The following is a 53,786-nucleotide window of genomic DNA, read 5'->3' as shown; positions in this document are numbered from 1 at the left end:
CGTTGACCGACAGCTGGTCGGGGTTCAACACGAGGAAGAAGGCGGCGTCGTTCCGCATCGTGTCGCCCGCGAACTCGAAGAACTCCTTGCGGCGCTGGAGCCGCTCTAAGACGGGGTCGCCGTCCATCAGCCGCCGCGGCTCCATGTCGCCGATCGCGGCCTTCTCGAACAGGTCGATCGACTGCTTGCGCTTGTACAGCAGGCGGTCGATCCAGTCGCCGAGGAACTCCGGGAGGCCGAGCAGCCGCAGCGTCGACCCGGTCGGCGCGGTGTCGAAGACGACGCGGTCGTACGGCTCGCTCTCCTCGCGCATCACGTCCACGAACGCGTCGAAGAGGGCGGACTCGTACGCGCCCGGCGTCCCGTGCGACATCTCCAGCTGGCGGTTGATCTCCGAGACCATCGCCGCCGACACCTGCTCGGAGAGCGCCTCGCGGATCTCCTGGAGGTGTCGCTGCATCTCGTCTTCGGGGTCGATCTCCATCGCGTCGAGCCCGTCGACCCCGTCGACCGGCTCGGGGTCGTCGCCGAACCCCTGATCGAACACGTCGGACACCGAGTGCGCCGGGTCGGTCGAGACGACGAGCGTCCGCAGTCCCGCGTCCGCGCAGCGGTGCGCGTAGGCGCACGAGACGGTCGTCTTACCGACGCCCCCTTTCCCGCCGAAGAAGACGAACTGCTCCATCAGAAGTGGTACTGCTGGCCCTTCCGTTCCATGAGGCTCTCGCGGTCCCACAGCCGCCGCTCCCACGCCTCGAACTCGTCTTCGAGGTAGGGGAGCAGCTCGGCGGTGTAGTACGAGACCGGCGAGGGGATGCCGAAAGCGTCGGGGAAGCACGCGAGCATGAACTCGTCTTCCACGTCCTCGGCCTCCTTCTCGATCTTCTCGTAGGCCGGGTGGGTGAACATCCCGTGGTACAGGCCGCGGAGCCACTCCTCGAGCGCGGCTCGGAACGCCTCGATCCGGTCTTCAACTGTCATTATCGGTCGTGACGGTCGGGGCGTGTTAAAAGCTGTCGCGGTCGGGCGTCCGGCGCTCGTCGGCGGTTCGCGTCGGTCGCTCGGAGGAACCGAGCCGCTCAGGCGGAGTTGCCGTCGGCGGTCAGCTCGGCCTGCGGCGCGTCCGAGTCGCCCGACTCCTCGCCCTCGTCGAGCTCCGGCTGGTCGCTCTGGTCGGGAGACGGCGTGTGTGCGTCCCCGTCGAGCGCGCCCCAGACGAGGTACAGCATCGAGGCGACCATCAGGATGGTCATCGCGATCGCCACGATCCCTACCGCCGATACGTACTGGAACATGGTCTGCGGTGCGCGGGCGCGACGTATCAACGTATCGGCTTCCGGTGAAAGCAACGTATCGGCGTCCGGCGGAAGCAACGTACCGGCGTCCGGCGGAAGCAACGTACCGGCGTCCGGCGGAAGCAACGTACCGGCGTCCGGCGAGAGGGTACGGGGGACCGGCGGCGAGTCCCCTCCGTTCCGCCGTCGCGACGTTGAAGGGGCCCGCACACCGACCGATCGTCATGGACGACGATCGGATTCCGGTGACCGTGCTCTCGGGGAGCCTCGGGGCGGGCAAGACGACGCTGCTGAACCACCTCCTGCGAAACGCCGGCGAGCGCGACATCGCGGTGCTGGTCAACGACATGGGCGACGTCAACGTGGACGCCGAGCTGATCGCCGAGGAGTCCGAGGTCGACGTCGAGGGCGTCACGGAGCTGTCGAACGGCTGTATCTGCTGCGAGCTCCAGGACGACTTGGAGACCGCCGTGGTGCGGCTCGCGAACGAGCGCTCCTTCGACAACCTGGTCGTCGAATCGTCCGGCATCTCCGAGCCGGCGCCGGTCGCGCGGCTGTTCACGACCGAGTCGCGCGCGGCGGCCCGCTACCGGGTCGACGCGCTGGTGACCGTGATCGACACGCGGCGGTTCCTCGACGCCTTCGGCGGCGAGGAGACCCCCGAGCGCCGCGTCGCCGCGGACGACGAGGAGGAGGCCCGCCCGCTCTCCGACCTCCTCGTCGAGCAGGTCGAGGTGTCGAACCTCGTCGTGTGTAACAAGGCCGACCTCTGCACCGACGCGGAGATGGACGAGGCGATCGACCTCGTGGGCGCCCTCCAGCCCGACGCGGAGACGATCGTCGCGGAGTTCTCCGCGGTCGACCCCGACCGGATCCTCGACGTCGGGCTGTTCGACGCGGGCGAACTCGGCGACCTGCCGGGATGGAAGCGGGCGCTGGCGGAGGCCGCCGAAGACCACGCCGATCACGACGGTGAGGGCCACGCCCACGGCGACCACGCGCATCGCCACCCGGACGAGGTGTACGGGATCACCTCCTTCACCTACCGCCGCCGGCGGCCGTTCCATCCGGACCGGATCGCCGCCGTCCTCCGCGATCTGCCTCCCGAGGTCGTCCGCTCGAAGGGGACGCTGTGGGTCGCGGGCACGGACCAGCGCCAGCAGGTCGGGCAGGCCGGCGCGTCGGTCCGGGTCACGGCCCTGGGGCCCTGGATCGCGAGCCTCCCGTCGGTCGAGCGCGACATGCTGCGCTCGAACCGGCCGGAGCTCGACTGGGACGACGAACACGGCGACCGGCTGACGGAGTACGTCGTCATCGGCACGGCTGTCGACGAGTCGGCGATCCGGGAGCGCCTGGACGACGCCCTCGTCACCGACGAGGAGTGGGCGGCGGTCGGAGAGGACGAAAGCGAGATCGACGGGGAGCTCCCCTTCCCGACCGAGCAGGGCGAGGAGCTGGCGCTCCGCGAGCCTTAAAAAGGAGCGTCGACCCGGCGAACTGCGGGCGGCGACCTCAGCAGGCGCAGCCGGTCCCGCTCGCGCGCTCGAACCGCATCGACTCGCCGCAGTCCGGGCATTCGGGCGTCCCGTCGGCGTCGCGGTCGAGCCCCTCCGCGTCGACGTCGACGTCCCGGACCCGCACCCCGCAGTCGTCGCACCAGTACGAGCCCTCAGAGCCGTCGTCGCCGGCGTTGCCGGGCGCGCGCTGTGTCGACCCCTCCATCACGTCCGTTACCGTGTCAAAAATCCCCATGAACGATCATGCGAGTTCCGTCATCTTAGTCTCCCGGTGCTGTGCGAACCGTACGCACAGTCGAAGTGGCGGTAAGTGTCGGAGAGAGCCGGGTCACAGCAGCGGAACGGTCAGCGCGACGATCAGGACGCCGAGCGCCATCCCGGCGTACAGCAGGCGTTCGACCCGCGGCCCCGGCGGGAGCGGGCCGGCGTCGAGCGGCGGGGCACAGCGGACGAGCTGCTGATAGGCGATCGCGGCCGCGACCGCGAACGCCAGCGTCGAGACCGCCAGCGACGTGGAGAGCGCGAGCCCGTACGAGAGGCCGTAGATCGGTCCGAACGAGAGCGCGAACGTGAACGCGATCCCGACGGTGACGAGGAAGGGAACCGGATCCACCCGATCACCGTGACGGTTGTGAACGGGGACCTCGATGCGCATGCCGGCCGTACGAGCCGCACGGACAAGAGCTAAGTGCCGGTCTCCCGCGGGGTTTCGTATGAGCGAGGAGCCGAAGGGGATCCGCGAGGGGGTCGAGGAGTCGAAGGGCGACCCGCGGCTGATCCTCCTGTTGAACGCGGTCCTGTCCGCGTGGTTCGGATGGACCGTCGTCTGGGGGCTCGACCGGCTCGGCGTGACGGCGCTGAACGCGGTGAACGTCGGGGCGCTCGCGCTGATCATCTTCGGGGTGACGTACGTCGCGGTGCTGCGGTGAGTCCGGGGAGCGACGACCCGGGGGCGAGCCGTCGGGGTTCGCCACAATTTAGGCCGGGCGCGGCCACTCTCTCGATAATGACGATCGAAGACCGCGACGACGCGCACCTCATCACGCACGCGCTGGCGAAGGACACCCTCTCGCGGCTCCGGGACGTCGAGACCGAGCAGGTCGCCTTCCGGAAGGGGCTGGTGAAGCTCGGCCGCATCTGCGGCTACGAGATCATCGACGGGGCGATGGAGACGGAGTACGTCCCGGTCGAGACCCCGTTACAGGAGACCACCGGCGAGCGCGTGAAGGGGCTCGACGACGTGGTGATCATCAACGTCCTCCGGGCCGCGACGCCGTTCGTCGAGGGGCTCCTGAAGGCGTTCCCGCGCGCGAAGCAGGGCGTCATCTCCGCCGGCCGCGACGAGGAGGCCGGGATGACCGACGGGGAGTTCCCGATCACCATCGACTACGTGAAGCTCCCCGAGATCGGCCCCGACGACACCGTCATCGTCGCCGACCCGATGCTCGCGACCGGCTCGACGATGTGCGCGGTGCTCGACCACGTCCTCGACGAGGCCGGCGACTTCGAGGACCTGTTCGTCCTCTCGGCGGTCTCCGCGCCCGACGGGCTCGTCCGCGTGAGCGAGCAGGTGCCCGAGGCGGACCTGCTGACGGTCGCCATCGACGACCGGCTCGACGACGACGGATTCATCATCCCCGGGCTCGGCGACGCCGGCGACCGCGCGTTCCGGACGGTCTGAGGCCGTTAGCGCGTCGCCGCCGCCGGTCCGGACCCGCCCGTCTCGTCGAGCGCGCCAGTCCGCCGACGTACTTTTAAGAGCCGTCCCCGCGACCGATCGGTATGAGCGACGCGCCGACGACCGATCCCTGCGACGCCTGCGGCGAGCCGACGACGGATGCGCTCGCACGGACCGTCCGGCTGAGCGTCGATCGGGCGAACATCGACACCCAGCGGCTCTGTCCCGACTGCTTCGCCGACTGGATCGAGCGCTATCAGAACCGGCTCGGCTCCGGCCCCGACGAGTCCGACGGGAGCTCCGAGATCATCGTCGACTGAGGACGCCCGAGTCGGTCGGTCCTATCACACTTCATCCCGACGCCGTCCCCGCCCCGAACCGGTTCGCCCCGGAGCGGGCAAACGGCAACGTCCGTCCGGACCGCCCGTCTTAAGCCGCGGCGGAACGGACGACGACGTAATGGATCTCGCCATCGACGCCCCGGCCCCGGCGGCGCCCGACTGCGCCGACGACGGGACGTGGCTCGCCTGCATCGAGTGCGACGAGACGTTCGCCCCCTTCGAGGACGTCCGGTACACCTGCGACGAGTGCGACGGCCTACTGGAGGTGCGCTACGCCGACCCGCCGACGTTCGACGAGTTCGGCTCGGGCGCGTCCTCCGACGGCCCCGACCGCGGCGTCTGGCGCTACCGCGAGGCGCTCCCCTTCGATCTGGGCGTCACGCTCCCTGAGGGCGACACTCCGCTCCACCGCGTCCCGCGGATCGAGGAGGCGGTCGGCGTCGACACGCTCCGAGTCAAACACGAGGGGATGAACCCCACCGGCTCGTTCAAGGACCGCGGGATGACCGTCGGCGTCCGGGTCGCCAAGGAGCTTGGCGTCGGCGCGCTCGCGTGCGCCTCCACCGGGAACACCTCGGCCGCGCTCGCCGCCTACGGCGGGCGCGGCGACATGCAGACGCTCGTGCTCCTCCCCGCGGGGAAGGTCGCGGCGGGGAAGGTCGCGCAGGCGAGCCTCCACGGCGCCCGCATCCTGGAGGTCGACGGCAACTTCGACGCCTGTCTCGACATCGTCCAGGAGCTGGCCGCCCGCGGCGAGGCGTACCTGCTCAACTCGCTGAACCCGTTCCGCCTGGAGGGCCAGAAGACGATCGGCTTCGAGATCTTAGAGGAGTTCTACGCCGACTACGGGGTCTTCCCGGACCGGATCGTCCTCCCCGTCGGCAACGCCGGCAACACCTCCGCGCTTTATAAGGCGTTCCGCGAGCTCGTCCAGGCGGGTGCGCTCGACGTCGACGAGGTCCCCAAGCTGACCGGCGTGCAGGCCGATGGCGCCGCGCCGATGGTCGAGGCGATCGAGGCGGGGAACGACGAGATCCGGCGGTGGGAGGAGGTCGAGACGCGCGCGACCGCGATCCGCATCGGCAACCCGGTCAACGCGCCGAAGGCGATCCCCGGGATCCGCAACACCGGCGGCACTGCCGTCGCCGTCAGCGACGACGAGATCACCGCCGCGCAGCGCCACCTCGCCGCCGAGGGCGTCGGCGTCGAGCCCGCCTCCGCGGCGAGCCTCGCGGGGCTCAAGAAGCTCCGGCGCTCCGGCGTCGTCGACGACGACGAGCGCGTGGTCTGTCTGACGACGGGGCACCTCCTGAAGGACCCCGAGGCCGCTTACGAGGCCGGCGGCGACCCCGAGCCCGTGCCGAACGACGTGGACGCGGTGCTCGACCACCTGCACGGGTAGAACGCCGCGAAACCGATTTTTGGGTTTGAAAAGAAGTCGAACCGAGCCGCTACTCCGCCTGTCGCTCGTCGGCCTCGTCGAGCGTGATCTCGGTGACCTCGACGATCCGGTCGTCGTCGAGCAGCGCCTCGATCGCGGCGTCGGGGACGTCGTGGTCGAGGTTGTAGACGGTGAGCGCCTCGCCGCCCTGCGTCTCGCGGGCGTTGTACATCCCGGCGATGTTGACGTCGTGGTCGCCGAGCACGGTGCCGATGAGCCCGATGACGCCGGGTTCGTCCGTGTTGCGCGCGACCAGCATGTTGCCGTACGGGACCGCGTCGACGCGGAAGCCGTCGATCCGGACGATGCGCGGGTCCTCGCCGGCGAACAGGGTCCCCTCGACGGCGATGGAGTCCTCGCCGTTATGGACGGTGACGCGCACGAGGCTCTGGAAGTCCTCCGTCTGGCGGGTCTTCGACTCGGTCACGTCGATGCCGCGCTCCTCGGCGAGCCGCGGCGCGTTCACCGCGTTCACCTGCCACTCGAGCGGCTCGAAGACGCCCTTCAGCGCGCTCGCGGTGACGAGCTCGACGTCCTCGTCGGCGATGTCGCCCTCGTAGGCCGTCTCCACGCTCGTGATCCGCCCGTCGAGCAGCTGCGCGGCGACCTTCCCGGCGGTCTCCGCGACGGCGATGTACGGCTTGATCCGCGGGAACGCGGTCTCGTCGACCGAGGGCGCGTTGAGCGCCGTCAGAACGGGCTCGTCGTCGAACGCCGAGAGCACGGCCTCCGCGGTGTCGACCGCGACGTTTTCCTGTGCCGCCTCGGTCGAGGCGCCGAGGTGCGGCGTTAAGACGATCTCCTCGACGTCGAGCAGCGGCGAGTCCTCGGGGAGCGGCTCCTCGGCGAAGGAGTCGAGCGCGGCGCCCGCGAGGACGCCGTCGTCGACCGCCTCGGCGAGCGCGGCCTCGTCGACGATGCCGCCGCGGGCGCAGTTGATGAGGTAGCCTCCCTCCAGCTGGGCCAGCTCGTCCTCGCCGATCATCCCCTCGGTCTCGGGGAGGAGCGGGGTGTGGACCGTCGCGAAGTCGCCGCGCGCGAGCGCCTCGTGGAGGTCCTCCACGAGTTCGGCGCCGAGCCGGTCGGCGCGCTCCTCGGAGATGTACGGGTCGTAGACGACCAGGTCCATCCCGAGCGAGTCGAGCCGCTTGGCGACCTCCTGCCCGACGCGGCCGAGCCCGACGATGGTGAGCGTCTTGTTGTTCACCTCGGTGCCGAGGAACTCGCCTTTGGCCCACTCGCCGCCGATGAGGCGGCCGTGCGCCTGCGGGATCGAGCGGGCGACGGCGAACGTCATCGCGACCGTGTGCTCGGCGGCGGCCCGGACGTTCCCCTCGGGCGCGTTGGCGACGATGACCCCGTTGTCAGTCGCGGCCTCGATGTCGATGTTGTCGACGCCGATACCGGCGCGACCGACGATGACGAGCTCGGGGGCGGCCTCGAAGACGGCCTCGGTGACCTCCGTCCCGGAGCGGACGATGAGCGCGTTGGCGTCGCTCACGGCGTCGAGGAGGGCCTCCCCCTCGACGTCGTAGTCCGTTTCGACCTCGTGGCCGGCGTCTCGGAGTCGGTCCAACCCCGCGTCCGCGATGGGGTCGGTCACGAGTACCTTCATACCCGTATCCTCCGGCGGGGCGAGGTTAACGCTTTCCGAATCGCGCCGTTTTGCCGGGCGATATGATCCTTGATCGTGCGTATGCACCCCCTTCGTTTCCGGTGGAAACACCTCGTTCGTGTCTACCCGGATCGCGGTCGCGGAGCGCCCCCCTCCGCTCGCCTCGGGGCGCCGGCCGCTGGTCGTCCGGGCGCCGAGAGTGCTCGTCCAGCGGCCCCGAGCGCGCTCGGCCCGCGGCGGTACTGCCTTTTATATCGGGGCGCACGTGCCCACATGGACATCACGATCGCGTTCGTCGGCGTGGCCGCCATCCTCGTGTTGACGGGGATCAGCGCCTTCTTTTCCAGCTCGGAGCTGGCGGTCTTCTCGGTCCCGACGCACCGGATCGACTCGCTGCTCGCGGCCGACGTCCCCGGCGCGCGGGCGCTCTCGGCGCTTCGAGAGGACTCGCACCGCTTCCTCGTCACGGCGCTCGTGAGCAACAACGTCGCCAACATCGCGGCCGCCTCGGTCGCGACCGCGGTGTTCGTCCGGTTCGGCTTCTCCGGGAGCCAGGCCGCGACCGGGTCGACGATCGTCACCTCGGTCTTCGTCATCGTCTTCGGCGAGATCGCGCCGAAGTCGTACGCGGTTGCGAACGCCGAGAGGCACGCGCTCCGCGTCTCGCGGCCGGTCGTCGGGATCCAGCGCGTCATCCGCCCGGTGCTGTACGTCTTCGAGGCGCTCTCCGGCGTCGTCAACCGCTTCACGGGCGGCGAGTCCGCCATCGAGTCGTACCTCACCCGCGAGGAGATCGCGACGCTCGTGCTCTCGGGAGAGGCCGCGGGCGCGATCGACGCCGACGAGGGGGCGATGATCCGCGGCGTGCTCGACTTCGGGTCGACCCGCGTCTCCGCGGTGATGGTCCCCCGGACAGACATGGTGGCGGTCCCAGACACCGCGACCCCGGCCGACGTCCTCTCGACCGCCGGGAGCGAGGGCGTCACGCGGATGCCCGTCTACGGCGAGAACCGCGACGACATCGTCGGGACCGTCGACGTGCGCGACGCCATCGGCGCCCACGAGCGGGGCGAGCCCCTGGCGAGCGCCCTCCACGAGCCGACGTTCGTGCCGGAGACCCAGCCCGTCGACGAGCTGTTCGACGAGCTGCGGTCGAGCGGGCAACGACTGTCGGTCGTCGTCGACGAGTTCGGCGCGGTCGTCGGGATCGTCACGCTGGAGGACGTCGTCGAGGAGGTCGTCGGCGAGCTGGTGGGGCGGTGGGAGACCGACCACGTCGACGTGGTGGCGCCCGACGCCGCGGTCGTCCGCGGGTGGACCACCGTCGCGCACCTCAACGAGACGCTCGGGCTGGAGCTCCCGATCGACGGGGGCGTCGAGACGGTGGCGGGGCTGATCACCCGGCGCGTCGGGCGGATCGCGGCCGAGGGCGACCGAGTCGAGATCGGCGAGGTGACGCTCACCGTCACGGGCGCGACCCCGACGCGGGTGACGCGGGTCCGGGTCGAGCATCCCGGTCCCGACGACGGGTCGACTGACAGCGACGGTCGCCTGTAACACAACATACATATCCCCCGATAGGCAGGTGATACACACGCTTCCGATAATGATGACTCGATGGGGGTGCGGTCGGTGCGGGTTCGTCGCGTGGACCGCGGACCGCTCCGAGATGCGCGACGTCGTCGGTTCGCACCTCCTCGCGCACGCGCCGGACGCCGTCTCCCGGTCGGACTTCCGGACGAGCTGGGACTGTCCGTACTGCTCGACCGAGAAGACGGGCTACGACGGTGACAGCGTCGTGGAGGGGTTCAAGACCCACCTCTACGAGCACGCCGCGGACGGGGTCGTCGACGGCGTCCACGTCGCGGACCGCTTCTCGTGGGACGGCACCGTCCACGTCGCCGCGCCGGTCGACGGTCCGGGCGCCGACGCGCTCCGAGTGCATTTCCACGACCACGCGGACTTGGTGATCGCGGTCACCGCCGACCCGGACCGATTCGTTCGCCTGCTCGACGCGGAACTCGGCGCTTGGCCCGGTCGGACCGTCGTCGTCAGCAGCGAACCGTACTCGTTCGAGACCGACGCGCCCGACGGTCCCGACGACGGGTCCGTCGAGATCGTCGAGATCGATCCTCGACTCGGCGCGGAGGAGCTCGGTGAGACGGTGTCGCGGATCATCGACGCCAACCACGCCGCCGGCGACACGCTCTCGGTCGAGGTGAGCGTGTTCCGTGAGATCGTTCGGTCGTTCGACGTGCAGACGGCCTGCTCGTTCATCAGGATGCTCTCCGCCCGATTGGACGACACCGGCGGCGCCCTCCAGCTGTACTCCGACGCCGACGCGGACGCGAACGTCTCGACCGTGCTGAACTTCCTCGACGACGAGATCGACCTGCGTCTGGCGGCCGAAGACGAGCGGTTCGTCCGGACGACGTAGCCCGACGTCTCGTTCGTCCGGGAGTCCGCGTCCCGTCGTACCGAGTCACTCCCGGTGTTTCTCCGTGTAGTCCGCCGGCCACCTGACGTAGACGTACTCCAGAGCCCGGTCGGTCACGCGGTCGGCCGTCCGGCGCTTACGACGGCGGAGCACCCGCCGCGCTCGCTCGCTCGCGTCCTCGGCCGTTCCCGGGTCCTCCGCCAGCGCCCTCAGCTGCCGTTCGAGATCCGGGGACTCGACGCGCCGGAGATACGCGGCGGCGAGGTCGGCGACGAGGTCGTCGGCGTGACCGAGCGCGTCCAGCAGCCACTCGATGACGGCCGGGTCGCCGGTCGCCGTCCCGAGCTCGCCGAGCAGCCACGCCGCGTGACACCGCGCCTCGTCGGTGGCGTGGCCCCCGCGGTCGCCGGAGACGACTCCGTGGAGCAGTCGACCGATCGGTCGGTCCTCGGGGTCGTCCGCGCCGCCGGTCCCGTCGTGCGGGCCGCGCGTCCCGTCGGCTCCGGTCGTCTCCTCCCTTTCGTCCCCTGACGGCCGGTCGGAGACGACCCGCTCGCGGACGTCGCGTCCCCGGACCGACTCCCCCTCCGCAAGGAGCCTGACCAGCGACACGGTCGCCGCGTACCGGACTTCGGGAGACGCGTCGGCCGTCGCCCGGAGGAGCACCGCTGCCGACTCGGGGCGGTCCAGCCCGTACAGCCGCGTGACGACGGTCCGGCGGAGCCGTTCGCTCCCCGCGTCCGCGGCGGCCGAGAGGAGCGTCACCGCCTCCGACGTGCCGATCGTCACCAGCGCGTCGACCGCGGCGCGACACACGAGCGCGTTCCGCGTTCCCAGCAGCGGTCTGATCGGAGCGACCGCGTCACCGCCGAGCTCGGCGTACGCACGTACCGACCGGGCCCGCACCCGGGCGTCGCCGTCGCCGAACGCTTCGCGGAGCCGATCCGTCGCGTCCGGCGAGCCCGTCGCGCCCAGCCCGGTCGCCCCGACCATCCGATAGGCGGCGTGGTCGCTCGTCAGCCATCGGGCGAACACGGTCTCTGGACCGGCGGCGGCGTCGCGCCGTCGGACCGCGGCCGCGACCCGAGAGACGAGCTCGTCGACGTATCGGTCGCCGTGGAAGTACAGCGCGTCGATGGCTTCCGCACGAACGGCGGCGTCCTCGTCGGTGAGTACGACCCGCAACAGCCGGTCGGCGATCTGACGCTCGTCAGCGACCATCGAACTCGACGGGGTCCCGAGCGCCTCGACGCCCTCCAGGCGGGTCGCCGCGTCGTTGCCCTCGTCGAGTAGCGCGAACGCCCGGGGACGCGTATCGTCGGCCCGGTTCGAACGCGAGTCGTGCTCCATCTGTCCCCGACTTGTCGGCGCCGCGATTAAACGTACTCCCGTAAGTATCAGCGACGAGAATATCGGCGAGACAGCGTTCCGGTCCCTCGACTCGTCGATATCGGCACCGGAGCTCGTCTCGCCCTCCACCGCGATCGGGCGCCTCCTACACCCACCGGTTTCTCAGAGCTCGATCGACGCGACGGTCTCGTACACCGGGCCGTCGTCCGTCAGCGTCGACGAGACGAGGCGGACCTCCTCGGCCTCGAACCGGCCGATCTCGGGATCGCGGTTTTGGACGACGTCCCGCACCAATCCCTTCCCGCGGGCGTCGTTCATCCGGGCGAGCGTGACGTGCGGGGTGAACGCGTGCTCCTCCGGGTCGACGCCGAGCGCGGTCGTCTCGGTCTCGATGGCCTCGTGGAGCGCGGTGAGTCCGGCGCTCCCCTCGTCGATTCCGGCCCAGACGACCGAGACGTAGTCGAGGCTCGGAAAGACGCCGAACCCCGCGATCGCGCACTCGAAGGGGTCGACGTCGGCGTCCGCGACCGCGAGCTCGCCGGCCGCGATCACGTCGTCGAGGGAGGGCGCGGAGTCGTCGGTGTCCGATTCGTCGACCTCGCCGAGGAACTTCAGCGTCACGTGCGCCTGCTCGGGATCGACGAAGCGGAGGCCCTCGGCGCCCTCGAACGCGGCCTGAGCGTCCGCGATCGGGTTCGCGAGATCGTCCGGGAGGTCGACGGCGAAGAACGCTCGCATGACGAAGGGGAATTTGGTGGAGAGCGGTTATAAATCGTTGATGGTGTGAAGGGTATCCGCGAAGCCCCAGCCGCTCGCTTATAAATGGTTGCTGCTGGATCGACAGTGGTAACCTCCAAAGCCCCAGCCGCGAGGACTCGCGCGCTTTGCTGTCGTTCGAGACGCCTTCGGCGTCTCGTGATGACGAGAGAGCGAAGCTCTCTCGAACCACGCTCCTCGGTCGCTCACTTCGTTCGCTCCCTGTGGTGCTTGCTGCAGCGTGCTTCGCCCTCGCGGCAGCGAGGCGCGAAGCGCCTCTGGCAGCGCGCCACCGCACCAGTTGTATATAACTAATTACTTGGCTATCCAGGCTATTTATAAACGCTCGCGGAGCGTCTCGGCGGTCGCGTCGCCGACGCCGTCGACGTCGGTGAGATCCTCGCGGGAGGCGTCCCGGACGTTCTCGACCGACCCGAAGCGGCGCAGGAGGCGGCGCCGGGTCTCGGGGCCGACCCCGGGCACGTCGTCGAGGACCGTCGCGACCTCGTCGCGGACGGTCTGGTGGTAGGAGACGGCGAAGCGGTGCGCCTCGTCGCGCACGCGCTGGAGCAGGTGGAGCTCGGGGGCGTCGTCGTCCCACCGGCGAGTCCCGGTCGGGGTGACGACCAGCTCCTCGGCCTTCGCCAGGGCGACGACGGGCACGTCCCACCCGGTCTCGGCGAGCGCGTCGCGGGCGGCACCGAGCTGGCCCTCGCCCCCGTCGATGAGCAGGAGGTCGGCGTCAGGGCGGTCGTCCCGGCCCTCGACCCCGCGCTCGGCGCGCCACCGGATCAGCTCCCGCATGTTGGCGTAGTCGTCGTTGCGGTCGGTGAGCTTCTTCCGGCGGTAGTCGGCCGTCTCCGCGCTCCCGTCGACGAAGCAGACGTCGGAGCCGACCACCGCGGTCCCCTGCGCGTGGCTCACGTCGAACCCCTCGATGCGAGCGGGGCGGGAGATTCCGAGCCGCTCGCCGAGCGCGCCGACGGGGTCGTCGCGGCCGCCGCGCTTGCGGGCGTTCTTCAGCGCGAGCTCGACGAGCTTCGCCTCGCGGCCCGCGCCGGGCACCCGCACCGCGACGCCCTCGGCCTCCAGCCAGTCGACTACGTCCGGGTCGGCGGGGCGCTCCGCCAGGAGGACGGCGTCCGGGAACTCCCGCTCGGCGTAGTACTGGGTGAGGAACGCCGACAGCACCGCGGCTGGGGTGTTGGCGTCGGGATCGGTACCCTCGTCGCCGTCAGACGATTCATCGCCTACCGCCGCCGCGTCCAGCCGGTGGCGGCTCCGGTCGACAAGCTGGCCGCGCTCGCTGTGGAGCCGGGCGACGCGGGCGACGTCGCCCTCGACGGCGGCCGCGAGCACGTCGACGGTGCGGTCGTCGGACCGGTCGCTGACGGCCTCGCCGCCCTCGCCGTGGAACGCCTCGACGGCTTCGAGCCGGTCCCGGAGGTTGGCGGCGCGCTCGAACTCCGCGCCCTCGGCGGCGGCCTCCATCCGGCGGCGCAGCGGGTCGGCGAGGACCCCCGTCTCGCCCTCCAGGAACCGGTGGACAGAGGCCACGTCCTCGGCGTAACTCTCCGGGTCGATCTCGCCGGTGCAAGGGGCCGAGCAGATCCCCATCTCGTAGTCGAGGCAGGGCCGGTCGCGGTTCGCGTACTTGTGGTCCGAGCAGCCGCGGAGCCGGTACTCGTCGCGGATCGCCTTCACCACCGTCTCGACGCGGCCCTTGTCGGTGAACGGGCCGTACGCCACCGCGCCCTCCTCCGGGTCGCGGGTCACCTCGATCCGCGGGATCGGGTGGTCGGTCAAGGCGATCAGCGGGTACGACTTGTCGTCCTTCAGCCGCACGTTGAATCTGGGCTGGAGCCGCTTGATCAGGTTCGCCTCCAAGAGCAAAGCCTGCGTCTCGGTGTCGGTGACCGCGAACTCGATCCGGTCGGCGCGCGCGACCATCCCCCGGATACGCCCCGAGCGCGGGTCGGCGTACGACCGGACCCGGTCCCGGAGGTCGACCGCCTTGCCGACGTACAGCGTGGTCTCCCCCGCCCGGAACTGGTAGACGCCGGGCTCGGTCGGGAGGTCCGCGGCCCGCTCGCGCACGGCGTCGGCGTCCATCGGATCGGGGTAGCCGCCGAACGCGTTTGAACGCTGCGGGCCGGGGATCGCGGAGCCGGTCCTGTCAGTCGTCGAACCCGTTGATTATCATAGTTGAATAACAGAGGGAACAGTTTATTCGGGTGCTTTGGAGAGAGCGACGTAGACATGACGGGACTTCGAGGGCTGCTCCGGGGCGTGCTCGGACGGGATCGGAACTCGCGGTCGGTCCCTGACGGGGGCGTCGTCGTCGACGAATCAGACGCCGGTTCGGGCGCGGCCGGCGCGTCGGGGCCGGCGGTCGGAGCGGAGGGCGAAGCGCACAAGGTGACCGACGAGGACGGCGTCGCCCGCGCCGAGACGCTGGCCGCGGCGGGGTTCCGACAGGCGTTCGACGCGACGAGCGTTCCGACGTTCATCCTCGACGCGGACGGTAACGTCGCCGAGTGGAACGAGTCGATCGTCGCGCTCACCGGGAGCGAGCGCGAGGACGCGATCGGCCACGACCACGTCTCGGAGCTGTTCTACCCCGACGGCCGCCGGGCGGACACCCTCGCCGACAAGGTGCTCGACGCGCCCGAGGACGCCGACGAGGTGTACGGCGTCGAGCGCTGCGGCTCGGCCCGGAACCGCTACCGCGACACCAGCACGATGGTCGACCGGCACGGCGACGAGAAGCACATCGAGTTCACGGCGACGCCGCTGTACGACGGCGACGAGGTCATCGGCGTCACCGAGGTCGTCGTCGACCGCACGGAGAACGTCAACGAGCGCGACGCGACGCGGGAGCTGGTCGCGGAGATCCGCGGCACGGCCGAGGAGATCGGCGAGGGGAACCTCGACGCCCGCGCCGTCCGCCACGAGGAGTGCGAGATCTTAGACGAGGAGCTGCTGGCCGCCATCGACGTCGTCAACGGAATGGCCGAGAACCTCCAGGACCTCTCGGAGAGCGTCCACGAGCAGGCGCGGCAGATCGACGAGACGGTCCAGGAGGCGAGCGGGGCCGCCGCCGACATCGCCGAGAACGTCGACGAGCAAAACGAGCTGTTAGAGGAGAGCGTCTCCGAGATGCAGTCCTTCTCGGCCGGCATGGAGGAGGTCGCCGCCACGGCCGATCAGGTCGACTCCGCGGCGGTCGCGGCCAGCGAGGCGGCCGATCAGGGGCTCGACGCCAGCGAGGACGCCCGCGAGGCGACCGAGGACGTCGTCGAGATCGGCGACGAGCTCGTCGAGAGCGTCGGCGCGCTCTCGGAGCGCATGGACGACATCGAGGAGGTGATCGAGGTGATCTCCGACGTCGCCGAGCAGACGAACCTGCTCGCGCTGAACGCCAACATCGAGGCCGCCCGCGCCGGCGAGGGCGGAGACGGGTTCGCCGTCGTCGCCGAGGAGGTGAAGAAGCTCGCCGACGAGACCCGCGGCTACACCGAGGAGATCACGCAGAGCCTGGCCGAGCTCCAGGCGCAGTCGGACGAGACGAGCACCGCCGTCGAGCGCTCGCACGACCGCATCGAGGACGCCGGGGCCGAGATCGAGACGGTGCTGGACTCCTTAGCGGAGATCGCCGACGCGGTCGACGAGGCGGCGGCGGGGGTCGCCGAGGTCGCCCGGACGACGGACGACCAGGCCGCGACCGTCGAGGAGCTCACGTCGTCGCTGGAAGCGGTCCGGGAGCGCTCCGACCGCACCGAGGAGGCGACCGACCGCATCGTCGAGGCGACCGACGACCAGGAGATCGCCGTCGACGAGCTGATCACCCGCGTCGAGCGGCTGGACGCGAGGCAGTAGGTGGCCGCAAGGCGGCCGCCGAGGCGCGCGTTCTCCCCGCCGCCGAACGTTTAACCTCGCCGAGGCCCTGTTTCTCGTATGTCCGTCACGCCGCCCGGACCCATCGGCGACCCCGTCTTCGGCAACGGTCGCCAGTACGCCGACGACCCGTTCTCGTTCATGCGCGCCTGCGCCGACAGCTACGGCGACGTCGTCCGCTTCGACCTCGGCCCGCGCGAGACCTACCTCCTGACGAACCCCGCCGACATCGAGCGCGTCCTCGTCTCCGACGCCGACCGCTACCGGAAGCCGCAGTTCGGCGACGACGCCATGGACACCCTGCTGGGGAACGGCCTCCTCATGAGCGAGGGGGAGACGTGGCAGCGCCAGCGCAGGCTGGCGAACCCCTCGTTCCACAACCGGCGGATCGGGGCGCTCGCGGGGACGATGGTCGACCACACCGAGTCGCAGCTCGCCGACTGGAGCGACGGCGACGTCGTCGACATCCAGCTGGAGGTCGCGCGTCTCACCGTCAAGATCATCGTCTCGGCGATGTTCGGCGCCGACATCACCGACGAGGAGGTGAAGACGGTCCAGGAGAAGCTGGAGCCGCTCGGCGCGCGGTTCGAGCCCGACCCGCGCCGCTTCCTGATCCCGAACTGGGTGCCGACCCGCGAGAACCGCGAGTTCGACGCCGCCGTCGACACCCTCGAATCGGTGATCGACGGGATCGTCGAGCGCCGGCGGGGGACCGAGCGCGACCCGAGCGTCGACCCGGCCGGCCCCGAGGGCGTCGCCGTGAGAGGCCCCGCCGGGGACGGCGACGGCGACCTGCCGATGGACCTGCTTTCCGTCCTGCTCCGCGCCCGCGACCGCGGCGAGCAGACCGACGAGAACCTCCGCGACGAGCTGGTGACGATGCTGCTCGCGGGCCACGACACGACCGCGCTCGCGCTGACGTACACCTTCTACCTGCTCTCGAACCACCCCGAGGCGCGGGGGCGCGTTGAGGCGGAGGCGGAAGCCGCGACCGGTGGTGGTCGCGCAGCGGCCGACGCGACCGCCGCCGACGGCGCCCCGACCGCGGCCGACGTGCGCGACATGGACTTCACCGAGCGCGTGCTCAACGAGTCGATGCGCCTCTATCCCCCCGTCTACACCCTGTTTCGCGAGCCGAAGCTCGACGTGAAACTGGGGGGGTACCGGATCCCGGAGGGCTCCGCCCTCATGCTCTCGCAGTGGGTGGTCCACCGATCCCCGCGCTGGTACGACGACCCGGAGACGTTCGACCCGAGCCGGTGGAAACCGGAGCGCCGGAGCCAACGCCCCCGGTTCGCGTACTTCCCGTTCGGGGGCGGCCCGCGCCACTGCATCGGGAAGGCGTTCTCGCTGCTCGAAGCCAAGCTGATCCTCGCGAAGGTCTGCTCGCAGTACGAGCTCGACTACGAGGGGCCCGAGCTCTCGCTGCGCGGGTCGCTGACGATGCACCCGGACCACCCGGTGCCGATGCGCATTCGCGAGCGGTGAGGGATGGCGACCGACGAGCGGTCGTACTGTCGCCGCTGCGGCGAACCCCTCTCGCGGGGCGTCATCGCCAGCCAACAGCGCGCCTGCTGTCTCAACGCGACCCCCATCGCCGGCGTGTGTCCGACGCACGGCCCCGTCGGGCCGCACCACGCGGTCGACGAACCGAGCGAGAGCGACGACACTGGAGGTAGCGATGGCGGTAGCGAGCGGGAGTGACCGCCGACGACGACGTGCTATTTATAAATAGATCAGCGGTGGCGCACGCCTCCGAGCGGCCGCCCTCGGCGGCCGCGAGGAGCCCGTGCGAGGGAGTCGCTGGCGGCTGGCGCCGCCAGCGACGAGGCTGGGGAGGCGTGAGGTGCGGTTGCGGTGCGGTTCGGGGCGGGACTCAAAGGGGCAGCCGGCGAGGCGGGCGCAGGCGACGCAAGCACCGCAGCGAAGGAGCGGCAGCGACTGAGCGAGGAGCGCAGCGAGCGTGCGCCCGCCTCGCCGGCTGGGGCTTTGGATGTGTTCAGCGTTTAATCGAAGACATTCGCGTATCGCCGAGCGGCTGGGGCTTTGAAGCTGTTCGCCGACGATCCGCAATCAATTATTTATAAACGAGCGGCTGGGGCTTTGGCAGTGTTCGCCACCGATCCGCTAGCAACTATTTATAACTCGATAGTCGCGGCGACCTCGCGGAACTCGGGGTCGTAGAGGTCGAGCGCGTGGACACGCCACCGTATCGGGTCGATCTCCGCACCCACGAGGTCGGCGACGACGCCCGGCGACGGATTGCCGCCGCGAGCCAGGGTGACGTGCGGAACGAACTCCTCGCCCTCGATCCCCTCGATCGCGCCGTAGGCCGCACACAAGCGCTGATGGAGCCGCACGAGAACGTCGCTCTCGACGGCGAGGTACACCACCGGCCGCGAGCCGGAGGCGGGCGAGTCGAAGACGTCGACCCCGGTCACGGCGACGTCGAACGGGTCGGTCCCCGAAAGGAGGGGGCGGAGGTCCTCGCGCAGCGCCGCGAGCGCCTCGGGCTTGGGCGGCGTCGGTTCACCGCCGGGATCGGGGTCCGCGCGGCCGGAGCGAGCGCCGCCGGCGACGCGGTCCGGGACGTCCTCGACCCCGAGGCGCTTACAGACGAGGGTGTGTCGGTCGCGCACGCGGTCGAACCCCGAGAGTTTCGGGTGGAGATCGGCCGCAAGATCGCCGACCGCGGGCGGGAGCGGGACGTTCAGGCTGAACACGTCTCAGATCCGGTCGGTGAGCCGTAAGGCGATCAGGACGACGATCACGATGACGATCAGCGGGGAAATCGCGTCTACGATCGCGAACGTGAGGTCCAGCACCGCGCCGAGGATCTCCACGAGAAGCCACACGACAGCGAGTCCCAAGATCAGCTTCAGGAGGTCGTCGACGTCGACGTCGGCGCGGTCCGCGTCGGGTCTGTCCATGCGGAGACGACGACCGCGACGGGCAAAAAGACCACCGGGGGCGCGTCATCGTTGCGCGATCGGGTGTTTAAAAACGGCTCCGGGCCGAACGGAGTCCATGAGCCTCATCGCGTTCGACTTCGACGGCACGCTCTCCGACTCCGAGATGACGGTCCTGCTCGCTGAGCGGGCGGGCGTCGCCGACGAGGTGGCTGCGATCACGGAGCGGGCGATGAACGACGAGCTCAGCTACGCCGAGAGCCTCTACCGGCGGGCGGAGCTGCTCGGCGGGCTCGGCGAGGACGACGTCGCGGCCGCGTTCGACGAGGTGGCGCTCCGGCCGGGCGCCGGCGAACTGATCGAGCGCCTGCAGGCCGACGGCCACCACGTCGCGGTGCTCACGGGCGGGTTCGAGCGCGGCGTCGAGCGCGCGCTCGCGAAGCAGGGGGTGGCGGCCGACACGATCGTCGCCAACCGCCTCCCGATGGCGGGCGGGAAGCTCACCGGCGACGCCGAGGGGCCGCTCATCGAGGGGACCAAAGACGACGCGCTGGCCGATCTGGCCGACGACCTCGGCTACCCGATGGCCGAGACGGTCGCGGTCGGCGACGGCGCGAACGACCTCCCGATGCTGGAGGTCGCCGGGCTCGCGGTCGGATTCGTGCCGAAGGACGCGGTCCGCCCGGTCTGCGACGCCGTCGTCGCCTCCATGTTCCGGCTCGGGAAGGTGCTGGAGGGTCACGGCGTGCTGTCGCGCGAGGAGTAGACTCGTCGGCCGCCGATCCCCGGATGCGATCCCGCCGACCCTCGGGGACGACCACACTGTTTGGACTGGCCCTTAATAAGCGAGAGAGCGAACATGAACCCATGAACGCCGCCGGTGGGGTGATCGGATGCTACCGACGCTGACGTATCTCCAGTTCCACCTCGTCTTCAGCCTCCCCGTGGTCGCGGCGCTGTGGTACCTCGCGCCGCGGTACGGCGCCGTCCGCCGGCGACGCGCGACGGTCGGGATCGCGATCCTCGTCGCCATCGCGTACGTGTACACGACGCCGTGGATCAGCTACATGATCCGGCGGGGGGCGTGGTCGTACGCCGACGGCGCGGTGCTCGTCCGGGCGCTGTCGATCCCGCTCGGCGAGTACCTCTTCTTCGCCATTCAGACCGTCGTCACCGGGTTCGCGCTCCACCTGATCGGGTTCGACCCGACGTTCCGCGAGGGCGACTTCGACCGAGCGCCCCGGGTCGCCGGCGTCGTCGCCGGCGTCGCGATGGTCGTCGGCGGGCTCTGGCTCGTGACGCTCGACCCCTCGTACCTCTACCTCGGCGGGCTGATCGCGTGGGTCGGCCCCGTCTTCGCGCTCCAGTGGGCGGTCGGGGGCGGCTACCTGATCCGGACGCCGCGGATGTGGCTCGCCGCGACGCTGATCCCGGCCGCGTACTTCTGGGTGGCCGACCGGATCGCGATCGCGATGGGGACGTGGCGGCTTTCCCCCGAGCTCACGAGCGGGATCGCCGTCCTCGGGCTCCCGATCGAGGAGATGCTCTTCTTCGCCTCGGCCGGCGTGATGACCGTGAACGGGCTCGTCCTGTTCGAGTGGGTGCTCGACTGGAACGACCGCCGCGGGCGGCCGACCGAGTCGTCGACCGGGGCGTTCGGACGGGAGCCGGAGCCCGACTCGCCCGAACCGGAGCCGGAGTCGCTGGACCCCGTCGATGACTGAGGCCGCGACGCGCTCGGCGGCGAGACGCGAGACCGGAGCGATCGACCGCGGCGACCGCGCCCGGTCGGGGGTCGACCGGTGGTTCGCGCTGTACCCCGCACTGGCGCTCGCGGCGCTGCTGCCGGTCGGCGCCGTGACCCCCCTGTTTCCGGTCGAGGTCGGCGTCGCGACGTTCGCGCTCGGGACCCTCGTCGTCGGCATGGCCCACGGCGCGGTCGACCACCTCGTCCCCCTCCGAGCGGCGACCGACGTGTCGCTCCGGCGGTCGATCGCGGTCGTCTCCGTCGCCTACGCGGTCCTCGGCGGGGCGGTCGTCGCGGCGTTCTTCCTCGCGCCCGTGGCCGCGTTCGTCGGGTTCATCGCGCTCACGTGGCTCCACTGGGGCCAGGGCGACGTGGCGGCGCTCGTCGTGGCCGGCGTCGACCACCTCCCGACCTCGGCCGAGCGCTGGCTGAGCCTCGTCGTCCGCGGGGGGCTCCCGATGGGGGTCCCGCTGCTCGCGCACCCGGACGAGTACCGGCTGGTCGCCGAGTGGATCGTCGGCCTGTTCGTCGTCGACTCGGCCGCCGCGGTCGACCCCGTGTTCGTCCCGGAAACCCGGCTGGCCGTCGGCGCGTTCATGGTCGCCGCGACGGCGCTGTCGGTCGGGCTGGGGTACTGGCGGGTCCGATCCGGGGCCTCGCAACGCGGGTGGCTCCGCGACGTCGGCGAGGTCGCGGCGCTGTGGGCGTGGTTCCTGCTCGCCGCGCCCGTGTTCGCGGTGGGCGTGTACTTCGCGCTCTGGCACGCGCTCCGGCACGTCGGCCGGCTCGTGCTCGTCGACGAGCGGGCGGCGACCGCGATCCGCGACGGCGACGTGCCCGGCGCCCTCCGGCGGTTCGCGCGCGACGCCGCGCCGCTCACCCTCGGGGGGTTCCTCGTCGTCGGCGCGGTCGGACTCTCGGTCCCCGCCGGCGTCGCCGCCCCCGGCGACCTGCTCGGCGTGTCGCTCGTCGCCATCGCGGCCATGACGCTTCCCCACGTGGTCGTTGTCGCGTGGCTCGACCGGAAACAGGGCGTCTGGCGGCCGGGAGCGGCCGGATAGGCCGCGGCGGTTGGCCTCGGAGACGCCGACCCACCGCGCCGCTCTTGTCGGCCGAGAGCGTACCTTCGGAGGATGGACGAGATCGCGATCCGAGACCCGCGGCCGGGCGACGCCGACGAACTGGAGGCGCTCATCACCGAGCACTTCAGCGAAGGGAGCTCCTACGGCGTCGACCTCGGGATCGGCGACCCGACGTACCACGTGCTGGTCGCGGTGGAGGACGCGGGCGGCGCAGGGCCGGACGCGGGCGGAGATGTTGACGACTCGATCCTCGGGGTGATGGCGCTCCGCGAGTTCACGGATCCGGGCGCCGTCGCCGACGAGATGTACTTCTTCGACGACCCCAACCTGATCCCCGCCGCCGACCGGTACGGTCACCTGGAGATGGGCTACGTCCGGAACGGGGCCACCGGGCGCGGGATCGGGAGCCGGCTCCTCGGACGCCTGCACGGGATCGGCGCCGAACGCGGGGTCGACGTGCTCGTCGCGGACTCGTGGTATCACGGCGGCGCCGACTCCCCGGAGAAGCTGTTCGACCGCCACGGCTACGAGACGGTCCACCGCGAGCCGATCGACCGGCCCGCCGCGGAGTGCCCGAAGTGCGAGGTCGAGTGCACCTGCGAGGCGGCGCTCGCGGTGCGCCGCGTCGAGGAGGGAGCGCAGTGAACCACGACCGCGTCCACGCCCGGGAGCCGTCGCACCACGTCGACCGGTGGTCGGTCGGAGTGATCGAGTCGATCGACGAACGCGACGGGCACGCCGTCGTGACGGTCCGACCGGTCGCGTCGGAGGGCGAGGAGGGGGGTGGAGCCGGAGACGACGGCGACGCCCCCGTCGAACTCGTGATCACGCTCGCCGTCAGAGACCTGTTCGTGGGGCGGCTCCCCGTCGAGGACGGCGAGTCGCCGGTCGGCGAGCGCGCGTGGTATCGCAAGCGAGGCGGGTGAGCGCGGGCGAGAGAGCGCGGGCGAGAGAGGGAGCGCGACCGCCGGGACGGCACCGGATCCGTTCGCCCGGTCAGTCCCACCCCGGCGTCCCGGGGGCGCCGGCGTCGTCCTCCAGATCGCTGACTAGTCGATCGACGGCGGCCGCGTCGCGGTCGACGGCATCCCCGTCGCCGCCCGCGCGGTCGGTCCACTCGCGAACGGCGCGCCCCGCCCACGAGTCGGCCTCGCGGGCGCGGGCCCGGGCCTCGGCCATGCGGTCGCGATCGACCGACAGCGACCCCGGCCGCGAGCCGACCGCGGCGCCCGCGAACCGGGCGCGGTCGTCGGCGGTGAGCGAGTCGTTCACGATCCGGTCGAGGACGCCGTCGAGGTCGTCCGGATCGGGGTAGGCGAAGATCGTCGTCCCGAGCGCCTGCGGGCCGAACGCGGGCGCGGGGAGGTCGTCAGGCGGCTCGTCGTCGAGGAGGCGGTCGCCCCCGCCCGCGGCCTCGACGCGCTCGCACTCGGTCTCGGCGTCGAGTTCGAGGTTGTGTCCCGGGTACGTCGCGCAGGTCCGGGGGTACCGCTCCGCCCCGTGGATCCGGCACTGGAGCGTCGTCGGGTCGAGGAAGACGCAGGCGTCGAGCCAGCGAGGCCCCTCGGTGCCGATCGGCGCGACCGGCTTGGGCGGTTTCCGGAGGCCGATCATGAACACGGGGCGGTCGCCGGCGGCGGCGACGTCGACGCCGTCGACGGAGACGCGCGCGTCGGACTCGGCGGGCTCGAACAGCCGCGGGACGAGCGCGTCGCCGAGCCCGTCGTCGAGGAAGCCGGCGACCTCGTCGCGGGTGAGCGGGGCGAGGTCGTAGGTGTCGTCGAGCGGCGGGCGGTCGCCGGCGCGGTCGGAGCCGGCGGCGTCCGGATCGAGCGGCCGCCAGTCGACGCAGCAGCCGGCGCAGCCCTCGCAGCGGAGCTCCATATGATATCAGGTGTGGGAACGGTTCGCATAGTTAAAAGGGATCGGCGGGGTACGGGCCCACATTTATAAACAGAGACTAGTCGGCGCGCGCCTCCGAGCGGCCGCCCTCGGCGGCCGCGAGGAGTCCGTGCGAGGGACGCGGTTCGCGCTCTCTGAGCGCGAACCGCGAGGCTGGGGAGGCGTGAGGTGCGGTCGCTGCGCGGGTGGGACTCAAAGGGGCAGCCCGGAGGTAGGCGCAGGCGACGCAAGCACCGCAAGGAGCGAGTGAAACGAGCGACTGAGGAGCGCAGCGAGCGTGCGCCTACCTCCGGGCTGGGGCTTTGGAGGTGTGCACCGCAGAGTTGTCGACCGCGTACAGCCGAGCGGCTGGGGCTTTGGAGGTGGTCACCGTCGAACCGCTGGTAATCACTTATAAACAAACGGGGATGAACACGAGTGCTGTAGACGTCACAGGACCGCTGTATACTGCGTAAACGATCGATTCAGGGCGCGATACCGACCGTCAACAGCGTCCCCCACGTCCGGTAGCGGTCGACCATCGCCTCGCGGGAGTCCCAGTCGTCGGTGGGGAACGCGTCCGCGTCCGGGATCTCGATCTCGCGGTCGGGGACGTTGTCCTGACCGGCGACGTACAGCCCGGCGTCCCGGAACGCTTCGCGGTACTCCTCGCGGCTCCAGAGAGTCATCTCCACGGCGATGTTCTCCTGCCACGCGTGGGTCGATTCGCTCTCCGCGAAGTAGTTGACGGCGCAGTAGAAGGTGCCGCCGGGCTTCAGCACGCGCCGGATCTCCCGGAGCGTGTTCCGCGGGTCGGCCGCGTAGTAGAACGCCTCCATCGAGAAGACGTGGTCGAGCGAGTCGTCGGCGAAGGGGAGCGCGTCGAAGTCGCCGACGAGGAAGCCGACGGCGTCGTCGTCCGTGTAGCTCCGGGCGTTGCGGGCCATCTCCGGCGCGCCGTCGAGCCCGTACCCGCGGCCGATGCCCCGCTCGCGAAGCGCGCGGAGCGCGTAGCCGGACCCGGTGCCTAAATCGAGGACGGCGTCGCCCGCCTCGACCGGCATCCGGGCGAGCACGTGTTTCGCGGTGTGCCAGTGCCGGTCCTCCATCCCGCGGTCCTTCCCCGACGTCGCCCACTGGTCGAACTCCTCGCGAACGCTCATGGCGGGACGACGGGCGGACGGGTGAAAACCGATTCGGAGGGGAACGGCTCCCGGTCGCCGCGACGCGCGGCGGCAAAGCGTCGCCGTTTTATCGGCCGCCGTCCCTTTGGAGTGTATGAAACGCCCGCAGAGCCTCCGTCGGCCGAAGTTCCGGATCGCGGACTCCGCGCAGCAGGCGGTCGGCGGCTTCCTCCTCGCGGGCCCGTTCGTCGTCACCGGAGAGGTGTGGGACCTGGCCGCGGGGATGAACGCGATCCAAGGGGCGTTGACCGCCGGGCTCGTCGCGCTGATCGGGTACGCCGCGCTCTACCGGGCCGACACCGGCCGCGACCCCGAGGTAGAAAAGGAGATCGCCGGGATCCCAGCCCGGTTCGTCTCGCTGATGATCGTCGCGTTCGGCTCCGTGACCGTCCTCGCGGTGCTGTTCGACGCGCCGGACACCTTCCTCATCCAGCAGGGCGTGACGGGGACCGAATTGTTGGTGACCACGGCCAAGGCCGTCTCCGTCAGCGCGGTGTTCAGCGTCGTCGGCGCCGCGACCGCCGACAGCGTGTTCTGAACTCCCACGATGACAGCGCCTTCCGAGCTCACACGACCACGGAGACGACCGCGAAGAGGATCAGGACGCCGGCGATGTCGCAGACGTTGGTGACGACGGGGATTGTGGTGTCGTCGGGGTTGAACCCCATCCGGTAGGAGATCTCCACGGCGGCGACGCTGGTGACGACGACGAGGACGGCGAGGAGCATCCCGGAGACCAGCGAGACGAGGAGCACCCGCCCGAGTCCGAGCGTGCCGCCGAGCGCGACGCCGATGGCCCACGCGGCGACGCCGACGACGCCGAAGACGGTCCCCGCCAGCGCGAACACGGCGCCGGCGTTCGCCCTGAGGTCGGGGTTCGACGGGTCCAGCTCGTAGGTCCCGAGGTAGAGCTGGGTGGTGAGCCTGGAACAGGTGATCGAGGCGAGGTTCCCGGCCGTGCCGATCTGGACCGGCACCAACACGAGCAGTGCCGGGTTGCTGACGAGCACCGCCTCGTACGTCTCGAGGACGGTCCCCGAGACGAGCTGGAGCACCGACAGCGCGGCGAGGAGCGGGATCATCGTCCGGACGATCCGGCGGATCGACCACTCGTCCCTCATCGTCGTCTCCGAGGCGGACGCCGAGCGGCCCCCGAGGTCGGAAGCGCTCCCGTCGCCTCCCCCGCCGCCGGAGTCGGTCACAGCACGACCCCCACGATGTAGATCCCAACGAGGAGGAAGAGGACTCCGAACACGTCGCCGAGCGTCGTCACGACCGGCCCGATCACGTTGTCCGGGTCGAGCCCCCGGCGGTAGCCGACGAAGATGACGGCGATCAGCACCGAGATCATGAGCACCGCCGAGAGGAATCCCGCGACGACCATGATCCCGACCAGCTGGAGGAGGTTCCCCTCCGTCCCCAACAGCGTCAGCCAGAGGTAGGTGACCACGGCGATGAACACGGAGACGGTCATTCCGTTGATGAACGAGGCGAGGATCGCATTCCTGAGGCGGCGGTCGAGGCGGAATCGGGGCTCGATGAGCCCCTGGTGGAGCCCGGTCGAGAGGCGGGCCCCGAGCGAGCCGTACACGCCGCCGCGGGTCGCGAGGAACGCGGGGAGCAGGAGGAGGAGGCCGGGGACCTCCGAGATGCCGGCGCGCATCGTCTCGGAGCCGAGGATGGTCCCGGCGAAGAGCCCGGCGACGAGGCTGACGAGGATCACCGGCAGCGCCTGTCGGTAGACGTCGCGCGCGGTGTCGTGGCCGGGCATCGTGTGTGCGAACGCGAGGGGGAGTCAAAAAACCGGCCGGCCCCGTCGGCGGCGACCGACCGACGCGGCCCGCACCGTTAAGTCGGTCGGGGGGTTTCCGATCCCATGGACTACTCGCTCGCCATCGAGAACGGGCCGGAAACGATCCCGGGCGGCACCGGGCTGCTGCTCGTCCACCCGAGCATCGGCGAGACGGACCGGATCGACACCGACTTCCTGAAGACCGACACCGACGCGTTCCTCGTCGTCTCCACGCGCACGACCGCGCGAGAGGTCGAACAGAAGCTGGAGTACTACGACGTCGACGAGACGAAGGCGACCATCCTCGACACGCTCTCCGTCGAGCGCGGCTACTCGCGGCGCTCCAGCGACGACGTGTTCTACGTCTCCGCCCCCGACGACCTCGACGGCGTCGTGGACCGGGTCGAGCGCTTCCTCACCGAGAACGAGGGGAAGCGGCGGGTCTCGGTCGACTCGCTCACCGAGATGGCGTACTACGCCGACGACGACGCGGTGTACGAGGCGGCCGCTGAGATCCTCGACCTCCTCGACGAGCACGACGCGGTCGGGATCTTCCACCTCTCCGAGGAGGTCCACGAGGTCGCGACGCTCGACCGGTTCCGCGACCTGTTCGAGGGCGTCATCGAGCTCGACGGCGAGGGCAACGTCAGCTTCGATATTTAAAAACGAGAGCCGGTCAGCCGTCGGCGTCGACCATCGATTCGAACGTCTTCTCCGCCCACTTCACCGCGTAGGGAGCGCCGCGGTCGCGGTAGGCGGCGGTGTCGAGCGCGGCGAACGGCGCGGGGAGGTCGAGCCCGTGGCGGACGGCCGAGCAGGCGTACTCCGTCGCGCTCGCGAAGTCGGTCTCGCCGCGAGCGACCTCGCCCGAGAGGTCGCCGAGCCGTCCCTCCAAGCGGTCGCCGGCGTCGACCCACGCGTCGAACAGCCGCGGGTGGCGGCCCTCCCACGACGCGAAGGCGTCGCGGGTGTACAGCCCGACCCACGCGTCGAACAGCGCGGCCGCGACCTGGAAGACGTCCGTCGGGCCGTATCCCGTGGTCGAGGCGCCGGTGTCGGGGTCCGGGCGGCGGATCGCGGCGTCGAGGTCGCGATAGCGCTCGCCGAAGAACGGGAGGAAGCTCTCGGGGAGCCAGTCAGGGGGAGCGTCGTCCGGAAGCGATCCGGGAGCCGGTGAGACGCCGATCTGGACCAACCGGTCGGCGACCAGGAACGCGAGGAAGTCGTCCGGCGTCCCCTCCGCCCGCTTCTTGACGAGCACCGCTTGGGGGTCGGTCTGGGTCGACCGGACGACGGTGCCGTCGCCGGGGAGCCCGACCGTGAATGCGGGACCGGCGTACTTCCGGAGGAGCTCCGGCACCTCGTCGGGGAGCCACTCCCCGGGGAACGACGCGGGCGAGAGCCCGTCGACGAACAGGCCGAGGTCCTCGGCCGCGGCCGGCGGGAGCGTCTCGAAGTCCGCGTCGACGTCGATGACGGGTGACCCGGGCGCGTGCTCCTCGCGGACTGCATCGAGGTCGGCGTCGAGCGGCCGGGACGAGAACATCAGCCGAGCACGTACGAGAGGATGATGAGTACCGACAGGGCCGCCGACACGCCGATCGTTCCGAGCACGATCGTGGTGGATTTGCTCATGTCGAACCCTGAGGCCGCCGGTCGTTTAAAACTATATTACTTCGGGCGGAAGGCGGGACGCTTCGAGCGGAAAGTGGGCGACTCCCGACGAAGCGCGGGACCCGAATGCCAGCGGGTTTATACGGATTCGTCCGGTAACCGTGGTATGCGGATTCGTGACGCACTCGAATCGGACGCCGAGGCGCTGGCATCGGTGACCAGTCGGCCGGAAGACGTCGTGAGAAACATGATCCACGACCGGTCGGTTCGAGTCGCGGTGGAAGCGGCCGGCGACAGCGACACGGCCGGCGACAGCGACGATACAGAGGAGGTGGTGTGCGGCTTCGTCGCCTTCGATGTCCGCGGCGACACCGTCCACGTGACCGACTTCGACGGGAACGGGTCGACGATCGAACGGCTGTTCGAAGAGCCGCGACGGTTCGCGCGCCGGGAGGAGATGGGTGTCGAGGTCGTCGTCCCGAACGACGAGGCGACCGGCGAGGTGATCGAGGCCTCGGGGTTCGAATCCGCGGGGAGGGGCCCGCGGTTCGAGGGGCGACGGACCACTCGGTACCGGATCGAGTTCGGGGAGTTGGACGGTCGAAAGAACGAGTGAGACGAGTTGGACAAGTGAGTCGAGCGAGATGCGTGAGACGAGTGAGTCGTCAGTCGAACCGCTGTTGAACGATCTCGAGCGCGTCCTCACGGTCGTCCCAGTCGACGAACACCGCGACCGACGTCGCGCTCGTGATGAGGTCGATGATGTTGATCCCGTCCTCGGCCAGCGGGGCGATGATGTCCTGGATGACGCCCGGCTGGTTGGGGAGCTCGCCGCCGGTCACCCGGATGACCGCGATCGGGTCGGCGACGGTCACCGACGAGAGCGTCTCGTCGTCCACGACGGCCTCGTGGAGCAGCGCCTCGGCGGTTTCCGCGACGTCGACGTCGACGTAGAACGTGACCGAGTCCATGCCGGAGGCGACCGCGTCGATGTTGATCTCCTCCTCGCGGAGGGCGCTCGCGAGCTGCGAGAGGATCCCGGGTCGGTTCCGGATCGCGCGCCCGGCGATGGTGAGACACGCGAGCGGCTCCTCGCGCATGTCGATCAGGTTCTCGAACTGCCCCTCGATGCGAGTCCCCCCTCTGAGCAGGTCGCCGTGTTGGTAGTGGACGACCCGGACCGAGAGGTCCTCGTCCTTGTACGAGAGCGCCGACGGCGCGACGACCTCGGCGCCGCGGAAGGAGAGGTTCCGCAGCTCGTCGACGGTGATCCGACCGACGTTCCGCGCCCCCTCGACGACGCGTGGGTCGCCGGTCATGACGCCCTCGACGTCGGTGACGATCACGACCTCGTCGGCGTCCATGTAGTTGCCGAGCATCACCGCGGTCGTGTCGGAGCCGCCCCGGCCGAGCGTCGTCACGTTGCCGTCGTGGTCCTCCGCCAGGAAGCCGGTGATGATCGGGACGACGCCGTCGAGCCGCTCCGCGATGGCGTGCGCGCGCTTCTTCGTCTCCTCGACGTCGACCTCGCCGAGCTCGTTCGTGATCACCGGCCAGTCGGGGTGTCCGGGTTCGAGGAAGACGGCATCGATATCGCGGACCGAGAGGGCCGCCTTGAGCATCCTGACGCTAGTGCGCTCGCCCATCGAGACGATCTCGGCGCGGTCGGCGTCGTCCGTCTCGAAGGTGATGTCGTCGAGGAGGTCGTCCGTGGTCGATCCCATCGCGCTCGCGACGACGGCGATCTCGTGGCCGGCCTCGACCGCGTTCGCGACGGAGTCGGCCGCCCGCTCGATGCGGTCGCCGCTCCCGAGGCTCGTCCCGCCGAACTTGGCGACTACGCGCATACGTCCACCTCGTCGCGAGCGTTCGGGTCGGGTTCGTCGCGTCGGATCGAACGAGAGACGGCTCGAGATCGCGAAGTGAAAGCGTGATCAGCGGACATAGGCGGCCGTAGCGGAGGAAGCCGCATAACTGTGTTCACTTCGACAATGGTCGCCCGAATGTACAGTTCGGCGAGAACCACGGCTCGGGAGTTCCGGCCGGCGGGGGCGTTCGTCGAAACTGCCGGCGGGGGCGTTCGTCGAAACTGCCGTTGGCGTCACTCGTCTTGAATGCCCCACGCGTCGGGCATTTCGATGACGTAGCGCCCGTCTTCCTGCAGCGAGATGATGTACTCCTGACGGTCGTACAGCTCCATCAGGTTGAGTTCGTACTTCCCCGGACTCACGATCCGAATGCTCTCGAACTGCTCGTTGAGCTCGTCGCGGAGTTCGCCGATATCGGGACGGGGGCCGTCCGGATCGGCGGAGCCCCGAGCGTCCGCGTCGGAGTCGGAGTCGACGGGGCGGCTCGCCCGGTCGAGTTCGTCCGGCGAGACGACGTCGGATCGAGCGCTCGCCTGCGCGACGTCCTCCTCGTCGCGTTCGCGGACGTGTTCGGTCCCAGTCGTCGAGTCGGTCGGTTCGGACGGTTCCGCGTCGGAAGGCGTCGGGTCTGCAGCGGCGGAAGACGGCTCGGTATCGGAGGTCGAAGTCGGATCGGTGGCGGTCGGCTCGCTCGCGTTGGCGGCCTCGGTTGAATCGGCCGACGCTGGGGACGACCGCTCCGTCGCATTCGAGTTCGAGTGGTCGGATGGGGTTGACTGCTCGGACGGGGTTGACTGCTCGGATGGGGTTGACTGCTCGGATGGGGTTGACTGCTCGGACGGGGTTGACTGCTCGGACGGGGCTGACTGCTCGGACGGTGTCGACGGTTCGTCCGTTGTCGCGCCCGCGGGTTTAAATTGGAACTTGTTCCCACCGCAGTCCGGACAGCCCGAGAGCATCTCCTTCGACCCGTCGGGGAACGTCCGGCCGCAGGTGGTACACTGGTGGGGCATTTATTTGCGGGAGACGAGGGTGCTGATGAGGTTCTCGTCTTTGTGCAGCGTCTCGATCCGGTTGGCCGGCCCGATGACGGTGAGCTTCTGGGCGGACTTTCGACCCATCAGCTTATCGAGGAAGCTCTGGTCGCCCGTCTCCGCTTTCGGGTACGTCTCGATCTCGATCCCCGTGAAGTCGTCCGGGCTGATCTCGGTCATCGTCACCTCGATCAGCTTCGACTCCTCGTCGGGAGAGAGCCCCTCCTCTAAGATGACGATGTTGCCGTCGCGGACGCCGTCGAGGATGAGCCGGATCTTCTCCATACCGGTGAGCCCTTCCATCCGGGCGCCGCTGATCATGTCGATCCGGACGCCGTCGCCGGGGTCGTCGGAAGACGCGTCGCCGTCGACGTCGGGAGTCGGTCCGGGCATCAGCCGAAGTACTCCGCGATTTTCGTGTACACTTCGTCCATGTTCTCACCTTCGAGCGCCGAGAGCGGGATCGTCTCGTGTTGCGGAAAGGCGTTGGCGATCTGTTGGACGTCCGATCCGGGAAGGTCCGTCTTGTTCGCGAGGATAAGCGCCGGGAGGTCCTGCGACTCGATGATCCCGATGAGCATCGTGTTCACCTGCGTGAACGGGTCGTTGGTCGAGTCGAGCACGTAGATGACGCCGTCGACGTCCTCACGGAGCCAGTGCATCGCCTCCGCGACCCCTTCGGTCGCCTCGCGGGAGCGACGCACCGCGTCGTCCTTCTCCATGTCGTGGTCGAGGAACTCCTTGTAGTCGACCTTCGTCGTCACCCCCGGCGTGTCGACGATGTCGATCGTGACCTTCCGTCCGTTCCGCTCGATCTCGACGTTCTCCTTGCGCCGAGCGCGTCGAGTCTCGTGCGGGATGTGGCTCTCAGGCCCGACGGCGTCACCCGTCCAGTCGCGTGCGATCCGGTTTGCGAGGGTCGTCTTTCCGGCGTTCGGCGGTCCGTAGATCCCGATCCGCTTGGGCTCGTCGGCCGCGAACAGCCCGTCTGTGACCCGTGATATGCTGTCTTTGAGATTCGTGAGCAGTCCCATCCTGACCTCCAATCCTGGTTTCTCCCGAACGAGCCGTGTCGCGTGCTACCGCCCGATCCGGCCGCACCCGGCGTTCGTTCGGGGAATTACGATAGAATCCACGCCCCTCTCACTTAAGAACTGCGTCAGACGTTCAGATCGGCCGATATTGAGCGCGTACAGTTTTGAGCCGCTCGAAATGGCATTCATTTCGAATCCCGGAAACGTATTGTCGGAGCCGAAGGGGGCGACGCGAGACGAAGCGGTCGAGGTATGCCGGAAGGGTGGTCCACATATGAGGTGTTGACACATTACAGACACAGGTCTTGGGAGGCCGTCTGTGACGGCGGTATAAGGGTAAAGCCTCGTATTTCGATGTATCACCACCGACGGGAGCCGGGTTCGGCGAGACAACCTCGTCCGACAACAGTCCATCTCTCTAAGGGGAGCTGTGGGTGACCGGTATCGCAGACGGCCCCCGCCTGAGCTCGCTCGGTTTGCTTCCTCCCCCACCCCTTCGTTTCAACTGGAGACGGGTGATGATGTGGGTGGGGTGGTGGTGATGGTTCGGGGATCAGGCCGATCTATATTTTATTAGTGCCTGGAGACACTAAAATAACCACAAAACAACAACAATAATCTGGGATGGATTGTCGAGGGTACTGTTGTACAGTCTACAATATAAATTCTTCTGTTTCATATTCATCCCCTGGACCACCCCTACCCACCAAATTCGCGTTCCACACGAAACAAAGGGGTGGGGGGGTTCGGGGATCCAACTTCCGTGGGGGTGGGGGGGTTCGGGGATCCAACTTCCGTGGGGGTGGGGGGGTTCGGGGATCCAACTTCCGTGGACCGGACCAAACGCCGAACCGTCCCAGTCTGAGATACCGATAATCAACAGGCTCATCGACGTCTAACGAGCGACTGAACTGCCAAAATCACGCTCTATAGTCCGAGTCGTTCCTCAGCATTCCCGCATCCAACCTTCGGTTCCGGTGCATCGAACCGATTCGACGTGTCCGTCGTTTTGCACCGTCTGATATCCGTACCGCGCTCGATTCACCGTGAGAATTTCGTTTTGACGAATCGGATCAGCTGCTTCGACTCATCTGTCGGCTGCACGTCTGCCAGCTGCACGTCTGCCGGCTGCAGTATCAACTGACTGCGCCATCTGCCGACGAGCCAGTTCGACCGTGCCGACGCGGCCGGAGGGCCGTCGACGATCCCGTCAACTGACGGTGCGTTTCGAGTCCGGAGAGCAACACTTTTGTACCGCCTCTTCATCTGGTTCGACTGCATCAACTGGACATCACTGGACACGAATAGTGCCGGATGTCAACGTTTCAGGACGGAACGCGGCGCACCTCGCCCTCTCGTGGCGAATTTCCACCTGAAACAGGGGGGTTCATATGGACGAAGGAGAGCACACATCGCAGGCGGGCGAATCGGGGGATAGCGGCGGGGAAACCGATGACCCGTTCACGACCGATGAGGAGCTCGACGATCCGCCTTCGAGTTCGACGGCCCACGAAACAGGCCTAGACCGCGAGAACATCGACAGCACCGGGTCGGACAGTACCGTCGGCACTGACGCCGGTACCGGACCGGATCCCGACACCGACGCCGGGACTGAAGGAGATGTCGACACTGAGGTAACTACCGACACCGACGTCGACGTCGGCAGCGGCGGACGCGACCGTTCTACCCCGGACGTCGACTTTGACGGCGTCGTTCTCGACGACGAGGACGACAATCAGGGCCTGTTCGACGACCTCCTCTCCGGCGAACCGATCTTCGAGAACAAGGAGGTGCTCCGGCCGTCTTACACTCCGCACGAACTCCCGCACCGAAACGACCAGATCAACCGAATGGCGACGATCCTCGTCTCGGCGCTCCGCGGTGAGACGCCCTCCAACATCCTCATCTACGGCAAGACGGGCACCGGGAAGACGGCGTCGGCGAAGTTCGTTTCACAGGAGCTCGAATCGACTTCACAGAAGTACGACGTTCCCTGTGAGGTCGAGTACATCAACTGCGAGGTGACCGACACGCAGTACCGCGTCCTCGCGCAGCTCGCCAACACCTTCATCGAGAAGAACCAGCAGGTCATCGCCGACCGCCTCGACCGCTGCCGAGAGCTCAGGTCCGAGGCGACCGACGACCCCGGAGCGCTCGCGACCACCGAGTTCGCGACGCTCGACGATCTCGACGCGCGGATCGACGAGCTCGAGACCGACGCGGAGGAGATGGAGGAGGTCCCGATGACCGGGTGGCCGACCGACCGGGTCTATTCGACGTTCTTCGAGGCGGTCGACTACCACGAGCGCGTGGTCGTGATCATGCTCGACGAGATCGACAAGCTCGTCGAGAAGAGCGGCGACGACACCCTGTACAACCTCTCGCGGATGAACTCCGAGCTCGACCGGTCCCGGATCTCAATCATGGGGATCTCCAACGACCTGAAATTCACCGACTTCCTCGATCCCCGCGTCAAATCCAGCCTCGGCGAGGAGGAGATCGTCTTCCCGCCGTACGACGCGAACCAGCTCCGGGACATCCTCCAGCACCGCGCTGACATCGCGTTCAAAGAGGAGGCGCTCACCGACGACGTGATCCCGCTCTGCGCGGCGTTCGCAGCCCAGGAGCACGGGGACGCTCGGCGCGCGCTCGACCTCCTCCGGACGGCCGGCGAGCTCGCCGAGCGCTCTCAGGCCGAGATCGTCGCGGAGAAACACGTCCGACAAGCGCAGGACAAGATCGAGCTCGACCGCGTCGTGGAAGTCGTCAGAACGCTCCCGACCCAGAGCAAGATCGTCCTCTTCGCTGTCATCCTCCTCGAGAAGAACGGCGTCCACAACATCAACACCGGCGAGGTGTTCAACATCTACAAGCGGCTGTGCGAGGAGATCGACGCGGACGTACTTACGCAGCGCCGCGTCACCGACCTCATCAGCGAGCTCGACATGCTCGGAATCGTCAACGCGGTCGTCGTCTCGAAGGGCCGGTACGGCCGCACGAAGGAGATGGGCCTCTCGGTCCCGGTCGAGGAGACCGAAGCGGTGCTGCTGTCCGATTCCCGTCTCGGCGACATCGAGAACGCCCAGCCGTTCGTTCAGGCCCGATTTGACAACTGACGCGTTTTCCCCACCGGCGACGTCGCTCGATCAGTCTCTTTGAGTATCGGCTCCTTTGGCCGGCTGTTCTCGTCAAACGACTCTCGTCAAACTGACTGTTCTCGTCGAACGGCTGATTTCACGCGGACGCGCTCGCGATCGAACCTCCACCCGAAACTGTGGGCTTCGAGAACTCATCGCTCGCGGCCGCGGAGTCCTCGGTTTCACCCACCCTATCGACCGCCTCCGCCGCGACGGTCGTCGCGAGCACGTCGCTCAGCTCCGCCTGCCCACTCGCGATCAGCCGCACGTATCCGAGATACGGGACGCGAACCCGGGCGACGCCGGTCACCCACTCGGCCTTGACCGGAGGCGCGAGCCCGTTGGCTTGGTCGTACGCGCCGTTGTTGTCGCCGAGCGTGATGAACCCGTCGTGGGGGGCCGGACAGTGCCTTAGGTCGGCGCACCCCGCCGCGCCGTGGTACTCGTCGTCGGCCCGGTCGTACCAGTTTTCACCTTCCTCGACGTGGAACATGGCCCGGTGAATGATCGGTGAGGCCGTCCGTCCCGGCGGCCGGTATATCACCACTGACCCGTATGATCCGAACGTCCGGTAATCGGCGGCCCGCCCGTCCTCGTACGTTACCACGCCGACGTCGTTGTTCGCCGCGTCGGGCGCGAGCCGCCCGGGCTCCGTCACGAAGACGAGGTCGCCGACCTCCATGTTCGGCTCCATGCTCCCGGACTCGACCGCGACCATCGGCGGCCACACCCCGCTAATTCCGAACAGGATCAGCCCGATCACCAGCACGATTGCGACGCTGGAGAGCATTTCCCGGATCCACATCAACGCGCCTTCCTTGTCGTGACGGAACCGATAGGCGAGCCCCTTCGTTTCGGTTGGAGCCGGCCCCTCGCGAGTTCGCTCCGCGAATCCACTCCCGCGGTCGTCGTCTCCCGAAACTCCTCCTCCCTCGGACGGTTCGACCGTCTCGGGGGTATCAATCGGGTCGGGCTCGTCTATCTGTCCGGATCTATTCGACTGTTCGGTCCCATCAGTCCTCTCGGGATCGTCGACTGGTTCGGGATCGTCGGTCGATTTGGACGCGTCGGCCGATTCGGACGCGGCGACTGAGTCCGTCTCGTCGCGGTCGTCTCCGCTCGCGCCCGACGCCCCGCTTCGCTCGGCCGGATCACCGTCTGTCTCCGGCCGATCCCCTTCGTCCATTACGTTCGGGTTGACGGGTTTCGGTGATAAGCTTCCGGGTCACAGCTCCCGTCCGCCCGGCGGACGGCGGACCTGTCCTCCGGAACCGTTTTGAGCCGCACACTCCTCTCGACTGTCGTGCCGCTGGAGTCGAACGCCCGAATCGTCAAGGAGCTCGCCAGGCGGGGATACAACGCAGAGCGAGAGGCGGTCACCCTGCTGGCGAGCGCCCCTGACTCCGCGACGGCCCTCGAACGCGCCGTCGACCGCGCGCCGGACGACGCCCTCCGCATCACCGCCGAACAGGTCCGCGCGGCGGTCGGTTCGGACGGCGTCGCCGACTCCGAGACGCCGGCCCGTTCCGGCGTCGACTCCGGACCCTCGACGGACTCAACCCCCGACGCAGACCCTCCAACCGGAGGATCTCCAGTCGAAACGGAGGGGTCCGGGGGAACCGACCGCGTCGCATCGACCGACGAGCGTTCCGATCGCGGCTCCGCGGAGCCCGGCGGCGAGCGCGACCGGAGCCGCGAGGACGGACCCTCCCGGAGCCCCGACCGCGACCCGGAGCTCCGAGAGCTCGAGGTCGGCAACGACATGACCGGACGGAGCACCGGGACCGGCGAGTACGCCGACTTCGTCCGGACGTTCCGCGACCGCTACGAGCGCCTCTCGAAGATCCTTCGGGGCCGCGTCAACCACCGTCCGGCGGAGGCGATCGCGGACATGCCCGGCGGCAGCGACGCCGCGATGATCGGGCTCGTCAACGACGTTCGCTCGACCAAGTCCGGCCACTGGCTCGTCGAGCTCGAGGACACCACCGGCACCTTCCCGGCGCTGGTGATGAAAGACAAGGGGCTCGCCGACGTCGTCGACGAGATCCTGATGGACGAGTGCGTCGCCGTCGAGGGAACCCTCGCCGACGACTCCGGAATCCTGTTCGCCGACTCGCTGCACTTCCCGGATGTCCCGCGAACCCACCGGACCGGCGCGGCCGACCGCCACGTCCAGGCCGCGCTGATCTCCGACGTCCACGTCGGCAGCGACGAGTTCATGGCCGAGGCGTGGCACCGCTTCACTGACTGGCTCCACACGCCCGAGGCCGAGGCGGTCGAGTACATCCTGCTCGCCGGCGACATGGTCGAGGGCGTCGGCGTCTACCCAGATCAGGACGAGGAGCTGGAGATCGTCGACATCTACGACCAGTACGAGGCGTTCTCGGAACACCTCAAGGAGGTGCCGGCGGACACCGAGATCGTGATGATCCCGGGGAACCACGACGCGGTCCGGCTCGCGGAGCCGCAGCCCGGGTTCAACGACGAGATCCGCGACATCCTCGACGTCCACGACGCGCAGGTGGTCTCGAACCCCGCCACCGTCAGCGTCGAGGGCGTCGACGTGCTGATGTACCACGGCGTCTCTCTCGACGAGGTTATCGCGGAGCTCCCCGAGGAGAAAGCGAGCTACGACGAGCCTCATAAAGCGATGTACCAGCTCTTAAAAAAGCGGCACGTCGCCCCGCAGTTCGGCGGGCACACCCGCGTCGCTCCGGAGGAGCGCGACTACCTCGTCATCCAGGACGTCCCGGACGTGTTCCACACCGGCCACGTTCACAAGCTCGGGTGGGGGAAGTACCACAACGTGCTCGCGGTCAACTCCGGCTGCTGGCAGGCCCAGACCGACTTCCAAAAATCCGTCAACATCGACCCCGACGCGGGGTACGCGCCCATCCTCGACCTCGACACGCTGGAGATGACCGTCCGGAAGTTCGCGTAACGGTCGCGGCCTGCTTATCCGGTCCGATCGGCCCGACGTTCAAATCGGATACCGCCTCCAACTCCGCCCGTGACGTGAGCGCTGCCCGCGGCGCACTGGGCGGGAGCGCGACGCACCGCCGTGGGACCCCTCCGTTTCGACTCCGTCGCCTGTTCGCCGTCCGAGTCCTACTCGCCGTCCATTTCCCGGTCTACCGATCGATCTCGACCCGTCCGCTCGTCGCGCTGTTGAGCCGTTCGACCAGGTCGTCGACCTCGGCTGTCGGGACGCGCAGGTCGAACCGCACGCGCTCGTCGTAGTCGGCGTCGAACTCGACGCCGGCCGACTCGATCACGCCCCGAACGGTCCCGGAGTCGTCGTAGGCGGTCTCGACGACCAGCCGCCGGTGCGGCCGCTCCTCGACGACGCCGGCCTCGTCGACTCCCTCTTTCACCGCCCGCGAGTAGGCGCGCGCGAGCCCGCCGACCCCGAGGTTCGTCCCGCCGTAGTAGCGAGTCACCACCGCGACGACGTTGCGGATCTCGCGCTGCTGGAGGACGTTGAGCGCCGGCTTCCCGGCCGACCCGGAGGGTTCGCCGTCGTCGGAGGAGTACTCGCGGAGCATGACGTCGCTCCCGGGAGTTCGCTCCGACGCCGCCCCGGCCGGCACCCGGTACGCCGGCACGTTGTGGGTCGCGTCGTCGTACTCGTCGCCGACGCGCTCGATGAACGCCTCTGCCTCGTCGACGCCGTCGACCGGGGCGACGTGGCCGAGGAACTCCGATCCTCGGACCTCGAACGTCGCGGTCGCGGGCTCCGCGACCGTCAGGTAGGCGTCGTCGGTCATGAGTCGGACCGTCCGTTGGCGGGTTCGTCACTCGCTGTAGGTTCGTTACTCGCCGCAGGTTCGTCATCCCCGGGGGGATTGTCGCCCTCGGTGGTCGATTCTTGCCGCCGTTCGAGCACGACGCCCGTCGGCGGGGCGAGTCGGTAGAGGGCGAGGAACGCGCCGACGCCGACGAGCTCCGCACCCTTCGCGACGATCGCCAGCGGGTTGCTCGCGAGCGCCGACCCGAACGCGGCGCCGTACCACCCGACGTAGCCGAGGAGGAACGCCGAGAGGGTGCCGGCACCGAGCGCGTACAGGCGCCGGTACTCCGGCGCGCGCAGCGTCGCGACCGCGACGGCGACGGTGAACGCGCCCCCCAGCAGGAACACGTACGGTCGCGGATCGGCCGGGTCGCCGAGCCGCGGCCACGCCCACAGCAGGTGGACGGCAGCGCTGAGCGCCGCGGTCTGTACGGCGACACCCCGGAACACTCGCTTTCCCAGGGCGTCGCGGTCGCGGTACTCCCTGCTCGAGGAGTCGGTACCGGCGCCGCCGTTCGGTTCCCCCGCTGTCGACCCGCTCATCGGATCATTCCCACGGCCGTTTCCCGGACGCGTCCGGCCACAGCGGGTACCAGTACGACTCGTCGTCTTCGAGGCCGAGCTCCCCGTCGAGGACGGACTGGAGCTTGAACTCGACCTGCTGGTTCCGGTCGCTCGTCCCCTTCGGGGAGAAGGGGTAGTACGCGCCGCGCCGGAAGGAGTAGATCCAGTAGGCGTCCGTCTCTCCGCGTTCGAAGCCGAAAACCGCCGCGAGCAGCCGCGATCCGAACCCCTCCTCGATGAACTGGTCGGCCGCGAAGTGGACGCTGGTCACGAGGTCCTCGGGGTCGTCGTCCTCGAGGACGAACCACTGGTAGCCGTGGTCGTCCTCGTGGCGGTGGAACCCCGTTCCGGTCTCGATCTCGCCGGCTTCGAGGATGGCCTCGACCGTCTCGACGGCGTCGTCGAAGCGGGTGCTGTCGACCCCGGAGAAGCAGAGCGCGGCCTCCCCGCAGTGGTCGTAGCCGAGGTCGGCCTCCATCGTCATGTACGCGGTCGACATCCCGAAGAGGTCCTCGGGGTCGGCCTCGCGGGTCGCGTCCGTCTCGGCGCTCGTCCCGAGCACGGCGCGGATCGTGTCGAAGATGCCCATTTATAACTCGACGGTAGGTGACGCGGGCTTTAGGAGGTTTCCGTCGGCGGCGACGGGCGACGAGCGTCAGTCGCCGTCCTCGTCCGCGACGTAATCGAGGTACGCGAGGACGCCCCGGACGTTCAGGCTCGCGTTGGCGCGGGCGCGCTCGGGGTTCCAGAACTCCACGTCCCGGCTCGCCGCCTCGAAGTGCTCGACGACCGCATCGTCGTCGCCGAGCTCCGCGCGCTTCTCCCGGATCGCCTCCACCCACTCCACGTACGCGCGCTTGATTTCGCCGGCCAGCTCCGGCTCGTACTCGCGAGGGCCGAAATGGCCGAAACAGAGGTAGTCGGGGTCGATCTCCTCGATCGTCCTGACGTCGGCGAGACACTGGTCGAGGTCGAACTGCGGCGGCGGCGTCGTCGGCTCGATCCCGTCGACCGCCGGGACGTAGATCCCCGCCGCGTCGGCCGAGAAGACGACGTCGGCGTCGGGGTCGTGGTAGATCGCGTGGTGGGGCGCGTGCCCCGGCGCCTCGTGGACGATCAGCTCGCGATCGCCGAGGTCGATCCGGTCGCCCTCCGCGAGTCCCGAGATCCGGTCTTCGGGGATCGGCTCGGGCTCGTCGTAGTACTCCCACTGGTCTTCCACCGCGGACTTCGTCCCGGCGACGAGCGCCCCCGGGTCGACGAGGTGTCGCACCCCCTTTTCAGGGACGACGACCTCCGCGTTCGGGTAGCGCCGTGCGAGGTGGCCCGCCCCGCCCGCGTGGTCGAGGTGGGCGTGGGTCGGCAGGATCCACGCGAGCTCCTCCCGGCCGATCCCGATCTCGTCGATCGTCTCGAACAGCGCCTCCCTGTTCGCGCCGGTCCCCGTGTCTATCACGACCGGGCGCTCGGCGTCGTAGACGTACACGGCCCCGTACTCGTCGGTGTCGAACATCCCGGTGTCGTGGACGTACAGGTCCGACACCCCGCGGACCGGCTCGTACTCGCCTGCGTGCATGTCCCAACGAGCACCGCGCGGCCTCTTTTAGGGATCGGTCCCGGCGACGGGAGGGTCCGCAGTCTCCGACCGCGCCCGCGAGTCGTGGCGTGTGCTTATGGTCGTTCCACACGAGGGATCGGTATGCGCGTGCTCGTCACCGGCGCGACGGGGTTCGTCGGGAGCCGGCTCGTTTCGACGCTCCTCGACCGCGGTCACGAGGTCGTCGCCCTGGTCCGCGACGCCGACGGCTACGCCCCGCCCGCCGGGGTCCACGTCGTCGAGGGCGATCTCTTGGAGCCCGACACGCTCCCGCCGGCGTTCGAGATCGACGGCGACCCGGTCGACGCCGCTTACTACCTCGTTCACTCCATGGACGGCGGTCCCGGCTACGAGGAGCGCGACCGCAACTGCGCGACCAACTTCGTCGACGCCGCGTCTGACGCCGGCGTCGACCGCGTGATCTACCTCGGCGGTCTCGGGGAGGACCGCGAAGAGCTCTCCGAACACCTCCGCTCCCGCCGCGAAGTCGAGCGGATCCTGTCGACGGGTAGCCCGGCGTTGACCACGCTCCGGGCGGCGATCATCATCGGCGCCGGGAGCGCGAGCTTCGAGGTCATCCACGGACTCGCGAGCCGACTCCCGGTGATGACGACGCCGAAGTGGGTCGACACGCTCTGTCAGCCGATCGCGATCGACGACGTCGTCGGGTACCTCACCGGCGTCCTCGGGGTCCCCGAGACGCGCGACGACACCTTCGAGATCGGCGGCCCGGACGTGTTGACGTACGCGGAGATCCTCCGCCGGACCCGCCGACAGCTCGGGCACAAGCTGTGGATCATCCGGGTGCCGGTGTTGAGCCCGGAGCTGTCGGCCAAGTGGCTCCGGCTGGTGACCGACGTGAACCCGTACCTCGCCCGCTCGCTCGTCGAGGGGCTCCGGAACACCGTGATCGTCGAGGACGACCGCATCCGCGACCTGGTTCCGATCGAACAGACGCCCTTCGAGGTCGCCGTCGCGCGGGCGATCGACCGGCCTCGTCGGGACGACTCGACTGACGGGGTTCCGGCGACCGATTTAGAGGCCGATCTGTGAGCCGGAACTACGGCGAGACGTGGGTGTACGAAAGTCTCGTGGGGGGAATCCCGGGTCTCGGTATCTCCCGCGCGCTCGCGGTCGCGATCCAGTTCCTGCTGTTCCAGGTCGGCGTGGTCGCGCTCGGCTGGTACTACGGCCTGTGGGACGCGGTCGTCGCCGGGACGGTCGCCGTCCTCGTCGCGGCGATCGGCAGCGTCGAGATGCATCGGCTCGGCGCCGCGAACCGTCGACTCTCGACGCCGCCCGAGCATAAGCGGCTGCTGTTCGGGTCGAGCATCGAGATCGTGCTCGGCGTGCTCGCGTTCATCGCGCTGCTCACGTACATGATCGCGTGGGACGGGACCCTGCTCGACCGCCTGTTCGGCGCCGACCCGCCGATCCCGGTGGTGTACCTCACGCTGCTGATCCTCTGGGACCTCACCTACCGGATCGGCACGTCGTGGTGGAGCGCGGTCGTCGCGTTGTGGCGGGCGGTCAACGTCGACCTCGGTCCGAGCGAGGCGGCTCAGGTGAGGCGGCTCGACGCGGAGAACATCGGTTTCTCGGCGCTCCAGCTGGTGCTCGTCCCGTTTCTCCTCGAGGAACCGATCCTACTGGGGGCCGTCGTCGGCCACGTCCTCGCGGTCGCGGTCGTCTGTTCGATCGCCATCGCGTTGACCTGACCGGACTCGCCGGCCGCCCGTTCGGAACGGAATCGATCCGCAGAAAAGCGGTGACTCGCCGTCTCACTCGTCCTGTAGCTCTTGGAACTTGTCGAGGAGTGCCTCCGCGGAGTCGCCGGAGTCGTACGTGAGCGACCCGGAGTACTCCGGCCGCTCGGCGTCGAAGTCGGCGTCGACTTCGCTGGTCTTCCGCTCGCGACGCTCGTGTTCGGCCTCGTCATAGGCACCTATTGACATGGCACAGCTTGACTTAGAAGTAATCAGACATATATGTATCGGTGAACTGTCCGTTCGTCGAAACGACTTCGACGCGCGGTGGGGGCGCGTCGCGTCCGTGTCACCGGAACCGATTAGACCCGGCGCCCGGTAGCACCGCCGTGGCACAACCGCTCCGATTCAGGCGCGCTCCCGGCCGGTGGAGCGCCGACCGGGTCCGCTCGCAGCTCGAACGGCCGCTCGACGACAACCTCGGGGCGACCGCGAGCGACCCGTGGTTCAGCGCTCCGCCGGGATACGACGCGCGGCGGTTCGACATGGACGACGGCTCGTTCGCCCTGTTTTGCTGGACCGATGACGACGACGATCCCCCGCCGGGCGCCGACGGCGGCCCGGCCGGGTACTGGATCGGCAACACGGAGACGCCGAGCGAGCTGTGGCGCACGGACAAGTACGGCTTCGACGAGGTGGCGTACCCGGTCTCCCGCTGGGTTCAGCGGGAACTGCTCGCGGGCCTCCACGAGGACGAGCCGTGGCTCGCTGCCTACCCGCACGTCTCCTGGTACTTCCTGCCCGTGTTCTGCTCGAAGGACGGCGCGGAGACGACCCGGGCGTTCTTCCGCGACCACGCCGCCGGATTCCCGGACGCGACCCGCGAGGAGGGGACGGCGTTCGTCGAGGAGACGCTCCGACCGGGGACGCTCGACGACTACCGGGCGACGATGGCGGGCAAGCTCGGCACGTCGTCGTCGCTCGACCTCGTGCGGATGAGCGCGACGATCGCGGAGTTCACCGCGGCCCGGATCCTCACCGACTCCGGCTACGACGTGACTCCCGAGATCGAGGTGACGACGGGCCACTCGCTCGACTTCCGAGCGACCGACCCGGACACCGGGAACGCGTCACTCGTCGAGGTGACGCGCCCGCAGCCCGCCTCGAATCGATCCGCCAGCGGCCCCGTCGCAGCGGTCCGGGACACCGCCGAGACCAAGACGAGCGGTCAGCTGGAGGCGCACGGCGGCGGCGTCACGCTGCTTGTCGACTGCACTTCTTTCCCCGCGGACGACTGGGCCGCGGTCCGCGACGCTAAACCGGATGTCCGGCACCGACCGGCGGTCGTCCTCCGCGCTCGCCCGGACGGGCACGTGGAGGGGTATCGAAAGGGGTCGGTGCCGATCGACCTCTCGCCGGCGATCGACTGGGTGTAGCGTCCGGACGTCGTCGCCACCCTCTCTCCCACGCGGCCGACACGGCTCACGGCGCTCCCGCGGCTCGCGACGCTGGCACGGTCGGTGCCCCTGCCGCTCGCGACGCTGGCGCGGCTGGCGACGCGAGGGGACGCTCAAAAAACGCGGTCGAATCGCGATTCAGCTCAGAACGAGACCGGCGAGGGCCCGTCCTCGGCGTTGGTCGTCGGGTCGCGGTCCGAGTAGAACCGCCGACCGACTCCGCGGTGACAGACGCCGGCGCGGAGGGTGGTGAACACGTCCTCCGCGTCGTCGAACGTCTGGTCTCCGAACCGCTCCAGCACGTCGCCGAGACGCTCGGATCCCTCCGCGAGCTCTACGGTCGCGTTCCCGTGGGCCGCGATCAGTTCTTCCGAGGTCGTCGGATATTGGTGCCGTTCGAGTCGGTCGTCGACGCCGTTCAAGCGCATCACCAGATGCAAACCACCGATGGTTCTTAATGATTGTCCATGCACAACCTTAGTCCGGACCATCTGATTATAACTCCTTATATTGGCGTGCGTTCACATGCACCGATCGTCGGCAATTAGTACGCGGTCGCCGAACCGGACCCATGGACACGGACCGGATCGTCGCCGACCTCCACGCGCACACGACCGTCTCCGATGGTACCATGACGGCCGCGGAGCTCGCCGCGACCGCCGCCGACGCGGGGCTCGACTGGGTCGCCGTCACCGACCACGACCGGATCCACCCGGACCTCGACGCCCCGGTCGCGGAGCGCGAGGGCGTCCGGGTCGTCCGCGGGATCGAACTCCGGGTCGACGCCGGGTTCGAGCGCCTCGACCTGCTCGGCTACGCGGTCGAGCACACAGACCCCCTCGACGCCGAGATCGAGCGGCTCCAGGCCGACCGGCAGCAGCGCGGCGGGGCGATGCTCGACGCGGTGGAAGAGCGGCTCGGCGTCGACCTCGGCGTCGAGCCCCGCCCGGGCCTCGGGCGCCCGCACATCGCCCGCGCGATCGAGGAATCGGCGGCGCCGTACGACTACGCCGGCGCCTTCGACGAGCTGATCGGGAACGATTGTCCCTGCTACGTCTCGCGCGACGTGACCGGGCTGGAGCGCGGGGTCGAGCTTCTCCGAGACGCGTGCGCCTTCGTCGGGCTCGCGCACCCGTTTCGGTACGACGACGTCGACGCCGCGCTCGACGTCGCCCGCGAGCTGGACGCCGTCGAGCGGTTCTATCCCTACGGCCGCCCGGTCGACGACGCCCGCGTCGAGCGGGTCGCCGCCGAGAACGACCTCCTCCTGACGGGCGGGAGCGACGCCCACGAGCGGATCCTCGCCGAAGCGGGGCTGACCTCCGAGGCGTTCGCGCCTGTCCGCGACCGGCTTCCCGACCCGACCACGCGGGAGACCGGATCCTCCCTGATCGACGAACAAGATTAAGCCCGACGCCGATAGAGTTGCACTCATGCGGTGTCACTACTGCGAGCGGGAGGCCACGTACGAGGCCGAGCAGAGCGGGGTGATCGTCGGCCTCTGCGAGGAGCACTTCAAAGAACGGGTCGAAGAGCTCGCGGAGTCGGACGAGCTCGCGTCGCTCCGCGACCGGATCGACGTCGAGTCGTCCGAATAATCCCCGGCCGGCTCTCTGCGTCTTCGCTGTCTTCGCCGCGCTCTCGTCGTCCCCGTCGCCGACTCGCCGCGGACGGATCATAAAAGACGACCCGGAGCCAACGCTCCGGTATGCACCCAACTGACCGGCCGCGGCGGCTCCGGACTGACGGCGTCCGCCCGCTCGTCAGCGAGACCTCCCTGTCGGCATCGGACCTCGTCGCGCCCGTCTTCGTCGACGCGACGACCGACGAGCGCGTCCCGATCGAGACGATGCCGGGCCACGAGCGCGTCCCGGTGAGCGAGGCCGTCGACCGCGTCGAGGAGGTCCGGGAGACCGGCGTCGAGGCCGTGATCCTCTTCGGGATCCCCGAGTCGAAGGACCCCGAGGGGAACCGGGCGTACGCCGAGGACGGCGTCGTCCAGCGCGCGACGCGCCGGATCGCCGCCGAGACCGACGCGTACGTGATCGGCGATGTCTGCCTCTGTGAGTACACCGACCACGGTCACTGCGGCGTGATCGAGGAGTCGGCGGAGACGGACCCGACGCTCACGGTGAAGAACGACGAGACGCTCGACCTGCTCGCGGAGACGGCGGTCTCGCAGGCCGACGCGGGCGCGGACATGGTCGCCCCCTCCGCGATGACGGACGGGCAGGTGCGGGCGATCCGCGAGGCGCTCGACGCGGCGGGCCACGAGGCGGTGGCGATCATGAGCTACGCCGTCAAGTACGAGTCGGCCTTCTACGGCCCGTTCCGCGACGCGGCCGATGGCGCGCCGGCGTTCGGCGACCGTCGGCACTACCAGATGGACCCCGCGAACCGCCGCGAGGCGCTCCGAGAGGCCCGGATCGACGCCGAGGAGGGTGCGGACGTGTTGATGGTGAAACCTGGCCTACCCTATCTCGACGTCGTCGCCGACGTCCGACGGGAGTTCGACCACCCGGTCGCCGCGTACAACGTCTCCGGCGAGTACGCGATGCTGCACGCGGCCGCCGAGAAGGGGTGGCTCGACCTGGAAGAGACGGCCCACGAGTCGCTGCTGTCGCTCAAGCGCGCGGGCGCTGACCTGATCGTCACGTACTTCGCCGAGGACCTGGCCGAGCGTTTATAAACCGGAATTGGTGACTTCGACGCTCGTATGAACCAATCACCGTGGCGCGCGCCTCCGAGCGACCGCCCTCGGCGGTCGTGAGGAGCGCGTGCGAGGGAGTCGCGAGGGAGTGGGCGACCGAAGGGAGCCCCGAGCGAGCGACGAGGCTGGGGAGGTATGAGGTGCGGTTGCTGTGCGGGGCGGGACTCAAAGGGGCAGTCGCGAGGACGAAGGCGGCCGCAGCAAGCACCGCAGCGAGCAACGCGAGCGAGGAGCGCAGCAAGGCCTCCGAGTCGTCGCGACTGGGGCTTTGGCGGTGTTCACAGTCGATCCGCTAGTTACCACTTATAAGCGAACGATCGGAAATCCTGAGTCGTTCACACCACTTGCTCGCCGTCGTCGTCGTACACCTCGATGGCGTCGACCGGGCAGACCCGCGCCGCGAACTTCGCGTCGAACTCCTCCCCGTCGGGCACCTCGACCACGAACACGTCCGCTTCTTCCTCTTCGCTCCCCCGCAGGTCGGCCTTCCCGTCGTTCAGGTTCTTCTCGAAGGCGTCCCATTCGGCGACGCACTGGTACATCCCGACGCAGGTGTCGCGGTCGAACTTCACACGCATGCCTCCCGGTTCGGCGAGGCGGTACAAAGCGCTGGCGACGCCATACACAGGATCGGTTACATCGGGTGACGAACCGGTCGAGGATCGAAACAGACGCCGATACGGAATTGTTCTGGAGACAGTCATGGTCAACACCCCAGCCACTCGCTTATAATTCGTCGATAACGGACCGACAGGGCACACCTCCAAAGCCCCAGCAGCGAGGACTCGATGGGCTCGCTGCGGTCCTCGTCGCCGGCGGCGACAGCCGCCGGCTGCCAGAGGGACCGAAGGTCCCTCGCTGTTCGCGGCCTACCGGCCGCTCACGGGCGCGCGCCGACTGCATCGGCATCCGAGAATGAGCTCCGTGGTTAACCGCTCGCCCCGCAGCCCGACCGTCCTTTTTAAGCGTCGCAGGCACCCATCGCCGCGTATGACCACGGTCTGGCTCGTCGACCGGCAGTTCGACTCGAAGGGGCTCGTGCGGCTCACCTACGCCACCGAGGACGGCGAGCGGATGCACACGAAGGAACTCGCCGAGCAGCGACTCGTTACGGGCGACGGGATCACCGCCGGCCGCGACGTCGACGAGAGCGCGCTCGGCGAGACGCCGGCCGACGAGGTGGAGCGGTTCGCCGCGGAGGCGTCGAAGATGGCCGCCGAGCACGACCTCGACGACGTGGTGTGAGTCCCGAGGCGGGCGACGCGGCGTAGCCCGCGCCCCCACAACCGAGGCCGTTAAGGGGGAACCGCCGGAAGGTGAGCGTGAAATGCCCAGTGGTGAGTACGACCCCGACACCGTCGAGCCGCGGTGGCAGCGGCGATGGGTCGACGAGGAGACGTACGCCTATCCCGACGACGACCCGGTCGACCCGAACACCGTCTTCTCCATCGACACGCCCCCGCCGACGGTATCTGGGAGCCTCCACATGGGCCACCTGTACGGGTTCACCCTCCAGGACTTCGTCGCCCGCTTCGAGCGGATGAACGGCGGCGAGACGTTCTTCCCGTTCGGCTACGACGACAACGGGATCGCCTCCGAGCGGCTCACCGAGGACGAGCTCGACATCCGCCACCAGGAGTTCGAGCGCCGTGAGTTCCAGGCGAAGTGCCGCGAGGTCTGCGCGCAGTACGAGGAGCAGTTCACCGAGAACGTCCAGTCGCTCGGCGTCTCCGTCGACTGGGACCACACCTACCAGACGATCGAGCCGCGCGTCCAGCGTATCTCGCAGCTGTCGTTCCTTGACCTGTACGAGCAGGGCCGGGAGTACCGCGAGAAGGCCCCCGCGATCTGGTGTCCCGAGTGCGAGACCGCCATCTCGCAGGTCGAGACCGAGGACGACGAGCAGGACAGCCACTTCAACGATATTGCTTTCCCCGTCGCTTCCAGCGACGACGATGAGGAGTTCGTCATCTCCACGACGCGTCCGGAACTCCTCCCGGCCTGCGTCGCCGTCTTCGTCCACCCCGACGACGACGAGAACCAGGACCTCGTCGGTGAATCGGCGGAGGTCCCGCTGTTCGGCCACGAGGTGCCGATCATCGCCGACGAGCGCGTCGACATGGAGACCGGCTCCGGAATCGTGATGTGCTGTACGTTCGGCGACCAGAACGACATCGAGTGGTACCAGGTCCACGACCTGGACCTCCGCGTCGCCATCGACGAGTCCGGCCACATGACCGGCGTCGCCGAGGCGTACGAGGGGCTCCACGCCGACGAGGCCGGCGAGGCCATCGTCGAGGACCTCGACGAGGCGGGTGCGCTGCTCGACCGCCGCGACATCACCCACACGGTCAACGTCCACGAGCGCTGCGGGACGAGCGTCGAGTTCCTCGTCACCGAGCAGTGGTACATCGAGATGCTCGACAAGACCGACGAGTACCTCGCGGTCGGCCGGGAGATGGAGTGGTCCCCCGAGAAGATGTTCACCCGGTACGAGCACTGGGTCGAGGGGCTCCAGTGGGACTGGCTCATCTCCCGCCAGCGCTCCTCCGGCATCCCGTTCCCGGTCTGGTACTGTGAGGACTGCGGCGAGGTCGTCGTCGCCGAGAAGGCCGACCTGCCCGTCGACCCCCTCTCGGACGACCCGCCCGTCGACGCCTGCCCGGCGTGCGGGCACGACGCGTTCGAGCCCGAGGACGACGTGCTCGACACGTGGGCGACGTCCAGCCTGACGCCGCTCATCAACGCCGGCTGGGACTGGGACGAGGAGGCCGAGGCGTTCACGATGGAGCACCCGGAGCTGTATCAGTTCGACCTCCGGCCGCAGGGCCACGACATCATCAGCTTCTGGCTGTTCCACACGCTCGTGAAGTGCTACGAGCACACCGGCGAGGTCCCGTTCGAGGAGACGATGATCAACGGGCACGTCCTCGACGAGAACCGAGAGAAGATGTCCAAGTCCGTCGGCAACGTCGTCGAGCCCGAGGCGGTGCTCGAGGAGTTCCCGGTCGACGCCACGCGCTATTGGGCCGCCGGCACCGCCGTCGGCGACGACTTCCCGTTCAAGGAGAAGGACCTCCGCGCGGGCGAGAAGCTGATCCGCAAGCTGTGGAACGCCTCCAAGCTCGTCGAGTCGCTGGCGCCGGAGCCGTACCCGGACGCGCCGGGCGACGGGGAGCTCCGCGAGCTCGACCGCTGGCTGCTCGCCGAGCTCGACGACCGAGTCGAGCGGCTCACCGAGCTGTTCGAGGACCGCGCGTTCTCGAAGGCCCGCGACGAGCTCCGGAGCTTCTTCTGGAACACGTTCTGCGACGACTACCTCGAGATCGCCAAGCAGCGCGATGACGACGCCGCGGCGTACACGCTCCGGACGGCGCACCGCCGGTTCCTCAAGCTGTTCGCGCCGCTGCTCGCGCACGTGACCGAGGAGCTCTGGCACGACATGTACGCGGACGGGGCGAGCGACCCCGACGCGGTCGACGCCGCCGTCGCCGACGGCGCGCGCGACTCGATCCACCTCGCCGACTGGCCCGAGCCGCTCGGGCTGGAGGCGGACCACGAGGCCGGCGCCGCCGCCACCGCCGTCGTCGGCGTCCTCCGGAAGTACAAGAGCGAGAACCAGCTCCCGCTGAACGCCGAACTCGACGCCGTCGAGGTGTACGCCGACGTCCGCGGCTTCGAGGACGATATCACGGGCGTGATGCACGTCGACGACCTCACCGTCCACCCCGACGCCGACGCGCCGGTCGAGACGGTGATCACCGGGATCGACCTCGACTACGCGACGATCGGCCCGAAGTACGGGGATCAGGTCGGCGATATCGAGGCCGCCATCGCTCAGAAGGCGTACGAGATCGACGGCGAGGAGCTCCACGTCGCCGGGGTCACGCTCGTCGACGACGAGTTCGCGATCGAGGAGGAGCGGCAGTATCGGGGCGACGGAGAGCTGTTAGAGGCCGACGACGTCGTCGTCATCGTCAGCGAGACGTAGGCCGACGGTCCTCGGTCCGCCACCTTCTCCGACTACAGATCTGCGCCGACCGCGTCGGTGACGGAGTCGAACCCGTCCCGTTCGAGCAGTTCGAGAAGTCCTTCGTTGATGTCGCGCGCGAGGCTCGGGCCCTCGTACACGAGCCCAGTGTACAGCTGGACGAGCGAGGCCCCCGAGCGTATCTTCTCGTAGGCGCCCGCCGCGTCCGAGATCCCGCCGACGCCGATCACGGGAACGTCGGTGCGTTCCGCGACGAATCTGACACGGCTCGTGGCGAGATCCTCGATGGGCGTCCCCGAGAGGCCGCCGCGCTCGGCGCGGTTCGGGCTCTCCAGCGACTCCGGGCGAGAGGTCGTCGTGTTGGTCGCGATGACCCCGTCGAGGCCGAGGTCGTCGACGACGCCGAGCGCGTCCTCGACCGCCGGCTCGGGAAGGTCCGGCGAGAGCTTCACGAGGAGGGGGCTCGCGCCCGCGTCGGCGAGGCCGCCGAGTATCTTCTCTAACGCCTCGCGGTTCTGTAGCTCGCGGAGTCCGGGCGTGTTCGGACTCGAGACGTTGACGACGAAGTAGTCGCCCGCGTCCGCGACGCGCTCGTAGGTGTACAGGTAGTCGTCCGGCGCGTCGGCGAGCGGCGTCGACTTCGACTTCCCGATGTTGATTCCGACGGGCACGTCGGGCATCGGTTCGCGGTCGAGCCGGGCGCCCACGGCGTCCGCGCCCTCGTTGTTGAATCCCATCCGGTTGATCAGGGCCTCGTCCTCGCGGAGCCGGAACAGCCGCGGTCGCGGGTTCCCCGGCTGTCGCTCGGCCGTCACGCCGCCGACCTCGACGTGCCCGAACCCGAGCGACGCGAGCGCACGTGGCACCTCCGCGTTCTTGTCGAAGCCGGCGGCCACGCCGACCGGCGTCGGGAACGCGTTCCCGAACGCCTCGACCCGCAGTCGCGGGTCGTCGACGACGTACCGATCGCGTAGCGCGCTCGTGACCGCGGTCCCCTGTACGGCTCGTAACACGCGGTGTGTCATCCCGTGTGCCGTCTCCGCCGGCAGCCCGAACAGCGCCGGCTTCAACAGATCGTACGCACCCATCGTTTCGGACTCGTCACGAGCGGGCATCAATCCGCCGACCGACCGGTGAGCCGGCGGAAGGTGGAAAAGGAGATCCGCTTCAGAAGTCGTGCTCGAGCTGCTCGGGGTTGGAATCCGCCTTCTGGATGATTATCTTCCCGTCTCGGACCCGCACGAACACCTCGTCGCCGATCTCCATGCCGGCGACGGCGAGTTCGTCCTCGTGGAGGTTCACGTGGACGTTGTGGTACTCCCCCTCGTCGTCCTTGGCGCCACTGGGGCTGAGCTTCTTTTTACGGACCATCGCGGTTGTACTGGTCGCATTTCGCCATAGCAGACACATAAGTGTTGTTTACCCGCATCCGCGCCTCTCGGTTCCACCGGGCGGTTCGGGGGCTCGACCCGCCGCGGTCAACCCGCTTTCTCTCTCTCTTTACCCCGTGCACGCACGACGCGTCACCCGGCCACTCCGCACCTCGACGCTTCACGTTCCTCCCAGCCCCTCCGTACTGAGGAGACAAAACCGCTAGCCGGGACGGAGTCAATATATAAATGTTTTGCCGAGCAGCTTTCATTTCCCCGATATATTTATTACACACTGTGTGCTGGGTTCGCATGGAGCATAAACCATGGTACGTGAAGACGGTAAGCGAAACTTCGCCCTTCGAGAGGAAGACGGATCGGAACCGAGCGAGTTCTCCGGAAACATGCCCCGACAGGCCGCGCTCAAGGCGGCCCGAACCCTCGACCCGGCTCCATCGGAGGAAGAGGCGGATCGAACGACGCTCCGGCTCCGCGAGAAAGGGACGAAAAAGGTCCACGAGTACGAGGGCTGGGCCTGGAAGGACAGCGCCCCCGAAGTCGACGAGGCGGACGAGGACTTCTGGCTCAACGACCTCGACGACATCACGAAGGCCAACGTCTCGAAGCAGGGAATTGAGTACATCGACGAGGAGTAGCCTCGGGGATCGTTCGATCTTTTTTCGCACCCTCCACCGCGTAGCTGTGGGTTCGTTCACAGTTTCCCCCCGGCATGAAACCGCATGACGTGGCGCCGGTAGTTCGACGGGGTTAAATACAACCCGGGCATCGTGACTAATGCGAAGAACGCATCCGCGAACTCGGGCCGTTCAACTCGGCCCGGTTTCGCTGGACTTGGAACGCTTCGATGGGTTTATGACCCCTCGAAGGGTACAATCAAGTCCGCGAAGATGAGGATTTCGCCCCCTGCGCTCCGGCGTAAGAGGAAATCTGATGTGAGCCATGGTAGTTCGGTGTCATCCAGGTCGCTGGGT

The 53,786-nt window shown here is 68.9% G+C and carries 60 protein-coding genes (1 of these 60 running past the window's edge); 29 read left to right on the top strand and 31 right to left on the bottom strand.

Features of this window, described 5'->3' with window-relative positions:
• From B4V06_RS03740 to B4V06_RS03730, 3 genes are all read right to left on the bottom strand, one after another.
• Positions 1–685, bottom strand: the 5' portion of a protein-coding gene (locus B4V06_RS03740) for an ArsA family ATPase (protein WP_498167547.1). Its footprint begins 293 nt before the window's first position; 685 of the gene's 978 nt are visible here — the first part of the coding sequence; its start codon is at positions 683–685; the stop codon falls past the left edge of the window.
• The gene (locus B4V06_RS03735) at positions 685–981 is read right to left on the bottom strand and encodes a DUF7990 family protein (protein ID WP_123113546.1); all 297 of its coding nucleotides are present in this window, start codon (positions 979–981) and stop codon (positions 685–687) included. The genes B4V06_RS03740 and B4V06_RS03735 overlap by 1 nt, the downstream gene beginning before the upstream one ends.
• Positions 982–1,079: 98 nt before the next feature.
• On the bottom strand, positions 1,080–1,295 hold the full coding sequence (locus tag B4V06_RS03730) for a hypothetical protein (protein ID WP_123113547.1): 216 nt from the start codon (positions 1,293–1,295) through the stop codon (positions 1,080–1,082).
• Positions 1,296–1,519: 224 nt separating this feature from the next.
• On the opposite strand from B4V06_RS03730, the gene B4V06_RS03725 reads away from it, so the two are divergent.
• On the top strand, positions 1,520–2,770 hold the full coding sequence (locus tag B4V06_RS03725; RefSeq protein ID WP_123113548.1) for a CobW family GTP-binding protein: 1,251 nt from the start codon (positions 1,520–1,522) through the stop codon (positions 2,768–2,770).
• 37 nt (positions 2,771–2,807) lie between these two features.
• On the opposite strand, the gene B4V06_RS03720 is transcribed toward B4V06_RS03725, so the two are convergent.
• On the bottom strand, positions 2,808–3,047 hold the full coding sequence (locus B4V06_RS03720) for a hypothetical protein (protein ID WP_123113549.1): 240 nt from the start codon (positions 3,045–3,047) through the stop codon (positions 2,808–2,810).
• A 93-nt stretch (positions 3,048–3,140) separates the two neighbouring features.
• Entirely contained in the window at positions 3,141–3,467 is a 327-nt protein-coding gene (locus B4V06_RS03715; RefSeq protein ID WP_123113550.1) for a hypothetical protein, read from the bottom strand.
• A 58-nt stretch (positions 3,468–3,525) separates the two neighbouring features.
• Between B4V06_RS03715 and B4V06_RS03710 the strand changes: the two genes are divergently transcribed.
• From B4V06_RS03710 to thrC, 4 genes are all read left to right on the top strand, one after another.
• The gene (locus B4V06_RS03710; RefSeq protein WP_123113551.1) at positions 3,526–3,741 is read left to right on the top strand and encodes a DUF8107 family protein; all 216 of its coding nucleotides are present in this window, start codon (positions 3,526–3,528) and stop codon (positions 3,739–3,741) included.
• A gap of 77 nt (positions 3,742–3,818) precedes the next feature.
• Positions 3,819–4,493, top strand: coding sequence for a uracil phosphoribosyltransferase (gene upp / locus B4V06_RS03705; RefSeq protein WP_498167543.1), 675 nt, complete (start codon positions 3,819–3,821; stop codon positions 4,491–4,493).
• A gap of 101 nt (positions 4,494–4,594) precedes the next feature.
• Positions 4,595–4,810: a DUF7569 family protein gene (locus B4V06_RS03700; RefSeq protein ID WP_123113553.1), complete on the top strand. Its 216-nt coding sequence runs from the start codon at positions 4,595–4,597 to the stop codon at positions 4,808–4,810.
• A 139-nt stretch (positions 4,811–4,949) separates the two neighbouring features.
• Positions 4,950–6,233 (top strand): threonine synthase, encoded by a 1,284-nt coding sequence (gene thrC / locus B4V06_RS03695; protein WP_123113554.1) that lies wholly within the window; start codon positions 4,950–4,952, stop codon positions 6,231–6,233.
• A 49-nt stretch (positions 6,234–6,282) separates the two neighbouring features.
• On the opposite strand, the gene serA is transcribed toward thrC, so the two are convergent.
• Positions 6,283–7,887: a phosphoglycerate dehydrogenase gene (serA, locus tag B4V06_RS03690; protein WP_123113555.1), complete on the bottom strand. Its 1,605-nt coding sequence runs from the start codon at positions 7,885–7,887 to the stop codon at positions 6,283–6,285.
• Positions 7,888–8,160: 273 nt separating this feature from the next.
• Here serA and B4V06_RS03685 point away from each other — a divergent pair, with 273 nt between their 5' ends.
• Positions 8,161–9,444, top strand: a complete 1,284-nt coding sequence (locus tag B4V06_RS03685; protein ID WP_498167537.1) for a hemolysin family protein — start codon at positions 8,161–8,163, stop codon at positions 9,442–9,444.
• A 49-nt stretch (positions 9,445–9,493) separates the two neighbouring features.
• Entirely contained in the window at positions 9,494–10,324 is an 831-nt protein-coding gene (locus tag B4V06_RS03680; RefSeq protein ID WP_498167534.1) for a DUF7504 family protein, read from the top strand.
• A gap of 45 nt (positions 10,325–10,369) precedes the next feature.
• Here B4V06_RS03680 and B4V06_RS03675 read toward each other — a convergent pair whose 3' ends face one another.
• The 3 genes from B4V06_RS03675 to B4V06_RS03665 all read right to left on the bottom strand — a co-directional run bounded on the left by B4V06_RS03675 (position 10,370) and on the right by B4V06_RS03665 (position 14,542).
• Positions 10,370–11,674 (bottom strand): HEAT repeat domain-containing protein, encoded by a 1,305-nt coding sequence (locus B4V06_RS03675; RefSeq protein WP_498167532.1) that lies wholly within the window; start codon positions 11,672–11,674, stop codon positions 10,370–10,372.
• Between the two features lie 162 nt (positions 11,675–11,836).
• Complete coding sequence (gene thpR / locus B4V06_RS03670; RefSeq protein WP_123113559.1) at positions 11,837–12,412, bottom strand: RNA 2',3'-cyclic phosphodiesterase; 576 nt, start codon at positions 12,410–12,412, stop codon at positions 11,837–11,839.
• Between the two features lie 354 nt (positions 12,413–12,766).
• Positions 12,767–14,542, bottom strand: coding sequence for an excinuclease ABC subunit C (locus tag B4V06_RS03665; protein WP_498167529.1), 1,776 nt, complete (start codon positions 14,540–14,542; stop codon positions 12,767–12,769).
• A gap of 147 nt (positions 14,543–14,689) precedes the next feature.
• On the opposite strand from B4V06_RS03665, the gene B4V06_RS03660 reads away from it, so the two are divergent.
• The 3 genes from B4V06_RS03660 to B4V06_RS03650 all read left to right on the top strand — a co-directional run bounded on the left by B4V06_RS03660 (position 14,690) and on the right by B4V06_RS03650 (position 18,031).
• Positions 14,690–16,309, top strand: a complete 1,620-nt coding sequence (locus tag B4V06_RS03660) for a methyl-accepting chemotaxis protein (RefSeq protein ID WP_498167527.1) — start codon at positions 14,690–14,692, stop codon at positions 16,307–16,309.
• Positions 16,310–16,387: 78 nt separating this feature from the next.
• Positions 16,388–17,815, top strand: coding sequence for a cytochrome P450 (locus B4V06_RS03655; RefSeq protein WP_498167524.1), 1,428 nt, complete (start codon positions 16,388–16,390; stop codon positions 17,813–17,815).
• Positions 17,816–17,818: 3 nt separating this feature from the next.
• Positions 17,819–18,031 (top strand): hypothetical protein, encoded by a 213-nt coding sequence (locus B4V06_RS03650; protein WP_498167522.1) that lies wholly within the window; start codon positions 17,819–17,821, stop codon positions 18,029–18,031.
• 434 nt (positions 18,032–18,465) lie between these two features.
• On the opposite strand, the gene B4V06_RS03645 is transcribed toward B4V06_RS03650, so the two are convergent.
• Complete coding sequence (locus tag B4V06_RS03645; protein ID WP_498167520.1) at positions 18,466–19,050, bottom strand: 2'-5' RNA ligase family protein; 585 nt, start codon at positions 19,048–19,050, stop codon at positions 18,466–18,468.
• A 3-nt stretch (positions 19,051–19,053) separates the two neighbouring features.
• Positions 19,054–19,257: a DUF7554 family protein gene (locus B4V06_RS03640; RefSeq protein ID WP_123113565.1), complete on the bottom strand. Its 204-nt coding sequence runs from the start codon at positions 19,255–19,257 to the stop codon at positions 19,054–19,056.
• Positions 19,258–19,354: 97 nt separating this feature from the next.
• On the opposite strand from B4V06_RS03640, the gene serB reads away from it, so the two are divergent.
• From serB to B4V06_RS03615, 5 genes are all read left to right on the top strand, one after another.
• Positions 19,355–20,002: a phosphoserine phosphatase SerB gene (gene serB, locus B4V06_RS03635; RefSeq protein ID WP_498167518.1), complete on the top strand. Its 648-nt coding sequence runs from the start codon at positions 19,355–19,357 to the stop codon at positions 20,000–20,002.
• A gap of 127 nt (positions 20,003–20,129) precedes the next feature.
• Positions 20,130–20,960, top strand: coding sequence for a lycopene cyclase domain-containing protein (locus B4V06_RS03630; RefSeq protein WP_123113567.1), 831 nt, complete (start codon positions 20,130–20,132; stop codon positions 20,958–20,960).
• A complete protein-coding gene (locus B4V06_RS03625) occupies positions 20,953–22,044 on the top strand; it encodes a Brp/Blh family beta-carotene 15,15'-dioxygenase (RefSeq protein ID WP_498167516.1) in 1,092 nt (363 codons plus the stop codon). Before B4V06_RS03630 ends, B4V06_RS03625 begins: the two co-directional genes overlap by 8 nt.
• Before the next feature lie 72 nt (positions 22,045–22,116).
• Positions 22,117–22,710: a GNAT family N-acetyltransferase gene (locus B4V06_RS03620; RefSeq protein ID WP_498167513.1), complete on the top strand. Its 594-nt coding sequence runs from the start codon at positions 22,117–22,119 to the stop codon at positions 22,708–22,710.
• Positions 22,707–22,991, top strand: a complete 285-nt coding sequence (locus B4V06_RS03615; protein ID WP_123113570.1) for a DUF7861 family protein — start codon at positions 22,707–22,709, stop codon at positions 22,989–22,991. The genes B4V06_RS03620 and B4V06_RS03615 overlap by 4 nt, the downstream gene beginning before the upstream one ends.
• Before the next feature lie 70 nt (positions 22,992–23,061).
• Here B4V06_RS03615 and B4V06_RS03610 read toward each other — a convergent pair whose 3' ends face one another.
• Together B4V06_RS03610 and B4V06_RS03605 are read right to left on the bottom strand one after the other, a co-directional pair.
• Positions 23,062–23,949: a YkgJ family cysteine cluster protein gene (locus B4V06_RS03610; protein WP_498167511.1), complete on the bottom strand. Its 888-nt coding sequence runs from the start codon at positions 23,947–23,949 to the stop codon at positions 23,062–23,064.
• Between the two features lie 482 nt (positions 23,950–24,431).
• A complete protein-coding gene (locus tag B4V06_RS03605; protein ID WP_498167509.1) occupies positions 24,432–25,109 on the bottom strand; it encodes a class I SAM-dependent methyltransferase in 678 nt (225 codons plus the stop codon).
• 115 nt (positions 25,110–25,224) lie between these two features.
• Between B4V06_RS03605 and B4V06_RS03600 the strand changes: the two genes are divergently transcribed.
• Entirely contained in the window at positions 25,225–25,668 is a 444-nt protein-coding gene (locus tag B4V06_RS03600) for a DUF2391 domain-containing protein (RefSeq protein ID WP_123113573.1), read from the top strand.
• Positions 25,669–25,696: 28 nt separating this feature from the next.
• Here B4V06_RS03600 and B4V06_RS03595 read toward each other — a convergent pair whose 3' ends face one another.
• Positions 25,697–26,251 (bottom strand): magnesium transporter, encoded by a 555-nt coding sequence (locus tag B4V06_RS03595; protein WP_498168032.1) that lies wholly within the window; start codon positions 26,249–26,251, stop codon positions 25,697–25,699.
• Between the two features lie 77 nt (positions 26,252–26,328).
• Complete coding sequence (locus B4V06_RS03590; RefSeq protein ID WP_123113574.1) at positions 26,329–26,901, bottom strand: magnesium transporter; 573 nt, start codon at positions 26,899–26,901, stop codon at positions 26,329–26,331.
• 105 nt (positions 26,902–27,006) lie between these two features.
• On the opposite strand from B4V06_RS03590, the gene B4V06_RS03585 reads away from it, so the two are divergent.
• A complete protein-coding gene (locus tag B4V06_RS03585; RefSeq protein WP_123113575.1) occupies positions 27,007–27,585 on the top strand; it encodes a DUF7090 family protein in 579 nt (192 codons plus the stop codon).
• Between the two features lie 13 nt (positions 27,586–27,598).
• On the opposite strand, the gene B4V06_RS03580 is transcribed toward B4V06_RS03585, so the two are convergent.
• Both B4V06_RS03580 and B4V06_RS03575 read right to left on the bottom strand, forming a co-directional pair.
• Complete coding sequence (locus B4V06_RS03580; protein ID WP_123113576.1) at positions 27,599–28,468, bottom strand: DUF7089 family protein; 870 nt, start codon at positions 28,466–28,468, stop codon at positions 27,599–27,601.
• Complete coding sequence (locus tag B4V06_RS03575; protein WP_425492680.1) at positions 28,468–28,557, bottom strand: hypothetical protein; 90 nt, start codon at positions 28,555–28,557, stop codon at positions 28,468–28,470. Before B4V06_RS03575 ends, B4V06_RS03580 begins: the two co-directional genes overlap by 1 nt.
• A 145-nt stretch (positions 28,558–28,702) precedes the next feature.
• Here B4V06_RS03575 and B4V06_RS03570 point away from each other — a divergent pair, with 145 nt between their 5' ends.
• Entirely contained in the window at positions 28,703–29,152 is a 450-nt protein-coding gene (locus tag B4V06_RS03570) for a hypothetical protein (RefSeq protein ID WP_123113577.1), read from the top strand.
• A gap of 49 nt (positions 29,153–29,201) precedes the next feature.
• Here B4V06_RS03570 and B4V06_RS03565 read toward each other — a convergent pair whose 3' ends face one another.
• The 4 genes from B4V06_RS03565 to B4V06_RS03550 all read right to left on the bottom strand — a co-directional run bounded on the left by B4V06_RS03565 (position 29,202) and on the right by B4V06_RS03550 (position 32,472).
• Positions 29,202–30,383 (bottom strand): aspartate kinase, encoded by a 1,182-nt coding sequence (locus B4V06_RS03565; RefSeq protein ID WP_123113578.1) that lies wholly within the window; start codon positions 30,381–30,383, stop codon positions 29,202–29,204.
• A gap of 254 nt (positions 30,384–30,637) precedes the next feature.
• Complete coding sequence (locus tag B4V06_RS03560) at positions 30,638–31,417, bottom strand: Zn-ribbon domain-containing protein (protein WP_123113579.1); 780 nt, start codon at positions 31,415–31,417, stop codon at positions 30,638–30,640.
• Complete coding sequence (locus B4V06_RS03555; RefSeq protein ID WP_123113580.1) at positions 31,418–31,831, bottom strand: DUF2073 domain-containing protein; 414 nt, start codon at positions 31,829–31,831, stop codon at positions 31,418–31,420.
• Positions 31,831–32,472 (bottom strand): Era-like GTP-binding protein, encoded by a 642-nt coding sequence (locus tag B4V06_RS03550; protein ID WP_123113581.1) that lies wholly within the window; start codon positions 32,470–32,472, stop codon positions 31,831–31,833. Before B4V06_RS03550 ends, B4V06_RS03555 begins: the two co-directional genes overlap by 1 nt.
• A 1,391-nt stretch (positions 32,473–33,863) precedes the next feature.
• Here B4V06_RS03550 and B4V06_RS03545 point away from each other — a divergent pair.
• On the top strand, positions 33,864–35,588 hold the full coding sequence (locus tag B4V06_RS03545; RefSeq protein ID WP_123113582.1) for a Cdc6/Cdc18 family protein: 1,725 nt from the start codon (positions 33,864–33,866) through the stop codon (positions 35,586–35,588).
• Between the two features lie 118 nt (positions 35,589–35,706).
• Here the strand turns inward: B4V06_RS03545 and B4V06_RS03540 are convergent, their stop codons facing one another.
• The gene (locus B4V06_RS03540) at positions 35,707–36,795 is read right to left on the bottom strand and encodes a S26 family signal peptidase (protein ID WP_123113583.1); all 1,089 of its coding nucleotides are present in this window, start codon (positions 36,793–36,795) and stop codon (positions 35,707–35,709) included.
• Between the two features lie 117 nt (positions 36,796–36,912).
• Between B4V06_RS03540 and B4V06_RS03535 the strand changes: the two genes are divergently transcribed.
• Positions 36,913–38,550 (top strand): DNA-directed DNA polymerase II small subunit, encoded by a 1,638-nt coding sequence (locus B4V06_RS03535; protein ID WP_123113584.1) that lies wholly within the window; start codon positions 36,913–36,915, stop codon positions 38,548–38,550.
• A gap of 190 nt (positions 38,551–38,740) precedes the next feature.
• On the opposite strand, the gene B4V06_RS03530 is transcribed toward B4V06_RS03535, so the two are convergent.
• The 4 genes from B4V06_RS03530 to B4V06_RS03515 form a co-directional block, all read right to left on the bottom strand.
• Positions 38,741–39,376 (bottom strand): IMPACT family protein, encoded by a 636-nt coding sequence (locus B4V06_RS03530; RefSeq protein ID WP_498167500.1) that lies wholly within the window; start codon positions 39,374–39,376, stop codon positions 38,741–38,743.
• Complete coding sequence (locus B4V06_RS03525) at positions 39,373–39,942, bottom strand: hypothetical protein (RefSeq protein WP_498167497.1); 570 nt, start codon at positions 39,940–39,942, stop codon at positions 39,373–39,375. The genes B4V06_RS03530 and B4V06_RS03525 overlap by 4 nt, the downstream gene beginning before the upstream one ends.
• A 4-nt stretch (positions 39,943–39,946) precedes the next feature.
• On the bottom strand, positions 39,947–40,552 hold the full coding sequence (pspAB, locus tag B4V06_RS03520) for a PspA-associated protein PspAB (RefSeq protein ID WP_123113586.1): 606 nt from the start codon (positions 40,550–40,552) through the stop codon (positions 39,947–39,949).
• A 66-nt stretch (positions 40,553–40,618) separates the two neighbouring features.
• On the bottom strand, positions 40,619–41,539 hold the full coding sequence (locus B4V06_RS03515; protein ID WP_498167493.1) for an MBL fold metallo-hydrolase: 921 nt from the start codon (positions 41,537–41,539) through the stop codon (positions 40,619–40,621).
• 123 nt (positions 41,540–41,662) lie between these two features.
• Between B4V06_RS03515 and B4V06_RS03510 the strand changes: the two genes are divergently transcribed.
• A complete protein-coding gene (locus tag B4V06_RS03510) occupies positions 41,663–42,613 on the top strand; it encodes an NAD(P)H-binding protein (RefSeq protein WP_123113588.1) in 951 nt (316 codons plus the stop codon).
• On the top strand, positions 42,610–43,278 hold the full coding sequence (locus B4V06_RS03505; RefSeq protein WP_498167490.1) for a DUF7530 family protein: 669 nt from the start codon (positions 42,610–42,612) through the stop codon (positions 43,276–43,278). The genes B4V06_RS03510 and B4V06_RS03505 overlap by 4 nt, the downstream gene beginning before the upstream one ends.
• A gap of 63 nt (positions 43,279–43,341) precedes the next feature.
• On the opposite strand, the gene B4V06_RS03500 is transcribed toward B4V06_RS03505, so the two are convergent.
• Complete coding sequence (locus tag B4V06_RS03500) at positions 43,342–43,509, bottom strand: DUF5786 family protein (protein WP_255212582.1); 168 nt, start codon at positions 43,507–43,509, stop codon at positions 43,342–43,344.
• A gap of 146 nt (positions 43,510–43,655) precedes the next feature.
• On the opposite strand from B4V06_RS03500, the gene B4V06_RS03495 reads away from it, so the two are divergent.
• Positions 43,656–44,702, top strand: a complete 1,047-nt coding sequence (locus B4V06_RS03495) for a DUF5784 family protein (protein ID WP_123113590.1) — start codon at positions 43,656–43,658, stop codon at positions 44,700–44,702.
• A 164-nt stretch (positions 44,703–44,866) separates the two neighbouring features.
• On the opposite strand, the gene B4V06_RS03490 is transcribed toward B4V06_RS03495, so the two are convergent.
• Entirely contained in the window at positions 44,867–45,151 is a 285-nt protein-coding gene (locus tag B4V06_RS03490) for a DUF5789 family protein (RefSeq protein WP_123113591.1), read from the bottom strand.
• A gap of 143 nt (positions 45,152–45,294) precedes the next feature.
• Between B4V06_RS03490 and B4V06_RS03485 the strand changes: the two genes are divergently transcribed.
• The 3 genes from B4V06_RS03485 to hemB all read left to right on the top strand — a co-directional run bounded on the left by B4V06_RS03485 (position 45,295) and on the right by hemB (position 47,412).
• Positions 45,295–46,131, top strand: a complete 837-nt coding sequence (locus B4V06_RS03485; RefSeq protein ID WP_498167487.1) for a PHP domain-containing protein — start codon at positions 45,295–45,297, stop codon at positions 46,129–46,131.
• A gap of 25 nt (positions 46,132–46,156) precedes the next feature.
• Positions 46,157–46,321: a DUF6757 family protein gene (locus B4V06_RS03480; RefSeq protein ID WP_176329374.1), complete on the top strand. Its 165-nt coding sequence runs from the start codon at positions 46,157–46,159 to the stop codon at positions 46,319–46,321.
• A gap of 110 nt (positions 46,322–46,431) precedes the next feature.
• Positions 46,432–47,412, top strand: coding sequence for a porphobilinogen synthase (hemB, locus tag B4V06_RS03475; protein WP_498167484.1), 981 nt, complete (start codon positions 46,432–46,434; stop codon positions 47,410–47,412).
• A 356-nt stretch (positions 47,413–47,768) separates the two neighbouring features.
• On the opposite strand, the gene B4V06_RS03470 is transcribed toward hemB, so the two are convergent.
• A complete protein-coding gene (locus tag B4V06_RS03470; protein WP_123113594.1) occupies positions 47,769–48,011 on the bottom strand; it encodes a ferredoxin in 243 nt (80 codons plus the stop codon).
• Between the two features lie 412 nt (positions 48,012–48,423).
• On the opposite strand from B4V06_RS03470, the gene B4V06_RS03465 reads away from it, so the two are divergent.
• Positions 48,424–48,678: a DUF7967 family protein gene (locus B4V06_RS03465; RefSeq protein WP_123113595.1), complete on the top strand. Its 255-nt coding sequence runs from the start codon at positions 48,424–48,426 to the stop codon at positions 48,676–48,678.
• An 82-nt stretch (positions 48,679–48,760) separates the two neighbouring features.
• The gene (locus B4V06_RS03460) at positions 48,761–51,424 is read left to right on the top strand and encodes a valine--tRNA ligase (RefSeq protein ID WP_498167480.1); all 2,664 of its coding nucleotides are present in this window, start codon (positions 48,761–48,763) and stop codon (positions 51,422–51,424) included.
• 32 nt (positions 51,425–51,456) lie between these two features.
• On the opposite strand, the gene B4V06_RS03455 is transcribed toward B4V06_RS03460, so the two are convergent.
• Together B4V06_RS03455 and B4V06_RS03450 are read right to left on the bottom strand one after the other, a co-directional pair.
• On the bottom strand, positions 51,457–52,512 hold the full coding sequence (locus B4V06_RS03455) for a quinone-dependent dihydroorotate dehydrogenase (protein ID WP_123113597.1): 1,056 nt from the start codon (positions 52,510–52,512) through the stop codon (positions 51,457–51,459).
• 79 nt (positions 52,513–52,591) lie between these two features.
• The gene (locus B4V06_RS03450; RefSeq protein ID WP_092564125.1) at positions 52,592–52,795 is read right to left on the bottom strand and encodes a hypothetical protein; all 204 of its coding nucleotides are present in this window, start codon (positions 52,793–52,795) and stop codon (positions 52,592–52,594) included.
• Between the two features lie 325 nt (positions 52,796–53,120).
• Between B4V06_RS03450 and B4V06_RS03445 the strand changes: the two genes are divergently transcribed.
• A complete protein-coding gene (locus tag B4V06_RS03445) occupies positions 53,121–53,450 on the top strand; it encodes a non-histone chromosomal MC1 family protein (protein ID WP_123113598.1) in 330 nt (109 codons plus the stop codon).
• Positions 53,451–53,786 lie beyond the last annotated feature (336 nt).

Source organism: Halorubrum sp. B53 (genome assembly GCF_059752395.1).
Note: the sequence above shows the minus strand (reverse complement) of the source record. Positions and strands in the feature narration are given on the sequence as shown.

Excerpts from the sequence above, each read along its gene's own strand:
- B4V06_RS03735 (WP_123113546.1), bottom strand. The coding sequence starts at position 981 with ATGACAGTTGAAGACCGGATCGAGGCGTTCCGAGCCGCGCTCGAGGAG.
- B4V06_RS03730 (WP_123113547.1), bottom strand. The coding sequence starts at position 1,295 with ATGTTCCAGTACGTATCGGCGGTAGGGATCGTGGCGATCGCGATGACC.
- B4V06_RS03725 (WP_123113548.1), top strand. The coding sequence starts at position 1,520 with ATGGACGACGATCGGATTCCGGTGACCGTGCTCTCGGGGAGCCTCGGG.
- B4V06_RS03720 (WP_123113549.1), bottom strand. The coding sequence starts at position 3,047 with ATGGGGATTTTTGACACGGTAACGGACGTGATGGAGGGGTCGACACAG.
- B4V06_RS03715 (WP_123113550.1), bottom strand. The coding sequence starts at position 3,467 with ATGCGCATCGAGGTCCCCGTTCACAACCGTCACGGTGATCGGGTGGAT.
- B4V06_RS03710 (WP_123113551.1), top strand. The coding sequence starts at position 3,526 with ATGAGCGAGGAGCCGAAGGGGATCCGCGAGGGGGTCGAGGAGTCGAAG.
- upp (WP_498167543.1), top strand. The coding sequence starts at position 3,819 with ATGACGATCGAAGACCGCGACGACGCGCACCTCATCACGCACGCGCTG.
- B4V06_RS03700 (WP_123113553.1), top strand. The coding sequence starts at position 4,595 with ATGAGCGACGCGCCGACGACCGATCCCTGCGACGCCTGCGGCGAGCCG.
- thrC (WP_123113554.1), top strand. The coding sequence starts at position 4,950 with ATGGATCTCGCCATCGACGCCCCGGCCCCGGCGGCGCCCGACTGCGCC.
- serA (WP_123113555.1), bottom strand. The coding sequence starts at position 7,887 with ATGAAGGTACTCGTGACCGACCCCATCGCGGACGCGGGGTTGGACCGA.
- B4V06_RS03685 (WP_498167537.1), top strand. The coding sequence starts at position 8,161 with ATGGACATCACGATCGCGTTCGTCGGCGTGGCCGCCATCCTCGTGTTG.
- B4V06_RS03680 (WP_498167534.1), top strand. The coding sequence starts at position 9,494 with ATGATGACTCGATGGGGGTGCGGTCGGTGCGGGTTCGTCGCGTGGACC.
- B4V06_RS03675 (WP_498167532.1), bottom strand. The coding sequence starts at position 11,674 with ATGGAGCACGACTCGCGTTCGAACCGGGCCGACGATACGCGTCCCCGG.
- thpR (WP_123113559.1), bottom strand. The coding sequence starts at position 12,412 with ATGCGAGCGTTCTTCGCCGTCGACCTCCCGGACGATCTCGCGAACCCG.
- B4V06_RS03665 (WP_498167529.1), bottom strand. The coding sequence starts at position 14,542 with ATGGACGCCGACGCCGTGCGCGAGCGGGCCGCGGACCTCCCGACCGAG.
- B4V06_RS03660 (WP_498167527.1), top strand. The coding sequence starts at position 14,690 with ATGACGGGACTTCGAGGGCTGCTCCGGGGCGTGCTCGGACGGGATCGG.
- B4V06_RS03655 (WP_498167524.1), top strand. The coding sequence starts at position 16,388 with ATGTCCGTCACGCCGCCCGGACCCATCGGCGACCCCGTCTTCGGCAAC.
- B4V06_RS03650 (WP_498167522.1), top strand. The coding sequence starts at position 17,819 with ATGGCGACCGACGAGCGGTCGTACTGTCGCCGCTGCGGCGAACCCCTC.
- B4V06_RS03640 (WP_123113565.1), bottom strand. The coding sequence starts at position 19,257 with ATGGACAGACCCGACGCGGACCGCGCCGACGTCGACGTCGACGACCTC.
- serB (WP_498167518.1), top strand. The coding sequence starts at position 19,355 with ATGAGCCTCATCGCGTTCGACTTCGACGGCACGCTCTCCGACTCCGAG.
- B4V06_RS03630 (WP_123113567.1), top strand. The coding sequence starts at position 20,130 with ATGCTACCGACGCTGACGTATCTCCAGTTCCACCTCGTCTTCAGCCTC.
- B4V06_RS03625 (WP_498167516.1), top strand. The coding sequence starts at position 20,953 with ATGACTGAGGCCGCGACGCGCTCGGCGGCGAGACGCGAGACCGGAGCG.
- B4V06_RS03620 (WP_498167513.1), top strand. The coding sequence starts at position 22,117 with ATGGACGAGATCGCGATCCGAGACCCGCGGCCGGGCGACGCCGACGAA.
- B4V06_RS03610 (WP_498167511.1), bottom strand. The coding sequence starts at position 23,949 with ATGGAGCTCCGCTGCGAGGGCTGCGCCGGCTGCTGCGTCGACTGGCGG.
- B4V06_RS03605 (WP_498167509.1), bottom strand. The coding sequence starts at position 25,109 with ATGAGCGTTCGCGAGGAGTTCGACCAGTGGGCGACGTCGGGGAAGGAC.
- B4V06_RS03600 (WP_123113573.1), top strand. The coding sequence starts at position 25,225 with ATGAAACGCCCGCAGAGCCTCCGTCGGCCGAAGTTCCGGATCGCGGAC.
- B4V06_RS03595 (WP_498168032.1), bottom strand. The coding sequence starts at position 26,251 with ATGAGGGACGAGTGGTCGATCCGCCGGATCGTCCGGACGATGATCCCG.
- B4V06_RS03590 (WP_123113574.1), bottom strand. The coding sequence starts at position 26,901 with ATGCCCGGCCACGACACCGCGCGCGACGTCTACCGACAGGCGCTGCCG.
- B4V06_RS03585 (WP_123113575.1), top strand. The coding sequence starts at position 27,007 with ATGGACTACTCGCTCGCCATCGAGAACGGGCCGGAAACGATCCCGGGC.
- B4V06_RS03580 (WP_123113576.1), bottom strand. The coding sequence starts at position 28,468 with ATGTTCTCGTCCCGGCCGCTCGACGCCGACCTCGATGCAGTCCGCGAG.
- B4V06_RS03575 (WP_425492680.1), bottom strand. The coding sequence starts at position 28,557 with ATGAGCAAATCCACCACGATCGTGCTCGGAACGATCGGCGTGTCGGCG.
- B4V06_RS03570 (WP_123113577.1), top strand. The coding sequence starts at position 28,703 with ATGCGGATTCGTGACGCACTCGAATCGGACGCCGAGGCGCTGGCATCG.
- B4V06_RS03565 (WP_123113578.1), bottom strand. The coding sequence starts at position 30,383 with ATGCGCGTAGTCGCCAAGTTCGGCGGGACGAGCCTCGGGAGCGGCGAC.
- B4V06_RS03560 (WP_123113579.1), bottom strand. The coding sequence starts at position 31,417 with ATGCCCCACCAGTGTACCACCTGCGGCCGGACGTTCCCCGACGGGTCG.
- B4V06_RS03555 (WP_123113580.1), bottom strand. The coding sequence starts at position 31,831 with ATGCCCGGACCGACTCCCGACGTCGACGGCGACGCGTCTTCCGACGAC.
- B4V06_RS03550 (WP_123113581.1), bottom strand. The coding sequence starts at position 32,472 with ATGGGACTGCTCACGAATCTCAAAGACAGCATATCACGGGTCACAGAC.
- B4V06_RS03545 (WP_123113582.1), top strand. The coding sequence starts at position 33,864 with ATGGACGAAGGAGAGCACACATCGCAGGCGGGCGAATCGGGGGATAGC.
- B4V06_RS03540 (WP_123113583.1), bottom strand. The coding sequence starts at position 36,795 with ATGGACGAAGGGGATCGGCCGGAGACAGACGGTGATCCGGCCGAGCGA.
- B4V06_RS03530 (WP_498167500.1), bottom strand. The coding sequence starts at position 39,376 with ATGACCGACGACGCCTACCTGACGGTCGCGGAGCCCGCGACCGCGACG.
- B4V06_RS03525 (WP_498167497.1), bottom strand. The coding sequence starts at position 39,942 with ATGAGCGGGTCGACAGCGGGGGAACCGAACGGCGGCGCCGGTACCGAC.
- pspAB (WP_123113586.1), bottom strand. The coding sequence starts at position 40,552 with ATGGGCATCTTCGACACGATCCGCGCCGTGCTCGGGACGAGCGCCGAG.
- B4V06_RS03515 (WP_498167493.1), bottom strand. The coding sequence starts at position 41,539 with ATGCACGCAGGCGAGTACGAGCCGGTCCGCGGGGTGTCGGACCTGTAC.
- B4V06_RS03510 (WP_123113588.1), top strand. The coding sequence starts at position 41,663 with ATGCGCGTGCTCGTCACCGGCGCGACGGGGTTCGTCGGGAGCCGGCTC.
- B4V06_RS03490 (WP_123113591.1), bottom strand. The coding sequence starts at position 45,151 with ATGCGCTTGAACGGCGTCGACGACCGACTCGAACGGCACCAATATCCG.
- B4V06_RS03485 (WP_498167487.1), top strand. The coding sequence starts at position 45,295 with ATGGACACGGACCGGATCGTCGCCGACCTCCACGCGCACACGACCGTC.
- B4V06_RS03480 (WP_176329374.1), top strand. The coding sequence starts at position 46,157 with ATGCGGTGTCACTACTGCGAGCGGGAGGCCACGTACGAGGCCGAGCAG.
- hemB (WP_498167484.1), top strand. The coding sequence starts at position 46,432 with ATGCACCCAACTGACCGGCCGCGGCGGCTCCGGACTGACGGCGTCCGC.
- B4V06_RS03470 (WP_123113594.1), bottom strand. The coding sequence starts at position 48,011 with ATGCGTGTGAAGTTCGACCGCGACACCTGCGTCGGGATGTACCAGTGC.
- B4V06_RS03465 (WP_123113595.1), top strand. The coding sequence starts at position 48,424 with ATGACCACGGTCTGGCTCGTCGACCGGCAGTTCGACTCGAAGGGGCTC.
- B4V06_RS03460 (WP_498167480.1), top strand. The coding sequence starts at position 48,761 with ATGCCCAGTGGTGAGTACGACCCCGACACCGTCGAGCCGCGGTGGCAG.
- B4V06_RS03455 (WP_123113597.1), bottom strand. The coding sequence starts at position 52,512 with ATGGGTGCGTACGATCTGTTGAAGCCGGCGCTGTTCGGGCTGCCGGCG.
- B4V06_RS03450 (WP_092564125.1), bottom strand. The coding sequence starts at position 52,795 with ATGGTCCGTAAAAAGAAGCTCAGCCCCAGTGGCGCCAAGGACGACGAG.
- B4V06_RS03445 (WP_123113598.1), top strand. The coding sequence starts at position 53,121 with ATGGTACGTGAAGACGGTAAGCGAAACTTCGCCCTTCGAGAGGAAGAC.